Origin of the sequence: Bradyrhizobium sp., assembly GCF_049519115.1 — a bacterium.
Classification (GTDB): Bacteria; Pseudomonadota; Alphaproteobacteria; order Rhizobiales; family Xanthobacteraceae; genus Bradyrhizobium.
Window position 1 is genome coordinate 1 of the sequence record NZ_JBEKRB010000036.1, and the last position, 57671, is coordinate 57671.

Consider the following 57671-nt stretch of genomic DNA (forward strand, 5'->3'; position numbering starts at 1 on the left):
ACTTTCCCCATAGCGCCAAAACAACCCGCGGCTTCGTTCAATCCGGCTTCTATGAGGTCGTGCCCACGATCACGTCCACGGCGCCGGTGTGCCAACGACCTCACAGAACCCTCAAGATTCCCTTTGGCTTCGGACCGTGATTCTGTAGTGCATCGGAGGGGACGATGCGGCCGAAGAAGGCCGCCTCAGTGCGCGGCCTCTTTGATTTGAATACCATTCGCCGATTGGGAGCGGAGGGAAGCCGCTAGGGATGCGGTGCCCATTGGGAAGTTCTAATAATTCGGCTAAACCAATCGTCATTGCGTCACACTCTGGTGGCGCTTGTGCTTGGTAGGTGTGGCATCTGGTGAAGGAGGAGCCTGGGCAGGCGCAGCGATGGGTGCAGGGCTGTACGTCTGCAACTCGCATTGATCCATGATGACCGCTAGTCGCGAACCTTTGTAGTCGTTGTTGTCGAGGAAAGTTGAGTAGTAGCGCCGAGGTTTATCCGGAGGCGGATTTACTTCTCTGATGCAAACGAAAAAGCCACCAGGCCCATGGTCGTTCGGACGAAGCGCAGAGATTTCCAGAGGAGTGACCAGCTTGGCGTCTTTTGCGATTGCCGCAACCGCAGCTCCGATCGCCTTTTCTGTTGGGGGCGACGGTCGCACGTAGACCGGCTCCGTGTTAACGTTTGTGCATGCGCTAAGCAGCAACGCCAATAGGATCGTGCAGCAACGCGCCGTAATGATCATTTCCAATCGTGTCCATAAGGCAGCTGTGCCGCTTCCGATCATATGCGGATTGCCGTCAAACAACACGAAAGTAAGGCGAGGGAAGCCGCTAGCTAGAGCCCATCATCGTCCGTGACCTTCTGCTTGGTCACGTGTGTTGAGCAGAGCCGTCGCTAATCCTACCCCAGATCCGTCGCGTCAGCGCGCGAAACCACGAATACCTGAGACCGCCTGCACAATCTCTTTGTTTAGGCAACTGAAGGCTTGGCGGAAGCGTAACCTGCTTATAATCGACTATCTGGCCGGTCTTTTTATCAATCGTCGGCGTGATCTTTTGATAGACTAGGTTATTGAGGGTCCGTGGAATGACAAAATCGACTTGAGATGTTTGCGTGCTCTTCCCTTGAGCCTTCAATTGAAGTGACGGTGTGTTATTCGCCTGCGTTACAAGGGAAGCTAGCGCGCCTAATCCCAAGCACAACGTACTTGTTCGGATACTTCAGACGCCGGAATCTGTTCCGCATAGCTGAAAATTGCCGGCTTACTTTCGAAGCCGGGCCACGGCAGGATATCGGCAGTGCAACTAACTTGTGTCACCAAAAGACACGCAGCCATAAACGTGCGAAATACACGCGTTGCCCCCCCCCACCAAGATGCCCAGGGAGCAATGGGGAGCAATATCGTCGGCTTCTACAATCAAAAGATGTGTTGTTAGTTGAGCACGAGTTTGGTTATCACCGCTTTCCACATTGGCACTTGAAACTCACGCCGTCGTTCCCATCCGAGCTGGCGCAAAGTTAGGACGGATAGGCCAGCGCAATTTCTTCGAATGGTCGGCTCCAGCCCTTCTTTGCCATCATGCAAACATCTCGGCGCCGGCTTGAGTGAATTTCAGGTAGGTCCCGCTCTCGGGTCTTCGTTGGTTCCCAGCGCAGCAATGCGCGAGTGCTTTCGGATTTCCCCTCTAAACGGTCAGTCGCGTGCGATGATCTTGGCGCCCGGGTAGACCCGGCGGGCGTACCCAACGACCAACTGGCGGTCCTGTGTCGCCGAGAATGGGCTCCGGATCTGACACGACCCTACGATGAGGTGCCACATGCCGTTAAGCCTCTGGATGATGACGTTCATGAGAGTGCTTCCTCATATTCCCAAGCAGCTGACTGAGACCGAGCCAATGCCTTAGCCGCTTCTGCGTGTGCAGCTTTCTCAGCTCGCCGCTCATAGTCCTCAGCAAGCGCCTTAAGCTGATTCGCAACGCGTTGGTCCGTCATCATTTGGGCCTCCCGGAGGATGGTCCGCGCCGTGTCCAAATATGCCTTGCTCAGCATTTTCGCCTCCACCGTCCCAGTTCGAACGGCACAACGCCGTCGGAGCAGAACCAATCACAGAGAGACGGACCGGACCATTGCACAGACGTTTATCAGCGCCTTACACTCGTTTGAGACAAGGATACTTAGGTTTACGGTCGAACCACCTGCGCGTCGCGCAACCGGTTCTCCTCGGCGAAGACGGTCGCGAATTCGTACACCTTTCTGGATTGGCGGCTGCGGCGTTCGCCGCGCCGCGGATCGCGTGGGCAGAAGGAGAACAGTGGGCCCGGCAAGGACGATCATTGGAGAGCTTGACACCCATACCCGGAATTAGAGAACAAAATCGGCACTTAGCCGACATGTCGGGCCGCGCTCGCGATGTCGTCTGTTGAGGGCGAAGCACATGGCGATTTATTGGAAACGCCCTAGTCTAGGTCGCCTACTCGGGGCACAAGCCGGCAAGCTAGGGGTAGCCGCTAGGGAAGCCATCAGAGCGAGGCAAACTAGTTATAAAATTCTCTAGATTATTCAATATGATGAGGCTAAACGGGGGCGGTGCATACTGGCGGAAGGGGTGTCAACCGAGGCTCGTTGAAAAAGCTACGTTTTAATTTTCCGACTTCGTCCCACGCGCTACCCCACGACGGGGAGGGTGATCGCCCGGCGCGTGCGCGTCCTGGCCGCAAGCGAGCGTACAGGTTAGAGGCCGTGCGCGGTTAGCGGTCCCGCCCGACAGCCCGGCCGGATCGCACCGGCCGGGTTGACCGGCGCTCAAGCATCTCGCGAGTTACAACAAGTTCCCCGATCGTCACGAAACAGTCGTGCGTGTCTCCGAGGAAAAGCAGCCGCGGATCGGTCGACAACTGGGCCATCCACGACAGCCTCTTCAAACATGCGAAAGGACTCTCTGTCACGGTGCGACGAGCTTTGGACAATATTTGTTCTGAGCAGGGCCACCGATGCTTTGGTTCAAGATACCGCGGTCGGCAGCGTCACGGCGTTGCGCACTCCGGCGAGGTTCTCATCGCCTCCCAAATGGCACGCAACCAAATCTCATTCTTGCTGGAATTCTTTCCCTGTCCGTTTCGCGCGAGCTCGGTCTGTTGATGCAGATGGCGTTGGACCAAAGTGGACAGCCACCAGCTCATCGAGACCGAGCGTGATCCTTCCCCCGTATCCAAACGTTGGGGCCAGACCCGCACAGGGATCAAAAAGGCTTCCGTATGGCAATTTGCCATTGCATCGCGCAGCGTTGTGCGGAGCTGATCAACACCGAGTATTCCGTGCGCGGTGCGGGTATTTATAACCGTCTTCAAGGGCGCTACGACGTCGGTTACCGGCTCGTTGCCATCAACGGCCGCTCGAACTTTCTGCTCTTGCTTTTCACGAGTGTTCTTCAAATCGGCTTTTATTTGCGCCTCAGGTGCGGCAACGTCCTGATCAATGTTCAGAAGATCATCGGGATCATTTGACAAGGCGATGACGACGGGCGCCAGGGCCGGTTGAACTGCATGGATGGCAAGCGCAATTTCCTTCGCACTCAGCGCGCCATAGTTCTCAAAATAACCACCGTCCACAATGCGATCAACGATGGCCTGGTCTTTGTTACGTATTTCACCCGCCGGCGATATCAAAGGAAAGCGTGCCGAGTTGAGTGCGGCGGTATCGATCCGAACATCGTCAGGCGTGACGCCTATCTCGGCCCAAGCCAACAAAGCGCGCTGGACGGCACCCAGCCAGCCCGTCGGCTTTGCCCGGTAGTGAAGCAAATCGTGGAAGCGGTCGGCATCCACGAAAAGCGGACAATCGGCGGCACTCTGCGAAGTGGGGCAGGTCGAGAGCGGCTTATAGGTGCCGGCGAGTGCGGTCGTGACGATGCGGCTGCCGGTCGCCTCCGACGTTCCGTTGAGCACCAGAAGGGGGACCCAATGTCCGTCACGAGGCCGCAAGCCAAGAAAGGGACAGCCCAAGCCATCGCATGCCGACAAGGCGGGTGGGCTTGGTGGTACGATCGCCGCGCGGTAACGCTCATTCCAGGTGCCTTCGAGGATGGCTGCACGATCGCGCCACCAGCCGAACGGAAGCATATCGTTGAAGGCGAAGCCGAAGAAGTCGGCGCTAAGAAAGTCGCCGCTGGTCAGCGTTTCCAGGCAATCGCGCCAGTTGCCAATTGTGTCACCCCACCACAGCGCAAACTTTGAATTTACGCAGGGATGATCGGTGCTGTCGGACTTTTCATGCAGCGCCGCAGCCACCATGACGGCTCCCATCGAGCCGCCTGAGACGCCGGAAATGGCGAACAAGCGGTTACGTATCTGATTGGCGTCCAGGTTGTGCTGCGGGGCATCTTGAAGAAAATACCCAACGATGCTCGCCAGAAAGAACCCAGCGCGGCTTGCGCCGCCGGCTGCAGCGATCACGATAGGCCGTGGACAGGTTGCGGGGGCAGCGTCGCACTTGTTCTCGCGCATCCAAAGCGAGACGGCCTCCTGTATCGGAATGGCCGTCGTTTCAACCGTGCCGCCGGCCGTTTGCTTGGCGTTGATCACGCGCACGGAATGGTTATCGCCAAGCACGACCGCCACGATAGAGATGGCTACGAACAAGAACAGGATAAGCGGCGCGCGCCATTGCCGACCGAGCCCAGATAGATAGGAGAGAAACGGCAGCCAACCACCAAGGATGAACGGCGCCGCCATCGAGCGCGGCGCGAATTGAGCCGCGACGTCGGCTCCAAAAAAGAATATGCCCAAAAAGATCGCGAACAGCCCTGTGAGAAGCAGTCGGCCAACGTTACGGCTGGCGTCGGCGTCCTCGTCCCCATCATTCAAACCTGGAGAAAGTCGATTCCACATCGGGTTGAGGTGGCGATTGAGGTCACGAAGCCTTCGTAACCCGATGACGTCTGCGTCGCGAGAGCGCGCGACCGTATAAATGTAAAAAAGTGCCGCGGTGACGATCACGAAAAAGGCAAGCCACCCCAGCACTTGATTGGTGGCTTCCACCGCCGCTTGATCGTTTTGCTCGCTGAAGATCGGCAGATTGAGGTGCGACCGCAAAATCGCGATCAAGACCGCCAGGAACGTCAGCAGGCCCAACAGGCGCGGTATCGCGCGCTCGCACCATGTCATCCATGGGCCGCCTTCATTTTCGACGATGTCCTGAAATCTCGCGTCGGTGTCCAGCAGCAGGCGCGCCGAATAGTGGGTCGGCATCGCCCATACGAAAACCACAAGCAACAGGAAGAGGGGAATGCGCCACGGGTTTTGGGCGAATTCAACAAAGAGATCCTGCGCTTGCGGGGCGAGGCCCAGCAGGATCAACCCAAAGGCGGTCATCACCAGAGGGACGCGAACGACCCAAAGAACCAGGGCGAACTGCAACACACCTTGCCAAAAGCGACAAAAGCGCGTTCGCCAGGAAGGCCTAGTCTCAACCTTTGTCCCAGAGTCAGCAACGGCCATGGTCATCGCGCATGCCCCACGCGTCTGCTTGGCCAAAGCTATTAAGTTCGTGCGGTGCGCGCAATCCTAAAGTGTATTACTTAACGCTCGCCACGACGTCTCGCTGGTGGCCACGACGGTGTTCGCCGTATCCTTCTCATCATGGGCCGTCAACCAGCTTTGCCGCGTCCTCCAGCCCCTTCCAGCGAAGAGTCTCTGGCAGGAAGCTCTCATCGTCGAAATAGTGTCTACGGAAGTCGATTAACGCGGCCAAGAGCCCGGTGTGAATGTTGTAATAAGCAATGTCCCGAAGGCACTCCTTGCCGGCATGCGCCGTGCCGGCCGCGCACACAGGGCAATGCTCAAAGGTGAGGATATGCTGTAGCTCCCCGGCTCGTTGAAGCCCGCCCAATCGTCGCGCGAGTTTGCTCTGGTGCTGCAGCAGATCCTGTTTCTTGGATCGTAACCGGACTTTGCCCGGGCTGATGGCGCCTGCTGTGGCCGCTTGATTGATTTGAGCGATCTCGTTCTGTCCTGAGCTCTTGTGGATTTCGCATTGCATCATTGAACGCGGCGGCTCTTCGCTGGGCGCTCAGCTGATTCATCAACCACGCGGCGATTGAGTCGCTGCGCCATGCTTTAGGGATTGGTGACGCCGTGGGGGTAGGTTTCTTTTCACCGCTGCGATCGCTTCACTCGGCTTCACGGCCGTGGCGTCTGCGGCAGATCTTCCCGCTCGGGCGCCCGCTTATTCTAAGGCGCCGGCAATCGTCGAGGCCGCCTATGACTGGAGCGGCTTCTACATCGGTATCAACGGCGGCGGTGGAACTAGCCGCTTTGATTGGAACGCGGACGGCTTCGGTGACGAAGGCAGCCATAACGCAACGGGCGGCACGGTCGGTGGACAGGTCGGCTACCGTTGGCAAATGTCGTCTGTGGTGTTTGGCCTGGAAGCGCAGGGCAACTGGGCTGATTTCAAGGGCAACAACGTCAGCCTGCTCTTCGCGCCTAACCAGAATCAAACCAAGATCGACGCCTTCGGCCTGTTCACCGGTCAGATCGGCTACGCTTGGGACCGCACGCTGCTTTACGTGAAGGGTGGTGCTGCCGTCACGGATAACAAATACGCTGTTTTCTCGGCTCCGGGCGGCTTCGTGCTCGACAATACGAATGAGACCCGTTGGGGCGCTGCGGTCGGTGTCGGCATCGAATACGCCTTTGCTCCGAACTGGTCGCTTGGCTTCGAATACGACCATCTCTTCATGGGCAATAAGGATGTCAACGATGGCTTCCTCGTTGTCGATCACATCAAGGAAGACGTCGATATCTTCACTGCGCGCGTGAACTACAAGTTCGGCGGGCCGGTGGTCGCACGATACTAAGTAATCCGAAGTTTCATCTAAGAGCCCCGGCATCGTCCGGGGCTTTTTCGTTTTCCTCGCCGAAGGATGCCTTCATGTCTTCGACGAAGGCGCGGTCGACGGCCGGCGGTAGATCGAGAGGTTTGCGAACAATCACACTGGCCGAGTGCCTACTCGTTCGTCGCGTTGCTCTGAGGCCAGTATGCCAGGTTGGCAATATGATCGAGTAGAAAATCACGCTAATAATGATGTTCCACATGACGATCCCCCTTCGTTGGTTGATCGAACAGCACTTGAGTACGCTCTGTTTCAATTGCATTACTGGAAGAAGCCGAATAGTTTTTCGACCCCGCGCGCAAATCTACGCGGGTTTACCCGGACCAAGTGTGACCTATTTCACGAGAGGAGCCGCTTCGCCTCTAAAAATATCTCTCTCACATCGAACAGCCGAAGTTATCCAGCAAGCGGTAGGTCGCTGGTCACAGCTTGGGAGCCCAGTCTGCTATTTGCAAGCTGGCCTCGTCGCCTGTTTATTTGAGCATGATTTCGTGCAATTTTTCCCTGTGCCCGACCTCGCACAATCCGACATACATGATGCTGCGTTGTAACATCCTGCTGAGGAGGACTTTTGTGCTGTGGCCATGGTAGGCGCTCCTAGCACCGCTAGTACGGCAAGACCGACGGCTGCAATTCTAACCATAAGAAATCCTCCGAATTATCTATTGTTGAAAACCTAGAGCTTAGAGGGGTTCGCCTCGCGCACAATCTCTGTTCGCGCAAAAGTAGATTATCTTTCTCATTGACACACACTAGAAGAGAAGTGCCAGCAGCCCGCGCACGCTGAACTCCGTTCATCTCGCGCATCACCCATTCATTCCGCTGATCGGGCGGGATGGGAAGCCCCCGCTGTGACGTGTCTGCGGCCGTAAGGTTACCACCGAGGGCATCTTGACTAGTAGCGCCGTACAATGCTGCACTGCATCATTGCGTGTCGGCGGCGTTAGATATGGCGTACAAAAAGACATTCTTGATTACCAAGCTATAGGCTGTCTGCTCCGCGGATCTAGGCCGCATTCACCCGGCACGAAAGCTGGATTGTGGAAGCAAGCGGTATCGAGTGTGGGGTCCCAACCGCCGCGCTCTCGCCATTTGCTCCACATGATGTAATCGAACAGCCGACTGTGCTGGTTGCCCGGGCTGCGATCATGCGTTTGCGGTTGGTGTGATTCTGCACGTTGCCTGCCCTTCGTCATTCTTGTCACAGAATTTAATGGGAACGGCCGACCGCGAACCTACAATGGTCTTGTTCCGCAGAGGCGCGACACCATGTCTATGTGGCGCGGCTTAGTTCGGAGGCAGTCATGAGGCGTACGCTCATTCTTGGGACACTGTTTGCCGCTGTGCTTATCAACCCGTCGTGGGCTCAAAACAAAAAAGACCCGAACGCACCAGGTCTGACTTACCCCGGCGGATCAGCAATTACCTACCAGTGGAATTATTCCTGTCCCAGCGACGAAGAATGCTCGTTCACTTGCGGAACGGGCGGCGCAAGTCACGTAACGAAGTTGGGCATCTACTTGGGGGCCATGCCCATCAGCACCGACCAGAAAAATGCCACCCTGTCCTATGAATTTACTACGCGAGAGCTCCGGCGAGGTGGCGGTTTTAGCGTAAACACCGGAATAAGCACGCTGCAGTGCCAAGTTAATGGATTGACAGTAGATTATTCTGGTCCGCCGCGTGAAGGCGGACACACAATCGATCCAACCAGCACTGTCTCGCAAAACAACAAGTGATCACGGCTAGACCAGCCTGTCCGCCGCCAACTGTGGTTCAAGCAGATGTCGTAGCGCGATTTAGGGGCGCTTCTGGCCAGAAACGGTGAAGGTAGACGACGCCGTCGCCGGGCCACCGTTTGCCGCCGGCCCGCCTTTTGCGGGACCGCCCTGCGCCTCACCTCCGCCTACCCCCGAGGCGTGGACCGCGCCGGTCCCGTCGCCGCCGCAATCACCAGCGGGGCCGGCGCACCGCCGTCCGGCCCGGCATTTGCATCACTGTAGCTGCGCCGAACCCTGCTTCACCCGTAGGCTGGCGTGGATCGCGCCGGTCTCGTTTGCACCCAGCTTGCGGGGCCGACGCACCAATTTCGTGGCACGGAATTTGCTGATTTTCCCGTTGGGTCTGGCGCGACCCGATGCATCTTGTTTTCGGTAGTATCGGGTCAATTGGCCAGTAACCCGCGAAATATTTCGTTCCCAACCCGGTGCTTGCGGAAGAGCCGGACACCTTAGGCCCGTCGCGTCTCCAGCGCGGCGGGCTTTTTCGTCCCACCCGCCGCGCCGGCTTCGGCCCGCAACTTGCAGGGACCTTCGCTGGGCGGGCTCTGATCCCAGCGGTTCATACCCGGCAAGCTCGCTGGCGTCCTCCGCCCTCTTACGGTGAACTTGCCCCGGCGTCCTTATGCATCAGGGCGTCGGGGTTCTTCGTGGTTCACTTAGGGCACACCTCTAGGGTATCAACCAAACGGTGGTTCAAATTAGCCGTTTGACAATTCAAAGTGAACCGTTATGATATGAACCATCCTAACGAAACCAAGGATGGTCACCATGTGCTACGTCCGAGCCTACCTTCGGGCCTCCACCGACCAGCAAGACGCCGAGCGGGCTCGCGAACAGCTAAAGGCTTTCGCCGCAGAGCGCGGCCTGACGATCGTGTCCTGGTATGTCGAGAACGAGAGCGGCGCCAAGCTGGCCCGGCCCGAGCTCTTCAAGCTGCTGGCCGATGCGCACGAAGGTGACATCCTCCTGGTCGAACAGGTCGACCGCCTGTCGCGTCTCACCGCGGCGGATTGGGAACGATTGAAAGCCGAGCTGGCGGCACGCAAGGTTCGCGTCGTCGCGCTGGATCTGCCGACGTCATGGACGATGGCCGCAAAGGCCGCCGACGAGTTCACCACTCGCATGTTCGAGGCCATAAACGGCATGCTGCTCGACATGCTCGCTGCTGTTGCCCGCAAGGATTACGACGATCGGCGTCGCCGCCAAGCGCAGGGTCAAGCCAAAGCGAAGGCGGAAGGCCTCTACAAAGGTCGGGCAGAGAACGTGGAGCGCAATGATGGCATCAGTCGCATGATCGCTGCCGGCCAATCCTGGAGCTCGATACAGGCCGCCACGGGCTGCAGTCGCGCGACCATCGCCAAGATCGCCAAGCGGGCGAAGCAGGCAGCGTAGGCGGACCATGCTGGATAGCGCGCTCACGCTGATAACTCTGGGGTCGCTATTCATTATCGGTCCCGCGGTCGGCTATGCAGCGGTGTCGTGCTTCAACTGGCAGAACTGGGCGGTGCCGATCCAGCATCTCGCCGTTGGGATCTTCACGATGGCCGCGGTATCGGGGATGATCCTGGCCTATGGGTACCTGTGGGAGCAGAGCCCGACGTCGGTTGCTTGGTACGGGTGGATTCAGGAATTGCAGCCCGCGGTCAAGCTTCGCCAGACAGCGCCGATGGAAGTTCGACAACCTCTGAAAAAGTGATGCTCGGAAAAGCTGAGGCACCACGCCGAGCAAGTCTGAGCTGGCTCACAATCGCGATCGTTATTCGGAAATGGCGCCCGGCTTCGGTCCCGCGTGAACAGCGCAAGCAGTATTTGAGTCATCGGTTCCTCCTCGCCACATCACGACGTCGACGCCATTTGCGATCACAGCCTGGAAAATGTCTCTGATGGACGGGTCGCGAAGGATTTCATCGGCGGCACTGAATTGGGAGTCGATCTGCCATTCAGCGCCGGCCACAGGCTCAGGCAAATTTTGCTTTCCAATGGCATAGGCGGCCCTTCCGGTTAGTCGGCCGCCGCTTTGCCATTCAATATACCGCGCCATCTTGTTCGGCATTTCGTTTGTCCCGAGTGTCAAAAGAAACGGTCCCTGATGGTCTAGTAGACCGGGACCGTTACCCGCGAGTTGGCTTTTGGGGTTCAAACGACGCGGGGCAAACCAAGCCTAGCAATACGAGTGACGGCCCGAGCGGATCCATTCAAAAATGTTGGACAACATACGGTGTCCTAATTCGCCATATGGTGGTCACCAAGGTGCCTCCGACGTCTCATCGCCTCAGATGTTTTCGCATTTCGACAAACATCTTCTTCACGTCGGAAAGTCTAAGCGGTTTTTCCTGCGGTCCCTGCAGTTGCTTGAGCGCGTGAAGCTGCTTCACTGCGATGACGTCACGCTTGATCTGATCTGCCTCGTCGAAGTAAGCGAGCGCATCTTCGACGAAGCTGTGCGCGATGGCGGCAGGAAGATCTAGGGGTTTTGGCGCCTTCATGCGCGGTTCCCAGTTGGACTAAGGCAACTTTACTTTAGCGGCGGGATGGGCTTGATCAGGCTTCATTCCAACAGGTGAAAGCGCCGCCGTTTTTCCCGCTCCACATACATCATTGCACGATCGGCGATGCTCTGATCTGCCTCTCCGTACAGGGTGATTCTGACTGAAAAGCCGGACCGGCGATTGCTCCGAATGATCTCAATGCCGCTGACGGTCTCGCAGCCGGGCCACTGCCAGACTGCCTCCAAACAATCTCTGCGGAGATCGGCGTATCTTATCCCGGCTGTTTTTAAAATTACCATCTGCGCTATAGTGACATCTACGCAAACAGCTCCGCGCCCTTTTCTCTGAACTTCCCAAGGGTGCCGCGCTCGTGCCGCCACGGACGTCGTCGAAATAGACGTGCCAGGTTACCCGGTGTGGATTGTCGGAGCGGCGGCGGGTGAGGCTCGGCATGGGGAGGCAGCCTTACTTTGCCAGCCCGACGCTAGAAAGTAGACGATGGCCGGGATCGGTGTATCCGAAAAAAACAACAACTTCCGCGGCAATGATCAGAAGGAGCGCGATCTCGCCTATGGTGATCTTTGTCTGCGGCTGCATCCCTCATAATCCGACCGATCGGGCGCAGAGGGAAGCCGCTGGATGTGGTGGCTTTGGACGTCGAGCTACTCGCCCTTGTGACGAATCTGCCGCCGCCTATTTACACGGAAACGTCTCCACCAGAGCGGACAGCAAAATTAGGCCGAAGGGTAATGGTTTTTCATTGGGGTGCGCTTTTACGTATCGCCTAAGCAGGTCGACGTTCTGCTGAGCGTTTAGCGCAAGTTTCGCAGGTTCACAGTAGAGTCTTGGCTGACCATCATGGTCAACTTTGATATTTGCCCAAGATATCCCGTTCTCCGTCGCTCCCAATATTTGCTCGTAAAGTCGGTGCGTTTCTGGGGTTCCATTATCATAGTCACTCAAAAATTCTTTTGCCCCCATTTCAGCGGCCGCAGGTGTGGCGACTGCGAGAACGACGACCAGAACCGAGCGACACACTAGCGAAGTCCGGATCATATGTTCTCTAGTTACTCGGCACGCGATGAGTCCGACAATCGAACGGTCCGTCGCTTCCGGTCCCCTTGATGTTTTGATTGTAGAATTGCCCCATGGATGGAGCAGTCTGCAAAGGCCTCGAACATGTCGGCCGGAAGTTGTTGGCACCAGCCTGCGAAGCCGGCGATTCCAACCAGCAATGCGAATAGCTGTGGGCATGACCGTTCCCCCAGGAGCTCCATAGTTCCTCAACCGGTGGTCGAAGGCAATGCTGCACGCGAAGGCGCTCCAACTCCAGCGGCGGCTTTGTCGTGAGACGCTAACGTGCGGTGCACAACCTGTGATTTGCCTGAATCATAAGCTGGAACTTTCGTTCCTTTGAAGGCTTAGTGGAACAACGAAACTTAAAAAATTGGGGGCAGCGCGATGCTGGTCGCGATCGAAGTCAATTTTGCAATCTGGATCATGATGGGCTGCGGGATAGTTGAGATGGCTCGGATCGTCGGATGATCTGAACTAGGCAAACAGCCAGCTTACTATCCCGACGATGACCCAGCCGATCGCTGACACCCAGCCGATCATCGCGACGGTAACTGCAGCCAAAAAGCCGATCTTGAACACCTGCTGCAATAATGCCCCTTTGCTGACCGCCGACTCTGCTGGCATCACCTCGGTGACGTTGTTCATGGCAACACTCCTCGAACTACGCACGTTGTTGGGCGTACGACATAGCGAATTGGTTCGACTTCTCCGTGACACAGCACGGCATCGTGAACGGCTGCTTGAAGAGGCGGCCATTAAGCTGGCGGTCGCAATTCGCTCCGCAGCCAGCCCAGCGTTTCACGGGATTTCATGGGATCAAATTCGATTGCGCCTTGATGGACGTGATCGCAAGCGGGACGTTCGAATGTTCGGATGTCAAAGCCGGACGGACGGGGTGTGAGGCGTGCCAGCCTGGTGCTTGTTTGGCGCGCAGGGCGAAGTGGTCGCGGCATGAATCTTGTGGTTAGCGTTTCGGGAAATAGGCCACTCTCAGATCCGAAACAGGCCATGGCGCAAAATGCATTTCTCGGTCTGTTCCGTGAACGTCGGCCCAGCGACTGATCAGACTCGCCAGAACTTTCACAATGTGATAAAAGTTAGCCCCCGACAGACGACCCCCAAAACGTCACACCCTCGGGTGAACGGCTCCAGTGCCGCCGCTGGGGCCGTTCTGTTTTGGCCAGTCGCGGGATCAAAACATGCCACTGATAGGACCGCCGCTGTTTTCAATTTTGCGAATGCACTGCGGGGTGTGATGGTGTTCACACCGGGCCTAATTGCAGGCCATTTGGCCAGGCCCGCTTCGATTACAGATCAAAGCGGCACTACCGGGAGGAGGAGGGGGCTGCACCGCAACGGATGAGTTATTCCCAGATGCCGCTAGGTTCGCGCCGGCTGCCATCACACCTGCCATAGCAGCATGATGATCGGCGCGTTGCTGGGAAGCCATCATTCGGCAATTGGTATAATGTGGCGTTCCTGGCTCTGCCCCGATCGAGCGACAGTATTGATCGTCTCGCTCAGCTAATTTTCCGGGCCGGCCAAAGCGTCGCCAACAATAGATCCGGCGCATCCTATCGCGTAGACGAAGGCCTTCGTATGGGAAAGGCGCGAAGAAAGTCCATAGCCGGTGACCTGACGGTGCAATTAAGCCTTTGTTTGGTTGTCTCTGTCCTACGATGTGTTAGTACGCGGGCCCATCCGGCGCGCGCATCAACGAAGTTACGGAAATATCCGGCGCGCTCAAGGCGCTTGCCAAGGAACTCGACGTTCCGATTGTCGCACTGGCGCAATTATCCCGCGCCCTTGAAAATCGCGACGACAAGCGGCCGACAATGGCCGACTTGCGCGATTCCGGTTCGATCGAGCAAGACGCAGATGCGATCATTTTCGTGCATCGGGAAGCGTACTATCTGGAGCGAACGACTGGCCCAACGCCAGAAAAAGAGGCCGCCAGAATTGACCGGCTGATTGACGTGAAAGATCAGCTAGAGGCCATCATTGCCAAGCAACGAAACGGGCCAACTGGAACCGTCAATTTGTTCTGCGATATCGCCTGCAATGCCGTTCGAGATCTGGAGGGCGGCGTATGAAGGGGTATTTCAAGGTAACGCGCGGCGACCTCGATGGGCCGCTGTTTAAGCCACGCAGCACCTTCAGCAACTTTGAAGCCTGGCACTGGTTGCAGGAGCATGCCGCGCACAGTCCGATGAATGTTGACGTTCACTCCGGCTCGTCTCGCAAGATAGTTCGACTTGAGCGCGGCCAGCTCACCTATTCCATTCGATTTCTCAAAAAAGCTTGGTGCTGGTCCCTCGGGCGCGTGCAGCGTTTCTTGGCGGAATTGGAGTCTGCCGGGCGCATTGAGACGGGTACAGCAGATGACTCGCCAGCGAGTACAGCCACGGGCACAGCACAAACCCGACGACGCGCCAGACGACGGCGGCAAGCCTGCTTCCGCTCTAATCGATCCGCGATCGTTCACGGATGACGAATGGCGGCGGCGGTTGAAACATTTCCAGGGCAACACTTAGTGGCTTGACGCATGGGGACCAAAACCCGGCGAGCCCGGCTGTCTGGTTCCTTCGCACTTGATCCTCTCTCCCGTCTCGAACGCAAGCGGTGCGGCATGAGCAGAATGTCAGAATTGATTTACCCCGATGCGCCCGGCTTTAAGGCTGCGGGGCCATCCGAGGATGCAGCAAAAGCCATTGCCGGCGCCGCAAACAAAATGCGGCGGCGGTGCTGGCACAGATCGCGCAATATCCAGACGGTGCGACGGCGGATGAAATCGCGAAGGATCTGAACCTATCGGTTTTGAGTGTTCGCCCACGTGTTAGCGAATTGAAGCGGACGGGCAAGATTAAGCTGACCGGCGCTCGTCGCAAAAATGAAAGCGGAATGACTGCAACGGTGTGGCTCGTGCGCTTGCAATCTTCCCCTCCGATCGGGGGCGAGTGATGGCCGGCCGATTTCAGGATCATTGCGCCTATCCGCCACGGATGATGAATGCCGACCGGGCGGCGGCCTATCTCGACACTTCGAAAACGAAATTCCTTGAGGGCGTTTCGGTTGGCACCTGGCCGTCCGCCCGCGACATCGGCGGCTTGCCGCGATGGGATCGCTTGGACCTTGATGCTGCGGTGGACAGCTTGTCCGAAAGGAAAAAACGGCTTGCTACAGGGCGCAAATCGCTCGCTGATATGCTGGAGGCCGAAGGGGCGGATGGTGCGGCGTCGTAAATGGGCAAGATCGAACTGAAATACTGTTGCGTGATTCCCGATCGATACGGGAAGGCGCGATATTATTTTCGCTTTCGAAAGAAATATTACCCGCTCCCCGCGCCGACCTCGCCAACCTTCATGGAAGAATACAACGCGCTCCTGGCCGAACATGCGCCGCGCGCTTCGATCATGCGACAGGGCGAGGGCAACGGCCCGCTTGAGGGAACGCTTGATTGGGTGGTTGATAAATACAAAGCGGAATCGGCGCAATGGGCGAAGCTCAAGCCGACCAGCCGCGAGATTTACAATCGGCGCCTGGATTATCTGCAATCGAGGTACGGCCGGGCAGATCTTGCCACCTTCACGGAAAAGGGCGTTCGCCGCATTCGCAACAATCTCAAGGATCGCCCCTCGGTGGCAGACGCCACGGTTGATATGATCGGACGGCTCCGGTTGTTCGCGAAAGAGCATTTGGGAATAGAAGATATCGGGCCGAACCCGGCCGCTGAAGTGGCAACGATCCACAAGGAACACGAATCCGCGCCGGTGTGGCCGGAAGACCTTTGCGCGAAATTCGAAGCGATCGAAAATCCGAGACTGCGCCGCGCCTACTATCCGTTGCGCTACACGGGGCAACGCCGTTCCGATGTCGTGATGATGGAGCGCAAGCATTTCGACGGGACCGCAATCGAGGTGGTGCAGGAGAAAACCGGAACCTATGTTTGGATTCCTTGCCATCGGATATTGCGCGCGCATTTGAGCGCGGACGGGATCGACGGGCGATACTTGCTCACCAGCTCGCGCGGCGATCGGTTCAGGGCGACCAGCCTAACAACGATGATTTGCAATCAATGCGCGGACTTTGGTTTCCCTGGCTACAGTCCGCACGGCTTGCGGCATCTGGCCGGCGCTGCGTTGGCAGAAGCTGGCGCGACCATAGACCAGATCATGAGCATTCTAGGCCATCTCACAGACGACGAGGCGCGCGGTTACGTTCAACAGGCCCGGCGCAAGATCATGGCGGCGGATGGAATGCGGCTTTGGGAAGCCTCGCAGAACGGACGATAAACGGAAAGTGTTAAACAGCGCGTGCGAGAGAGTGTTAAACACGTTGAAATCATTCAACAGTGGCGGAAGGGGTGGGATTCGAACCCACGGTACCCTTGCGGGCACGCCGGTTTTCAAGACCGGTGCCTTAAACCACTCGGCCACCCTTCCGTTGTAGCGGTATCAATCACTTAGTGGCAAGAAGATCAAGAACGGATCAGAACAGATTGTGGCTGGGCACGTTTTTGGGCACATCTTTCGTGCTTATCGTTCCCTTCATGTCCTGAGAAACCCAGCGGAGAACAAAGCGATGGCGCTGGAGACGTTCTGGTCGGCCTGTTTTGTCCGTCTGCGCTTTGCGTAGCTGCGGAGGAGCACGGCGGGGTCGTCGCCGATCCGCTGCGCCACAGTGTGAACGGGAATACCGGCGTCGAGTAGGGCGGTCGAGTGAAGGCCGCGCAATTCGTGGAAGCGCGTCTTGCCGAACCCGAGCAGTCCCGCCATGCGGGCGAACTCCTTTTAAAAGTTGCGCGGGTTGCGCCATTTGGCGAAGTCAAAGTCTTCGCCGGGGTCCGGCATAGCTGGAAACATCAGGGCAGTCGAGGGCAGCTTGATCAGCGAGAGGTCGACTTCGACTCCGTCAGAGACGCCCGCCATGATGCGGCGGTGCCGCTCCTTCTCCTTCATTAGCATCGCTATCGCGGCATCATCCAGCTCGATGGTACGTAGGCCGCGCTTCGTCTTCGGCGGTTTGAGGCGGAGCTTGAATTTTTTGGTTTGCTCCAGCGCCCTCTCGATGAAGCCGCTAGGGATTAGGGACTGTGGGGGCATCAATCACTAGAATGGTAGGCCGTAACGGGATTGCTACTGGTCTCCAGCGCCCGGCATTATCAGGGATGAGGCAAGCACGGTCCGAACATCTAAGGCTTGGTTCGGGATCAAGACCTGCATAGTTTACGGGTAGCGATCCCGGGCGTCGTCAAAATGGGAAGGTAGCGATGCGATATTCTGTAATGATATTGGCTGGCTTATTTTTATTGGCCGCATCCCCAAGCGCTGCTAAGACTTGCTCCGAAAGGAAGCAGGTATGCTTTGGTTATTGCGATAAGGCGAGCAGAGGTCCCAAATGTAAATCGGTTTGCGAAAGCTACATGAACACCTGCATGTCTACCGGTTGTTGGGAAAGCAAGATTGTAGCGAAGCAGTGTGGGTTTTCCCCAAACTAAACTAAAATCACGCAAACAGCTCGGCTCCGGCCTGCGTGAACTTCACATAGGTGCCGGACTCCTGTCGCAACAGCCAGCCAAGCTTGATCGCGCGCTCCAACGCGTACTGATCCGGCGTGCCGTCCGCGTCGAGGAACGGACGGTTGACGTGCTCGATGTAGATGCGCCCGTCCTGCACGCCCTCGACCGTGCTGGCTATATCAACCAACCTGCAAGCGGCGGCATCGGGATCATGAGAGGGCGCTCTGTGTGAGGATAGTTCTGCCTAAAGTGAAGGCAGAATTTTGCCCAATCGACATGTCCAAAGTGTATAATTTCATCGCGACGTAATTTGTGCGTCGCACTAGGATGTTTTTTTGTAGGCGATCAAATCTTACGGCGGCTTTTGGTACCCATTTAAATGAGGGGAATAGTCATGAAGAGCCAGGGATCGACGTCAGCGAAAATTACTCGAACGCGAACGCTATCGAACGGCAGCACCCTAGAGGATCGTTATCTGGAGTTGCAAAGGCTTCGCGACGAAGTTCGAAAGGCAGAGCTCCGTTGCGCGCCAAAAAACCCTCTCAATAGGAAGCGGATTTACAGTCTTCCTATGAGAGACGACCGGCCGTCAGTGCGTCTGTGAAATAAGCAGATCGTCTAATTTCTTTCCTGACGCTAGTTGCGCACGGACCCAGCGCGGTTGCTTACCTCGTCCAGACCAGATTTCCGAGGGGCGCTCCGGGTTGCGATATTTTGGACGAACCTTTGGGTAAGGTCGCCGAGCTCTTTTTTTAGGCTCGGTGCGCCCTTCAAGCTGAGCAAGACGTTGCTCAAGCTTTCGCTTCTCGGTTTCCATTTTCGAAGACAAAAGCCTTTCGATCTCCGCGCGTAGGCGCCAAAGTTGGTCGACGGACAATGCTGCAAGATCTTTGTTCTTCACGCTCACCCCGGACCTTGGGCTTCGCCAGTCGAAGCGTGAGCTTCACCATTTTGGACTTGAACACGAAACTGTCAACGGCCCGTGCATAAGAGAACGGCCTCGTGATCGCTCCGAGAACTGCAGCCCCCGCCCGACGGGCTGGCATATGCCTCGACCGACCGCCCGGCCTAACGTCGGCACCCTTCCGGCAGCATGCGCTTGCAGGTGAACCGAGGGCTTCAGATCGGACAGCCGGACATCATCGGGCCATTGATCAACGACCGGGGGCATCAAGCTGAGTCGAGTGGCGCGCACGCCGGAGGAGCGCATTTCGCCGAGGCTGATCTTTTGCTCCTGCTTCATGCCGTTTCCGCGCTCCGAGCAGGGCACATCTTTGGGCACTTGTTGATGTGGAATAGGTGCTTTTGGATATTATAGAATGCTGCGAAAAGCATTGAGCTTGGTTCGGTATCTCGTTGGAGATGCCGTGAAAAGAGGCTCGATGCCGTCTGACGATATGAGCCCCTTTCGCCTTTCAAGACCGGTGCCTTAAACCACTCGGCCACCCTTCCGTGCGCTGCGACTTCAATCACTTAACGGGCCGAAACTCAAGAACGGGTGATGGCAAACCGCAGGCTGCGCTCATCCGAAAACGTTTGCGCCGACCTCAAAATGGCGCCGTCAATGACTCAGTAAGGGGTTATGCTGGTCTGGACTATGCAGGGAAGGCGAAGGCGGCACCTCGAATTGGCCGAGCAATCCACCGGAAACGTCACCCCGCGGGCTGCGAAGGATTGATTTACCATCCCCAAGCTCTCCTTGCGCCGTCCCCATTTCCGCCGCGTTCCCATTGCGGTATATTGGTCCGTTGATGTGAGCCGGGGCTTATGTCGGGGATACGGCCACGAGGCACGTGGAAAACGCGGCCGGTGGAATGGCACTTGGGGCGAATGCGAATTCAACGGTCAGCACCGGAACGGGGCGCGTGGCGAGGGATTGCCGTTGTTTCGGCATGCCTCGTGCTCGCCAATTGCTCGTCATCCGGCCTCTCCAGCCGGATCGATCCGAAATATGGCGTTTCCTCCAGTCCCCGCGTCGTAGAGCTCGGCGATCCCGTGCCGAAAGGCGGGGGAACCTACCGCGTCGGCAAGCCGTATACGGTCGGCGGCCAGGTCTATGTGCCGGAAGAAAACGTCAATTATCGCCAGGATGGCCTTGCCTCCTGGTACGGCGACGATTTCCACGGGCGGTTGACCGCCAATGGCGAAGTCTACGACATGACCTCGCTCTCCGCGGCGCATCCGACGCTGCCGATGCCGTGCTATGCCCGCGTCACCAACCTTGCCAACGGCAAATCGCTGATCGTTCGTGTGAATGATCGCGGTCCCTATCACGGCAACCGCGTGATGGACGTCTCGAGCCGGGCGGCGGAACTTCTGGACTTCAAGAACAACGGCGTAGCGCGCGTGCGCGTCGAATATGTCGGCCGCGCGCCGCTCGAAGGCTCCGATGATCGCCAGTTGATGGCAACCTTGCGCACCGGCGTGCCGGCGCCTGCGCCCTCGCTGGTTCGGGTTGCCTCCGCCCGCCCGTTCGTGCCGGACTACGTTGGCCCGTCGCGCCCGATCCGCGGCGAGGTGCCGATCCCGGAAGGCCGCCCCTACAACCTCGGCAGTACCCAGCCGGAGCAGGGGGCGTATGGCGAGCCGGCGGAGCGCACCGCCTATGGCCGTTCGCGCTCAAACGATCAGTTCCAGGATGAACAACGCGCGGCATCCTATGAATCCCAGGATCGATACGTAACCAGGCCCGTTTCGGCCTACGCGCCGGTCGACCGGCAAATCCCGAGCGAAATCCTCGCCGGACGCGGGCTTTATTGATTCCAAAATAGATCGTTTCCGCAACGTCGCGACTGGCGTTGCTTTCATCTCATTCCTAACTTGTTTCCAAGGCGTTAGATGATTCAGCGAAGGCCGTACCTCAACCGCTTGGCGGACGAGCAGCCGTGTTGTTTGAGCGGTTTCCAACTGTTAGAACGCGGACCCGTCCAAGGACAGTTTCGATGGTACGTTCGACGTTGCGGTTTCACCGGCCTTTAGTCACGACAGGACGCTTGATGCGAGGTCTGATCGCCGCCGCGGTTCTCCTGACATTGGGATGGAGCAGCGTGCTCTCAGCTGCCAACAACAGCGTACAGGGCGCCAAGAAGGATGAGGGCGGCTTCGACGGCGATGCGCCGACCGCGATCCTGATCGAGGCCACCAGCGGCGCCGTCCTGTTCGAAAAAAACGCAGACGAGTTGCGCGCCCCATCCAGCATGATGAAGCTGATGACGGCAGAGGTGGTCTTCCACGCCCTCAAGCAGGGCGACATCAAATTGACCGACGAATACCGCGTCAGTGAGAACGCCTGGCGCAGGGGGGGCGCGCCGGCCGGCGGCTCGACCATGTTCGCCGCGCTCAACAGCAAGGTTTCGGTGGACGATCTCCTGCATGGCGCGATCATCCAGAGCGGCAATGACTCCTGCATCGTGCTGGCGGAAGCCATGGCCGGCAATGAGCGCGCGTTTGCTGCGGATTTCATGACCAAGCGCGCGCGAGAGATCGGCCTTCCGCGATCGACCTTCGCCAATTCCAATGGCCTTCCGGACCCCGGCAACAAGATGACGGTGCGCGAACTGGCGATACTCGCGCGTCACATCATCCAGACCTATCCCGAATTCTACAAATTGTTCGGCGAGAAGGAATTCACCTGGAACAAGATCAAGCAGCCGAACCGCAATCCTCTGCTCAATTCCCTCGAAGGCGCCGACGGCCTGAAGACCGGGTTCACCAAGGAGGGCGGCTACGGCATGGTTGGGTCGGCCGTGCAGAACGGCGTGCGCCTGATCGTGGCCATCAACGGGCTTGAGGACCCGGAAGACCGCGCCACCGAGGCCAAGAAAATGCTCGAATGGGGTTTCCGCAATTTCGAAGTCCGGACGGTATTCGCAGAAAATCAAACGATTGGCTATGCGAAGGTGTTCGGCGGCGACAGCCGTTCCGTCGCGTTGGCCAGCCATGAACCCGTCAAGGTCATGGTGCAGAAAAACGGTACCGACAAGTTGATTGCCCGCATCGTCTATAGCGGGCCGGTGCGCGCGCCGTTCGAGGCCGGCCAAAAGGTTGGCGCGGTCAAGGTCTGGCGCGGCGCCAATGTCGCCGTGGAGACGCCGGTCTATGCGGCAGAAGCGGTTGGCCGGGGCTCGACGATGCGGCGCGCCGTCGACGGCGTCGCCGAACTCGCCATCGGGCTATTCCGCGCAGGAGCAGAGAAGTTGTGACAACGGCTCAAGTATCGGCCCAAGTAACGGTCAAAGCCGCAGGGGGCCGGGGACGTTTCATCTCCTTTGAGGGCGGTGAAGGCTCCGGCAAATCCACCCAGATCAAGATCCTGGCCGAGGGCCTCGCCGGTGTGAAATTGCACGCCATCGTCACCCGCGAGCCCGGCGGATCGCCCGGCGCGGAAATCATCCGCCACCTGGTTCTCTCCGGGATGGGCAAGCTGCTTGGCCCCGAAGCGGAAACGCTGCTGTTTGCCGCCGCGCGCGACGACCACGCGCGCACCGTGATCGAGCCCGCGCTGAAGCAAGGCACGTGGGTGCTCAGCGACCGCTTTTTCGATTCGACGCGGGTCTATCAGGGCGCACTCGGGCAGGTGTCGCAAGAACTTCTCAATGCCATGCAGCGGGTCACCATCGGCGACCTGAAACCGGATCTGACCGTCATTCTGGACGTGCCGATAGAAATCGGCCTCAAGCGCGCCGCAGCGCGGCGCGGGACAGCCGCGGCCGATCGGTTCGAAGCCGAAGACGTCGGTTTTCATCAGCAATTGCGCGACGCGTACCGACAGATCGCCGCGAACGAGCCGGAGCGCTGCGTGCTGATCGATGCCACCGAGGATCAGGCGAAGGTCGCGGCTAACATCTGGTCTGCCTTGCGCGATCGTTTTTTTGCGACAAGCGCTGGAAACGCGGCTGTTTCCGCATGAGCAGCAAGACCGAAACGCAGATATCGGTTCCGCATCCGCGGGAAACCACCGGCCTTTTTGGTCATCGCGAGGCCGAGACGGCGTTGCTCAACGCCTATCGCTCGGGGCGCATTCCGCATGCCTGGCTGATCGGCGGCGCGCAAGGCATCGGCAAGGCGACGCTGGCTTACAGAATGGCCCGCTTCGTTCTGGCACACCCCGATCCGCTGGCGGCAAACGTCCAGCGCGCCGACAACCTGAACGTCGATGCCAATGACCCCACCGCCCGCCGGATCGTGGCTGGCGCGCATGGCGGGCTTCTGGTGCTTCAGCGAACCGCCAACGACAAGGGCGTGATGCGAACCGTGATCACGGTCGACGAGACGCGCGAGACCATTTCGTTTTTCGGCTCGACCGCGGCGGCTGACGGTTGGAGAGTGTGTATCGTCGACACCGTCGACGAACTCAATCCCAACGCCGCCAACGCACTGCTCAAGACGCTTGAAGAGCCGCCGCGCCAGTCGCTGTTTCTACTCGTCAGCCACGCGCCGGGAAGGGTGTTGCCGACCATCCTGTCGCGCTGTCGCCGCTTGCCGCTGCGGCCGCTCGCCACGGCCGACGTGATCCAGGCCCTGAGCCGCGCTACTGGGCGCGCGGGGGAGGATCCCGCATTGATCGAGGCGGCGGAGGCCGCGGAGGGAAGCGTCGCGCGAGCATTGACACTGTTCGGTGGCGACGCCGTCAAACTTCATCACAAGACCGCAGCGATGCTGGCGACGCTGCCTCGGGTCGATCCGCGTGAATTGCATGCGCTTGGCGACGCGCTTGGCGGCACCGACAAGGTTGCACTCGCAACCTTTGTGGACAGCATCGACCGCTGGGTCGGCGCTCGTATGCGAACCGAGGATCCCAACACCGACCTGCCGCGCCTTGCACGGCTGGCGGAGGTGTGGGAAAAGATCAACCGCGCCGCGCGCGATACCGCTGAATACAATCTCGAGCGAAAGCCGCTTGTGTTCTCGGTATTTGGGATGCTTGCGGAAGCCACGCGATAACAGCGTTCCCTCAAATCCCGATCGTTTTATTTAATCTGTAAAGGAATCCGTGTGGCGAAGGCTGCGAAAAAAACCGTCAAGAAACGAAAGACGAAAAAGGCCAAAAAAGCGGGCAGTAAGGCCTCGCGCGCCGGTGCGAAGCGTGCTGCCGTCAAGAAGGCCAAAAAGCAGCCGAAGAACACGGCCAAGAAGGGCGCTAGCAAGAAAAACGTCAAGAAGGCCGCCAAAAAAGCGACCAGGAAAACAGTCAGGAAAACCGCGAAAAAGACCCAGGTCGAACAAGTCACCATCGCACCGAAAAAAACGAAAGCCTCGGCGGCGAAGCCAACCGCGCCAAAAGTTCTGAAAGCTTCGTCTGCACCCACCGCAAAAGCGCCAACGGCGCCGGCCAAAAGCTCTTTCTACATCACCACCGCGATCGCCTATCCCAACGGCGCACCTCACATCGGCCACGCTTATGAAGCGATCGCGACCGACGCCTTAGCGCGCTTTCAACGGCTCGACGGCAAAGACGTATTTTTTCTGACCGGCACGGATGAACACGGCTTGAAGATGATCCAGACCGCGGAAGCCGAAGGGCTAAAGCCGATGGAAGTGGCGACGCGAAATGCGCAACGCTTCAAGGAGATGGATCAGCGGCTGAATATTTCGTTCGACCGCTTCATCCGCACCACCGAAGAACAACACCATCGCTCCAGCCAGGAAATCTGGAAGCGGATGGCGGACAATGGCGACATCTATCTCGACAGCTATGCCGGCTGGTATTCGGTGCGCGACGAGGCCTATTACGCCGAGGACGAAACCATTGTCGGCGAGGACAAGGTGCGCCGCGGACCGCAGGGAACGCCGGTCGAGTGGGTCGAGGAGAAAAGCTACTTCTTCCGTCTCTCCGCCTATCAGGACAGGCTGCTCGCGCTCTACGAGACGCATCCGGAATTTATCGGCCCTGAATCGCGCAAGAACGAGGTGGTGAGCTTCGTCAAAAGCGGATTGCGGGATCTGTCGGTTTCCCGCACGACCTTCGATTGGGGCGTCAAAGTCCCGGGCGAGCCCGAGCATGTGATGTATGTCTGGGTCGATGCGCTCACCAATTATATCACCGGCGTCGGCTTTCCCGACGAGGGTAGCTCCGATTGGCATTATTGGCCGGCGGATGTGCACATCATCGGCAAGGACATCATCCGCTTCCATGCGGTGTACTGGCCGGCCTTCCTGATGTCGGCCGGAATTCCCGTGCAGAAGCGCGTCTATGCCCACGGTTTCTTGTTCAATCGCGGTGAGAAAATGTCGAAGTCGGTCGGCAATGTCGTCGATCCCTTCAATCTCGCCGACCAGTACGGCGTCGATCAGACGCGCTATTTCTTCCTGCGCGAAGTGCCGTTCGGCCAGGACGGCAGCTACAACCATGAAGCCATTGTCGCGCGCATCAACGCCGATCTCGCCAACGATCTCGGCAACCTGGCGCAGCGTTCGCTGTCAATGATTGCGAAACAATTTCAGGGCGTGCTGCCGGAGCCCGGCGAGTTTACCAACAACGACAAGGACATTCTAGCGGAAGCCGACGGCATGATCGCACACGCGCGAAATGCGATGGCGACCCAGCAGATTCATCAGGCGCTCAATGCGGTCTGGGCCGTCGTCGCCGAGGCCAACCGCTTTTTCGCGGGCGAAGCGCCATGGGCGCTCGCCAAGAAGGACCCTGCCCGTCAGGGCACGGTGTTGTACGTGACGGCCGAAGTGGTGCGGCAGATCGCGATTCTGGCCCAGCCGGCGATGCCGCAAGCCTCCGGAAAACTGCTCGATCTACTCGGCATCCCCGACGAGATCGATTTCCGTAACTTCGCCGCGCTCTCGACGCGGATCAAGCCGGGTGTGGTGCTCCCAGCGCCGGCCCCGGTGTTTCCGCGTTATATCGAGCCGACGGCGACATAAACGGCGGAACGCGATGCTTGTCGACAGCCATTGCCATCTCGACTTCCCGGACTTTGCCGACGACCTCGACGGCATTGTCGCACGCGCAGAGACGGCCGGCATCGGGCGTATCGTCACGATCTCCACACGAGTGAGACGTCTCGACGCACTACTATCGATCGCGGAGAAATATCCGAAAGTGTATTGCTCGGTCGGCACCCATCCCCATCAAGCGGACGAGGAAGACGGCATTCCTGCTGATGAGCTGATCGCGCTGACCAAATGCCCGAAGGTCGTCGCGCTCGGCGAAGCCGGTCTCGATTATTTCTACCAGCATGGCTCGCGCGAGGCGCAGGAGCGGGGTTTCCGAACCCATATCGCGGCCGCGCGCGCCACCGGTCTGCCGCTGGTCATTCACACCCGTGAAGCGGATGAGGATTGTGAACGCATCCTGGAGGACGAAATCGCCAAGGGGCCGTTTCGCGCGGTGTTGCACTGCTACACCGGCGGGCGAAAGCTTGCGATGAAGGCGATCGAATTGGGGCTTTCGATCTCGTTCACAGGCATCCTGACGTTCAAGAAATCGGACGAGTTGCGCGCGCTCGCCGCGGAATTGCCGGCGGACCGCATCATGGTCGAGACCGACGCGCCGTATCTGGCGCCCGGCAAATTTCGCGGCAAGCGCAACGAGCCTGCCTACGTTGTGGAAGTGGCAAAAGTGCTGGCGGAAGCCCGCGGCGTTTCGCTGGAGGAGATTTCGCGGCAAACCACGGAGAATTTTTTTCGCTTGTTCGGCAAGGTGCCAGCCCCGGAAAGGGTCGAATGACGCTGACGCTTACGATCCTCGGCTGTGGATCGTCGGCCGGCGTGCCGCGACCGGCGCTGGGCTGGGGCGCGTGCGATCCGACCAATCCGAAAAACCGTCGCCGCCGCTGTTCGCTTCTGGTCGAGCAGACCGGCGCTGAAGGTACGACGCGGATCGTGATCGACACCTCGCCTGACTTGCGCGAGCAATTGATCGACGCCGAGGTCGACCATATCGATGCGGTGTTCCTGACACACGAGCATGCCGACCAGACCCACGGGATCGACGATCTGCGCTCGGTAGTGCTGCATCAGCGCCGCCGCATTCCGACCTATTTCAACATGTCGACCGCCAAGGACATCATGGCGCGGTTCTCTTACTGCTTCATCTCACCCGAAGGCAGCGACTATCCACCGATCCTGGTGCGCCATGCCATCGAGGGGGGCGAGAGCCGCACGATCGAGGGGAAGGGCGGTGCCGTGACGCTGTCGGCTTTCGACCTTACGCACGGCAATATCCCGGCGCTCGGCTATCGGATCGGCGCCGCCGCCTATACGCCCGACGTCAGCGATGTTCCGGAAGTGAGCCGGCCGTACCTCGAAGATCTCGATCTCTGGATCATCGACGGCTTGCGCTATGCCGGCCATCCCAGCCATTTCAGCGTCAGCGATGCGCTGTCCTGGATCGATCGTTTCAAGCCGAATCGCGCCATCATCACCAACATGCATTCCGATCTGGACTACGAAGTGCTGCGGCAAAGCCTGCCCGAGGGCGTGATACCCGCCTACGACGGCATGCGGCTGGACGTGCTTTAGGCAGCTATCTCGTCATTGCCTGCGACAAACGCAGAGCGTTTGCGCAAGGGAGCGTCAGCGACGAAGCAATCCAGTTTTTTCGCTGGATCGCTTCGCTACCGCTCGCGATGACGGTTGGGCCTCAAACCTTGTGCAGTTCGAGCGCGGAGGCGTGAAACAATTCCTCGGGGCTAAGCAGGCGAGACGATAGTCCCTCGGCGTGATGGCGTTCCAGGAATCGCCGCAACACTTCACGGTTCGGCTCAAGCCCGTACGACCAGAAATCCTCACCCATCAGGCGACGCGCCGCCCCCAACTGTTCCTCGACGAACGGCAACGTCACCTTGGTGGCGGAGGTGTCCGAAAGCTTGGTCAGCGCAATCGCCTTGGAGCGCTCGAACGCTTTGTAAATTGCGACCGGCAACCACGGATGTTCTTCGGCCAGCGTGCGACGGATGCCGAGCGTGTGCATGATCGGGAACAGGCGGGTCCGGCGATACCATTCGGTCGCGGTCGCCTGCGGATCAGCGAAGAGATAGCCGACATGCGGATGCCCGCGATCGAAACAGGATGGCGCGCGCGGTCCGATCACAGCGTCGATTTCGCCGCTCGCGAGCAGATCGGAGATGGTGGCGTCGGCCCTCGCGTTCTCCACCTTAACATCATCAGGCAGATTGAGACTGATCTTCTCGATCCTTCCGGGATGCTCATAACCACCACGCACCCAGGTGATGTCGGAGGGGCGGATTCCGTAATCTTCTTCAAGAAACAGACGAACCCAGATATTGGCCGTGAGCTGATATTCGGGCACCCCGACGCGGCGTCCTTTCAGGTCGGCCGGCGATTTGATCCGGTCGGTGCGGACATAGACCGAGGTGTGGCGGAAGGCGCGCGACGGAAACACCGGCACGGCAATATAGGGACTGGTGCCTGCCGCGGTCTTGACCGAATAGCTTGAGAGCGACAATTCGCAGACGTCGAAATCGGCATGCCGGAACGCGCGGAAAAATATCTCCTCCGGATCGAGCAGCATGAACTGCGCGTCGACGCTATCAATCTGCACCAGACCATCGACCAGGGGGCGCATCCGGTCATAGTCACCGATCGCGACGGAAAGCTGTAATTTGCTCATCAGAGGGCGCTCCCTTAATATAGTTAGGAACCTTACTATTTCATCCAGGCCCAAAAGCTCAACAGGGAATTCCCGCTATGTCCGTATCCGAGGCCGTTACATCTCTTATCCGTGAACTCGTCGATGCCAACCATATCCTGTTCGACCAGAGCGTGGTGGACGGTTTCGGACATGTCAGCGCGCGACACCCGGAACGGCCCGATCGTTTCCTGCTGGCCCGCAGCATGGCGCCCGCGCTGGTTACGGAGAAGGACGTGCTGGAATTCGATCTCGACGGCAATCCGGTCATCCCTGGCGGCCCAGCGCCCTATCTCGAGCGATTCATTCACGGCGAGATCTACCGCAAACGGCCAGATGTGATGTCGGTGGTGCACAGCCATTCGCCCTCGGTCGTCCCGTTCAGCGTGGTCCCGGGCATCAAACTGCAGCCGGTCTGCCACATGTGCGGATTCTTGAGCGCGAAGGGAACGCCGATCTTCGAAATCCGCGACTTCGCCGGTCCCGGCAGCGACCTTTTGATCACCAGCGGCAAACTCGGCGCCGCGCTCGCGGATAGTTTAGGGGAGGGGTCGGCGGTCCTGATGCGCGGCCACGGCTCGACCGTCGTCGCCAGCACACTGCGGCAGGCGGTGTTCCGCGCGGTCTATACCGAAGTCGGAGCGCGGCTCCAGATGGAAGCGATGCGACTCGGACCCGTTACCTTCCTCACCGAAGAAGAAACGGTCGGGACCACCAAGACCATTAGCGCGCAGTATGACCGCTCCTGGTTCCTCTGGCTGAAGGCCGCGCGCAACAGCCCGATGTCGCAATGAAAATACCTTACGCCGAAATCGCCTTGGCCGAGTGAACCTGACCGCGCAGCAGGAATTTTTGTATCTTGCCGGTCGAGGTCTTCGGAATCGGGCCGAACACGACCGCTTTCGGGGTCTTGAAGCCGGGCATCTGGGCCCGGCAGAACGCGATGATATCGGCCTCTGTTGCTGACGCGTTTTCCTTCAGTTCAACGAAGGCGCAGGGCACCTCGCCCCACTTCCTGTCCGGTTTGGCGACGACGGCGGCGAACAGCACGGCCGGATGCTTGTAGAGAACGTCCTCGACTTCGACGGAGGAAATGTTTTCGCCGCCGGAAATGATGATGTCCTTGGAACGATCCTTGATGATGACGTAGCCATACTCATCAAGGACTCCGAGGTCGCCGGTGTGAAACCAGCCGCCGGCAAAGGCCTCATCGGTCGCCTTTTCGTTCTTGAGATAGCCTTTCATGACGATGTTGCCGCGGAACATCACTTCCCCAATGGTTTCGCCATCGCGCGGCACTTGACGCATGGTTTCGGGATCGATGACGGTCACGGCTTCCTGAAGCGGGTAGGGCACACCCTGCCGGCGCTTGAGCTGCGCGCGTTGATCGGCGGGCAGATCGTCCCAGCCGGGTTGTTCCGCGCAAACCGAGGCGGGACCATAGACTTCGGTCAGGCCGTAAACATGCGTGAGCTTGATCCCGATGCGCTCGGCGCCTTCGAGCACCGCGACCGGAGGCGCGGCACCCGCGATCAATCCAACGACAGGACGGGCGTCTGACTTCTTCGGTGCGTCCGGCGCATTGATCAGCGTGTTGTAGATGATCGGCGCGCCGCACATATGCGTTACGCCGTGTTGTTTGATCAGCTCGAAGATCTTCGCAGGATCGACCTTGCGCAGGCAGACATTGATCCCGGCCGAAGCCGCGATGGTCCACGGGAAACACCAGCCGTTGCAGTGAAACATCGGCAGCGTCCAGAGATAGACCGAATGCGGACCGAGATTGCCGGCCAGGATGTTGCTGACCGCATTGAGATACGCACCGCGATGGTGGGTGACGACGCCCTTGGGATTGCCCGTGGTGCCCGAGGTGTAGCTGAGCGCGATCGCGTCCCATTCATCCGGCGGCATGCGAGCGACGAAATTTTCGTCGCCTTGCGCGAGCGCCTCCTCATATTCGATTTCGCCGATACGCTTTCCGCCTATGAACGCTTTGTCATCGACGTCGATCACATCAGGCTTCTTGCCCGTCATCAGCGCGAGCGCATCCGCGATCACGCCCGAAAATTCCGGATCGACCAGAATGGCTTTGGCGCCGCCATGGTCGAGCTGGAACGCGATCGAGGCCGCATCGAGCCGGATGTTGAGCGCGTTGAGCACCGCGCCTGCGATCGGCACGGCAAAATGCACTTCGTTCATCGCCGGGATATTCGGCAGCATCGCCGCCACCGTATCGCCCGGGCCGATGTTGCGGCCGGCGAGATAAGAGGCAAAGCGCCGGCAGCGCGCGTAGGTCTCCGACCAGGTAAAGCTGCGGCCCTCATAGACCGTGCTCGTATGGTTGGGGTAGATCGCGGCCGTGCGCGCCAGAAAACTCAGAGGGGTGAGGGCCACAAAATTGGCCGGCGTCTTCTCAAGGCCGACGTCGTATTGGCTTTGGAGTCCTGCCATCGGTTGTCCTCAACGCTTAAAGAAAGCCGATCGATATCCAGGGGAACATAGCAACGATAATCAAACCTGCCATCAGCGCCAGCAAATAACCCCAGATCGGACGGATGCCCTCGGCGGGATCGACGCGGCCGATGGCGCAAGCCGCATAATAGCCGACTCCAAAGGGCGGCGCGAACAGTCCGATGCCCATCGCCAAAATGATGATCATCGCATAATGAACCTCGTGCACGCCGACTTGCCTTGCAATCGGGAATAGCAGGGGGCCGAACAGCACGATCGCGGGGATGCCTTCGAGCACGCTGCCCAGGATCGTGAAGGCCACGATCGAGACCGCGATGAAGGTGGCGGCGCCGCCGGGCAGGCCGGTCATCGCGGTCGCCAGCGCCCGCGAAAACCCGGACTGGGTCAGCCCCCAGGCCATGCCGGTGGCAGTTCCGATGATCAAGAGGATCGCGCCGGACAGGCAGGCGGTCTCAACCAGCATCGGCATTAGCCGCCGCCAGTTGAATTGGCGATAGATCAACAGGCCGACCACAAAGCCGTAGACGATCCCGATGGTGGAGACTTCCGTGGCGGTCGCAATGCCCTGCACGACCGAGTAGCGGATGACAAACGGGAGCGCGAGCGCGGGCAGGGCGACGATGAAGGTTCTGGCGATATCACTGCCGCTCGCCCGTTTGACGTGGCTCAGGTCCTCGCCGCGATATCGCCACCACACCAGCGCCGACAGCGTGATGGCGAGCACCACGCCGGGCAACAGCCCCCCGGTGAACAATGCCGAAATCGAAACGCCGGTTACCGAGCCGATGGTGATGAGCACAAGGCTCGGCGGAATGGTTTCGGTCTGCGCGCCGGTCGAAGCGAGGAGGGCGACGAGATCGCCGGGCCGGGCGCCGCGCTGCTTCATCTCGGGAAACAATACCGGCGCCACCGCCGCCATATCGGCCGCCTTGGAGCCGGAGATGCCCGACACAAGATACATCGCGCCGACCAGCACATAGTGCAGGCCACCCCGGACATGGCCGAGCAGGCTTGCCAGAAACGCTACCATGGCCCGCGCCATGCCGGCCATTTCGATCAGAAGCCCGAGGAAGATGAACAGGGGCACCGCGAGCAGGATCAGGTGGCTCATGCCCTCGTCCATCCGCCCGACCAGCACCATTAACGGCGTCCGCGTCGTCAGCGCGAGATACCCGAAGATCGCAAGACCAAAGGCGAAAGCGATCGGCACGCCGGCAAAGACGCAGAAGCCGACCACGCCGACGAAGAAAATCACGAGATTGAGGTTGCCGAGCGGCCGCAGCCACGGCGCCGCCAGCCAGAACGCCACGACCAAAAGCGCCACCGAGAGCGCCGCCTTGATGACCAGGCCGGTATCGCCGACCCGTAGCAGCCGAAGAACCGCAAACAGCACCATCAGACAGATGCCGACCGGTAACGCCGCAGCGCGCCAGCTATTGGCAATTTGCAGCGCCGGCGTCGTAATGAAACTTTCCTCGTAGGCGTATTGATAGCTCGGGCCGACGATGAACAGCAGGAAGGCCAGTGCCGCACAGGTGGCGACGACGTCGAGATAGGCACGCACGGCCGGTGTCGCGCTCGCCACAACCGCCGTCATCCTCATGTGTTCGGCCCGTCGAAATGCGACGACTGACCCGAGCATCGCGAGCCAGAGGAACAGGATCGAAGCGAGTTCGTCGGACCAGATCAGCGGCTGCTGCACGATGTAACGCGCCACGACGCCGGCAAACAGCGTCACGATCTCGGCCACCACGAGGAGGGCGGCCGGAATTTCAATGAGCCTTCCCATGAAGGCTTCGATCGCCCTGACCTGCGAATACCGGCGAGGGTACACCACCTCGCCGGCTGCCGGCCGCGTTGCCTCGGCGTCCACCATTTGGGTTGGCCTTCAGGTATCAGGACAATTTGCCGACCGCCTTCTCCAGGATGGCCCAGGCCTCCTCGCCATATTTTCCCTTCCATTCGGAATAGAAACCGGCGGCGCGCAGCTTATCACGGAACGGCGCCAAATCAGGCTGATTGAAAGTCAGTCCCTTGGTCGAGAGTTCTTCGCGGACGGTCGCGTTGAGCTTTTCGGTGTCGACGCGAGCTTTCAGCGCCGCTTCGTTGACGTTCTTCTCGACGATGGTTCGTACGTCCGGCGGCAACGCTTCCAGAGCACGGCGATTGGCCAGGAACCAGTAGCCGTCCCACATATGGTTGGTCAGCGAACAGTATTTCTGGACTTCATACAGCTTGGCAGTGGAAATCAGCGCCAGCGGATTTTCCTGGCCTTCGACGATCTTGGTCTGCAGCGCCGAATAGACCTCGTTGAAATTGATGGAGGCGGGCGCCGCATCGAACGCCTTGAACATCGAGGTCCACAGCGGCGACACCGGCACGCGGATTTTGAACCCCTTGTAGTCGGCAGGCCCCGTGATCGGCTTGGACGAGGACGTGGTCTGGCGGAAGCCGTTGTCCCAGATCTTCTCGAACGCGATGATATTGGCCTTGGCGACTTCCTTGCGCACGTAGGCGCCAAGGTCGCCGTCCATGGCCTTCCAGACGGTCGGATAATCCGGGAAGGCAAAACCCATCCCGTTGATGGACGCCGCCGGCACCAAGGTCGCCAGGATCAGTCCGGACATCGTGAAGAACTCGACGCCGCCTGAACGAAGCTGGCTCAGCACGTCCGTATCGGCGCCCAGCTGATTGTTCGGAAAGATCTGCAGATCGAACCGACCATTGGTCTCGGTCTTGATCGCCGCCGCCATTTCCCGGGCGCGGCTATTGAGCGGATGCGTGTCCGGCAGATTGTTGGCGAACTTGTAGGAGAACTCGGCCTGCTGGGCGCGCGCCACGGACGGCGCACCCAAGCCACCGAGTACGGCCGATGCAGCCGTGGTCTTTAATAGCGAACGTCGTGAAAAGCCCATCGTGTCGTCTCCCAAATCGTTTTTATCCGGCTTCCTCATCGAAAGCGCCTTGGTTGGCTTTTTGCCCGCTTTCGGAGAAAATACCAAGCGACTGTTGTGATGCGCTTTCGCCGCGGTTTCCGACGGCCCTGGCGGAGCGACTGAACGATCGGCAGGATCGATCCGGCGGTCTTTGAATTCGGCAAAACCTGAGGGTTTGGATACAACTGTATGTAATCTCTATGGAATAATATATTCCATAATATACCTTATGCGAATCACCCCGACATAGGGACCGGGATCGTCGCGAGCGATCCGACCAGGTCTTAGCGTCCCCTGAAGCGCGGCTTGCGCCGCTCCAGAAACGCCGCCACGCCCTCCTTGTGATCTTCGGTCAAGGTTGCGAGCGCAAACTGATCGATGTCCATGTGGCTGGTGAGATCGTCGAGCGCATGCGTCAGGCGGTTGATGGTAAGCTTGGTCATCGCGGCCGAGATCGGCGGCTGGCTGGCGAATTTGGCCGCGAGGGCCATCGCCGTGTCGAAGGCCATGCCGGGCTCGGCGACCTCCTCCACCAGACGCCACGCATGGGCTTCCTCGGCCGAGATGCGTTGATCGGCCAAGATGACCGCCTGCTTGGTTCGCGCCGGTCCCATCAGATGCAGCAGCCGCGGAACGCTCTGCCAGCTCATGTTCATGCCAAGCCCGATTTCGGGAATTCGGATATGGGCTGAGCGGCTCATGACGCGAAAATCGAGCGCGACCGCAAGCGCAATGCCGCCACCGATACAGAAGCCTTCGATCGCGGCGATCGTGATCTGTTCCATGTCCTGCCAGGCGCGGGCGAGCCGGGGCCCGATCTTCAGGTGTCGCCGCAGCGAGCCAAGGTCCATCGACTTGCGTAAGCGCCCCTCGGGATCCTTGAGATCAAAACCGGCGCTGAACGCCTGCGGGCCGCCGGTCAGCACAACCACGGAGGTGTCGCCGTCGTCCTCAAAACTGCGCGCCGCACTGGTCAGTTGGCGCATGGCTTCCGGCGACAGCGCATTGATACCGTCGCCACGATCGAACCGCACCACCGCAATGCGGCCCTCGGGGCCGAGGCCTTTTTCGATGGTCACAAAGTTGGTCACCGCGTCGCCCTCCTCGTTCCACCGTTTTGTTAACAGCCTTCCTTCAACGCGTCGCGGACCGCGCGGGCGACCTCGACCGCGTTCGGCGTATCCGAGTGCACGCAGATTGAATCGGCGCGCACGGCGACGTCCTTGCCATTAACACTTTGAGCCTTTCCTTCGGCGATCGCACGCCGGCAGCGCGACGCAGCACGTGCCGGGTCGACCGCGTGATGTTCGCGTGTGATGATCAGGCGGCCGTCGTCCTCGTAGTCGAGGTCGGCATAGAATTCGGCGATCAGGACATGGCCCCGCGCGCCATAGACGGTCTCGTGGCAGGTGGAGATCATGCCCATGATCGGCGTCTTGAAGACGTCGGCGGTATCGCAGATCGCGTGAGCCACGGCCTCGTCCCGCGCCGCCATGCCATAGAGCGAGCCATGCGGCTTGATGTGGTTCAGCGTTATGCCTTCGGCTTCGAGGAAACCCTTGAGCGCGCCGACCTGGTAGATGATGCAATTCGCGAGTTCGTCGCGCGGCATCTTCATTTCGCGCCGGCCGAAGCCCTGCAGGTCCGGCAGCGAAGGATGCGCCCCGACCTTGACGCCCTGCTCCTTCGCGAGCCGAACGGTCCTGCGCATGTGGTTGAAGTCGGAGGCGTGGAAACCGCAGGCGACGTTGGCCACGGAAATCAGCGGCATTAGCGCTTCGTCGTCGCCCATCCGGTAAAGGCCGAAAGCCTCACCCATATCGCAATTGATCGTTGTCACGCCCCTGCTCCCAGGCTCGTTACATTGGCCGTTATTTCTTCCGCAGTGAATAACTCCCAGGACCAAAGGCCGCGATCATGGCAAACAGGCCGATCAGATCGAGGTTCTTGAGAAACTGGACGGTCTGGGCCGTCACCTGCGCCGGCGGCGAAGCCCAGAAATTATGAAACATCAACGTCGCCAGGATCGTGAACACGATCAAGACGATCGCCGCGCAACGCGTATAGATGCCCAGAACAAGCGCCAGTGAAGCGCCGAGTTCGATCACGATCGATCCCGCCGCCAGAAAGCTGCCGAAGCCGCCCTCGCCGCCCGGCAGGCGCGACGCGGTGACGCCGAACGCGAGGATCTTTCCAATCCCGCTATAGAAAAACAGCGGCGCCACCAGCAGCCGCGCCGCCAACAACACCTTGTCCTGCGTCGCATTGGTCGCAGGACGCGAGTCCAAACTCGTCATTTTTCCCCCGTCGATTTTTTTCTTGGAAACTACTTTTAAAAACTACTCGCCTAAAAGTCACTCTGCAGGCGCCACGCTGCCTTGCGCCGCTTTGCCGACCATCGCCAGCGAACTGATCACGGCCGCTGCCACGATCGCAGCTCCGCTGATCGCCCAGAATACCGCGTCCGGCGCTCCGGTCGCCTGCTGCAACAGACCGATGACGTAAGGGCCGAGAATAGCGCCGACCCGCCCTACCCCCAATTCCATCCCGACACCGCTGGCGCGAAGGCCGGTCTCATAGGAATTGGCCGTGAAATTGTTGAGGACGTGCTGGGCCCCGATCACGCAGAAGCCCGCGATCGCAACGACCGCGATGTTGAAGCCGTGACCGTTGACGAACACCAGCGCGCCGACCGCAAGGCCGCCGATCGCCCACCATGTACCCAAGAGCCGCGGCGTGGCGGCAAATCCGCGGTCGGCGAGCGTGGCAAGCGTCAGGCCTCCGAAGAAGGACATCGCCTGCAACAACGCACCAAAGCCAAAGGAGGCCGCAAAAGTTTCGCCGCGCTTGATCATGACGGTGGGGATCCATCCCGTCAGGCCGAAAATCGCAAACAGAGTGAGAAACGCGGTGAGCCATATCGTCAGCGAGACGCGGCGATAGCGCGGCGCGAGCAGCGCGGCGATGGTATTTTGCGACACCTTGTGCTCGGTGGTGCGAAACACGGCGTTTTCGTAAAACCCGCGCCGCTCCGGACGCAGCCTCGACATCAGCGCCCGCAGTTCCTCGACCCGTCCGCGGGCCGCCAGAAATTTCGGACTCTCCGGCAACACCGCATGCACGACCAGCGTCAGCGGAATCGACATCGTTCCAGCGAAATAGAGGATCTGCCAGCCATAGGTCGGCGTCAGAAAAACGCCGACGAGCCCAGCCACGACTCCGCCTAGCGACCAGCCGAACGTCACGCCCCACAACGAAAAGCTGTTGCTGACCCGCTGTGGCGCCAGTTCGTTGATGTAGGTGGTGCCGAGCGGCAGCAGCACGCCGAGCCCAAGACCAGTGAGGAACCTCAAGCCGCAGAAGCTTGCAAAGTCTGTTGCAAACATCGCGGTGAGCAGCGTCATGACGTTGATGATCCACAGGCCGGCTAGCAGCGTATTTCGCCTGCCGTAACGGTCGGCGACCATGCCGTGGCCCATGGCGCCGAACAGAAAGCCGATCAAGCCGGAGGACACCAAAAGCCCCGCCTGGCTCGGCTGCAAGCCCCAGGGCTGCATCACATAGTGGATGACATAGGCCGGGTTGAAGGTGTCATAGCCGTCAAACAGCGTAATCAGCGTGATCAAAACGCCCAGTGCTTTGTGCAAGGGCGTGACGGCAGCGCCTGCCAACTCCTCATGGATATCGACTTCGTTTTCCGAACGCATGGGTTGTCCCTCCCCTCCTGCTCCTTTGCCTTCCCACTCTTGGGCGGGTTCAAGCGTCGGATCAATCAACCTAGTTTAAACAAGGCCCTCGCATTGTCGCGGCCGATCTTTTGCCGATCGATTTCCGCGATCGGCGCTTCATCGAACCAATTCGAGGCGTGGTCGATATTCTCGAACGGCCAGTCGGTTGAAAACAGGATTCGGTCCGAGCCGATTTCGAGCATGGCATCGATCAGCGTCTGAGTCCGGAAATTGCCTGATGTCGTGATGTAGAAGTTTTCGCGGAAGTAGTCGCCGATCTTGCGTTTGGCCGGATAGCTGTTCTGCACACGCATCCACTTGTTGTGGTTGTCGATCCGCCACATCGAATAAGGCAATCCCTCGCCCATGTGACCGATCACGATATTGAGCGCGGGGTGCGCATCGAACAATCCCGACCCCATCAGTCTCAGGGCATGAACGGCGGTTTCCTGCCCGAAAGCCCAGGACGGACCCAATAGCCAGCGGTGGCCCTCATAAATCGCTGCATCCTTCGGCAGCGGGTTTCGCGGATGCAGGTAGAACGGCACGTCGAGCCGCTCGACCTCGGCCCAAAACGGCCAGTAAGACTTCACGTCGTAGTAGATACCGGATGGATTGTCGGTGACCTGGCTGAAGCCGTTGACCAGCGCGCCGCAAAAACCGAGTTCCCGCACACAACGGGTCAGTTCGCGCGTCGCGAGCTCCGGCGTCTGCATCGGCAGCGCGGCAAGACCGGCAAAGCGCTTCGGCTGGCGGACGATCTGCTCGGCCATGAAATCGTTCGAGCGGCGTGCGATTTCGTCGGCCTTCTCGAGGTTCGGTATCGCCTGCACTGCCGGCGCGTTGAGCGAAAGCAGCATCATCTCGATGCCGTGCGCGTCCATTTCCCGCAAACGGCGGTTCTGGATATCCAACAGCCGGCCCTTCAATTCTGGCCAATCGGCCTCGGGGGCAAAGCCGGCGCTGTCCTGAAGAGTTTCGGCAATCGCAAAATGCTCTTCGAGAGCTACTTTTCCCTGCATTGCAGCACGCCTCCACCCTCTCGTCGGTTCTGTTGGTCCGTTTATGCCGGGCAGTTAGACAGTGTACTGTCCATTTGGCAAGTTCAAATCCGTTACCGATCGTAATCTTGACCGGGGCAAGCCCAAAGCCGACAATGCAAAAACACGATCTAGAGCTCCGTTTCCGAAGATCGCAAGCTATTGCGGCGGCCTCTGATGCGAACTTCGGAAACAAGGAGCTCTAGTAAATATGGTTTTCTAGTGCGGCTTTGAATTTGGAGTTCCTATAACGAGCTTGCAGCGAAACTGATAGGAACTTCAAATTCGCCGCACTAGGCGCCTATTCGCCCGATCAGATCTTATCATCAAAGCTATTTGGCCTTCATGACCGAGCACGATCATCACCATCATCACCACGACGACCATTCGGAACTGTCCGAGACGGAATTGCGCGTGCGCGCGCTCGAGACCATCCTGACCGAAAAGGGATATGTCGATCCCGCCGCGCTCGACGCCATCATCCAGGCCTATGAAACCAAGATCGGGCCCCATAATGGCGCGCGGGTCGTCGCCAAGGCCTGGTCGGATCCCGCGTTCAAACAAGCTTTGCTCGCGGATGCCAGCAAAGCCGTGAGCACACTCGGCCACGTTAGCCGCTCCGGCGATCATTTGGTCGCCGTCGAGAATACGCCAGAGCGGCACAACATGGTCGTCTGCACGCTGTGCTCCTGTTACCCCTGGGAAATGCTGGGCTTGCCTCCGGTCTGGTACAAGGCGTCGCCCTATCGGTCGCGCGCGGTGAAGGATCCGCGCGGCGTGCTCGTCGATTTCGGCGTCAGCCTGCCAAAGGACACCGAGATCAGGGTGTGGGATTCCACCGCCGAGACCCGCTTTTTGGTGCTGCCGATGCGGCCCACGGGCACTGAAGGCTGGAGCGAGGAGCAACTCGCTGAACTGGTGACGCGGGATTCCATGATCGGCACAGGATTTCCCAAGACGCCGGAATTTCCATCATGAACGGCGTGCACGACATGGGCGGCATGGACGGCTTCGGCAAAGTCGAGGTTGAGCCGAACGAACCGACCTTTCACGAGAAATGGGAAGGCCGCGTGATGGCCATGGTCCGCGCGATGGGCGCCGCCGGCGCCTTCAATATCGACATGTCCCGCTTTTACCGGGAGGCCTTGCCGCCGCATGTTTATCTGGCCAGTTCCTATTACCGGAAATGGCTGCTGGGTCTGGAAGACAATCTTGTCGATAAGGGTTTCGTCACGGCGTCGGAGCTAGAGACCGGTCAGGCCCAGGCGCCGGCAAAATCGTTGAAGCGCGGCAAATTTAATTTGGAGGCCGTCGAGCGCGTGATGACGCGCGGCTCGTTTGAGCGTACGCCGCAATCGACCGCCAAGTTCAAGGTCGGCGAGCGCGTGCGCACAAAGAACATTCACCCCGCGACGCATACGCGCCTTCCCCGCTACACGCGCGGCCATGTCGGCGTGGTCGAGCGTATCCTCGGCTGTCAGGTTTTCCCGGACTCCGCGGCGATGGAACTGGGTGAAAACCCGCAATGGCTCTACAACGTGGTGTTTGACGGCGCCGAATTGTGGGGGCCGGACGCAGATCCCATGGTCAAAATCTCCATCGACGCCTTCGAGCCCTATCTGGAGCTTGCAGCATGACCAGCGCCGCCGTCGCGCAGGCAACCAGCGCTCTTGAGGATCTGCCGCAGGACGATGATGGTCCGGTGTTTCGCGAGCCTTGGGAAGCGCAGGCGTTTGCGATGGCGCTCTCGCTCCATGAGCGCGGCCTGTTCACCTGGAACGAATGGGCGGCAGCGCTGGCCGATGAAATTAAGATCGCGCAGGCGGGTGGCGACCCCGATACGGGCACGACCTATTACCGGCATTGGCTTGCAACGCTGGAAAAGCTGGTGGCCGCCAAAGGCGTCGCAACGCTCGAAACCCAACATCGCTATCGTGACGCCTGGGATCACGCGGCCGACCGCACGCCTCATGGCAAGCCGATCGAGTTGAAGCCTGAGGATTTTCGGCCCCACGCGTGAACGATAGAGTCGCTATTTTAATTTAACGCCGCCAGCGTCTTTAAGTTGTATCCGCAAACCACTAGCATGTACCGACGTGATCCTCCCCCGCGGGACTTTCTCATGAACATGTTGTTTCGCTGTGCGTCACGCCTGATCGCAGTCGGCGCGCTCACCCTCGCCGTTCCAACATTTGCCTCCGCATCTGACGCCACCCCCAGCAACAGTTTCAAGCTGGCGATGGGGCCGACGAGCGCCGCGCAAAAGAACCAGGGCGTGGCGGAGAAGACCGACGAGGCCGAAATCAAGCCCCATCATCGCATCAAGCCACATCGTCACCGCAAACACCGGCGACGGCATCACACGGGATAGCTGCTGCCGACTCGGGAAGAAATTTGGTTCGAGGACCCGGTTTGGGCGGTTGAATCAGGCCCAAACCAGTATCGTGAACAGAACGTTGCAAGCTACGGCATCTCGACACCGGATATCTCCTCGCAGATATCGAACAACCTGTCCTGGAGAGCGATATCTCGGCTTTGCGGATTCGGCTCGCGAGGCTTGAGGTGATAGAAATAACCGGCGGTCTTCCTAGCGTCGGGATCGTCGCTCGCCGCAAGCCACGCCTGGGTGAGATGCGCTTGATCGATATCATCGGGCGCGCCCGGTCCGCCCATCCTGGTAGATACCCAGCCGGGCTCAAGCGCATTAGACAACACATCGGGCCACAGGCGGGCGATAGCGAACGCTAGCATGGTGTCATGCAGTTTGCTCTCGGCATAGGCTGTCGATCCGTTCCAGCGCCGCTTTCGCCAGAGGATGTCGTCCAGATGGGCGTCTGCATGGTGATGCATGCCGGAGCTCAGATAGACCAAACGCTTCGGCCTTTCGATCAATGCCGTGAAGATATAGGCGGCAAGCGTGTTGATCGCAAAGACATGTGGCAGACCGTCGACCGTGACGTGCTCGCCTTCTCGATAACCGACGGCGGCATTGTGAATGACGGCGTCGAAGCGACCGAGCGCGTTGATTTGTGTTGCGACTTCCCTGGCGCCGGCGATCGTCTCCAGGTTACCTGTTACGATCGCTTCGGCCTGGGGCAGCGCACGTTTGGCGTCATCGGCCCGGGCAGCGTTCCGAGCGTGCAGGACGACCTGATGACCTTGACTGATGAGCAGTTCGCCTGCGGTGAGGCCGAGGCCGGTTGACGAGCCGGAAATAAAGATGCGTGACATTCTGTTTCTCCTTTTAGGGCTGGCCGGCGGATCGGTGTCCGCGGCCACACAGTTGATCTTCAGGGCTCTTGGCTGCGGGCGGTGACCATGAGCGCGGCACCCAGGAGCGCGCAGACGACGCCGAACAAATAAACGGCTGCGTAGCCGAACTGTCCCGCGATCGCGCCCGCCGCAGGGCCGGACAATCCGTAAGCGATGTCGAGAAACGCAACGAACGCCCCCATCGCGCTGCCGCGATTGGCCGGCATAACCCGTTTCAGGGCCTCCACCCCGAGCGCTGGGAAGACCAACGCGCAGCCGAGGCCTGTGACCAGCGCACCGGCAAGCGCGACGATCTCATAGGGAGCGCCCCACAGCATCGCCTGGCCGACCGCCTCGACGATCAGCGACCACAGCGCGACGCGATAGCCGCTCATCCTGTCCGGCAGAGACCCGAGGACCACGCGAACGGCGATGAAGCCGATGCCGAAGGCGGTCATGACGAGGCCCGCATGACCCCAGTTCCGCGTCGCGAAGTAGAGCGAGGCGAACGCGGTCAGACCCGACAGACCGACGCCCTGCAGCATCAGGCCCAGACCCTCCCGCCAGATCTGGCCGATGACGCTGAAGAAGGGCAAACGCTGACCCGCGGGGCTGGTGTGGGACACTTCGCGGAACGCGATGACCGCGGCAATGAGCGGCGCGACGATGCAGGCGACCATGGCGGCTTCGAGCCCGTAAACTTGATAGAGCGCCATACCGATCGGCGCCCCGATGGCGAGTGCTGCGAACATGGCGATGCCCGTCCAGGACATCGACATGCCGGCGCGCTGCGGACCAACCGAGGCGATTGACCATGAGACACAGCCGGTGACGAATTGGCTCTCGCCGAAGCCGGTCGCCAGACGGCCGACGACAATGATGGCGAGGCTGATCGCCGGGGATAACCCCGGCACGGCCGCGACGAGATAGAGCAGTCCGCCCAACGCGCAGACCGCCGCACCTTGGAGCGCCGAGCGCTTGCCACCATGGTGGTCGGTGAGCCTGCCCGCATAGCCGCGCGTCAGGACAGTCGCGAGGAACTGGATGCCGATCACCACTCCGACGATCAGATTGCTGAAGCCCAGTTTGTCGTGGACGAACAGCGGTATTACCGGCAGCGGCAGGCCCACAGCGAGATAGCCGCAGAAGAGCCCCGCGATAATGCCCGGCGCCGGACGAGAGAGATGAATCGGCGCGGGCTCTGACCAACTCGTACCCTTTGCAGCAAGTGCTGACATGACAGCCTCCATTGAAATTCGGTTGAGGAGATGACGTCACCGCCCACTCTTCGGACGGCGACGTCTGATCAGGCCGCGGCCTTCGCGGCCGCGGATGAGCCGAACAGGTCCGGGCGATAGCCGCTCACCTCGAGCAGATAGTCGCGCGAAGCGGTGACATCGGCCGTGAGCTTGGCGACATCGACGCCGACCAGCCTGCCGGCACGCTTGCGGATCTCGCCTGCAACCATCACCGTGTCGACATCGGAGCGCTCGACCGCCTGGACGATGGTGCCGATGGCATTGGTCACCGGGAACACGGCGACGCCGTCTGTGCGGACCATGATGATGTCGGCCTGCTTGCCGGGCGTCAGCGTACCGATCTCGCTTTCGAGACCGGCGGCGCGAGCGCCGTTGACGGTCGCGGCTTTGAGCACCGCATCCACCGAGATCGGCGCAGGCACCCTCTCCTCGCCCCGGAAGCGGCGATAGCGCATCGCGGAGCGCTGCTGCCCGAACAGGGCGTGCATTTCGCCGAACAGATCGCTGCCGAAGGCCGTATCCAGGTCTATGCCAAGCGCCGGGGTCAGGCCGTGATCGATCGCCTGCTGGTAGGCGAAGCTCTCATCGTCGAAACCGAATAGCGCATCCGAGCGCGGGTTGACGGTGACATTGACGCCTGCGTCGGCAAGCAGTTTCCACGTCTGCTGCGGCACCCGCGTGCAGTGATTGAAGATATTGTGCGGTCCGAGCACGCCGGCTTCGGCGAACTCCGGCCCAAGCTTGGCGAGATCGCCGATGAACTCGGTCAGGATACGCATATCGAGGCCGCGCGCGACCTTCCACCAATCGAGCTTGAGCTGGCCAAACAGGCCGACCCGAACCAGGCCGTCGCCTTGGTTCCAGTTACCGGCAAGACGGCTCAGATCCGTCGGCAAATGGGCCGCCGAGGCCTTCTTGTCCATTGCCGCGCCAACCATGTGCAACGCGCGGATGCCAGTATCGTCGAGCGCATCGAGCGCCGCATCGGTGTGCTCGGGACCGCGCGAAGAATGGCATGCGTCGATGATCGTGGTGATGCCGGCGTCAAGCGAAGCGACCGCCGTCAGCTTCGTGCTCAGATACATCTCGAGCGGACGGTAGTGCGCGCCCAGCGTCTCGGCCACGACACCGATATAGGCAAAGAGATCATCGACGTCAGGCATCATGCGACGCATCACGCCGAGCCACATATGATGGTGGGCATCGACGAGGCCCGGCATGACGATGCTACCGGTGGCGTCGATTACCTCAGCGCCATCGGCCTGGAGATTCACGCCGACCGCGGCGATCCGGTCGTCGTCAACCAGCACGTCGCCCCTGGAGAGATTGCGAACCTTGGGATCCATCGTGACGACGGTGCCGCTCTTGAAGAGAGTAAGGCCGTTGTTCTGCTTGCTCATCGCTCAGGTCCTTTTCCATACGTTGCGAATTGGCTGCCAGCCTCTATCGCTCGGATATACCCCTGAATTAAGTGACCTTATGTCAGATGATTGTTGACTGAATATCAGGAGTGGCCTGGTGCCGTTCGATGCGAGGATATTGTCCGGCGTGAGCGTCCTTGCCGTCGTCGTTGATCGCGGAAAAAAACGGCATCGAGGTCACACTCGTAACCGCACTTCCACGCAATACAAAAAGGGCGGCTCACAGCCGCCCTTTTTCGTCACGGAATTAGGCCTCGCTACGAAACGATGAGTTCATGGGCAGTCGTTGCGGCTATCCCAGGACCCAGATGCGCGCCAGGCAGACCATCCTTGGTAATCGGTTTGCGGGTTGTACGGGTTTCCCGGCTCTGTGCTGCACGAGCGTGCGCCATCGTTGATTGAGCCATAGGCATTGCTGAACGTTTCGCTGGATGCTGCTGGCGCCTGGCGAGCGTGGCGCGCGGATGCCGGAGTTACTTGGACCGCCGATCCCACAATCAGCAACGCGCCGAGAGCGGACATCATTGTCTTGTGCATTTTTGTCTCCATTGATGTGGTGCGCGGCGGGGATGAACGGCTCGCGCGAGTTGAAAGTCGGTAGAGCACCGCAGCAGGTGAGATAACTGCCTCCCGCGCGATCGTTATCGCGCCGAAAGGGCCTTGAATTAAGTGACCTAATGTCAGATGATTGCTGACTAAGTGTCAGGGTTTGACCTATGCCGTTCGACGGACGGATATTGTCCGGGGTGAGTGTCCTCGCCGCGGTCGTTGATGGCGGCAGCTTCGTGAAAGCCTCGGAACTCATCGGGCTCACCGATTCCGGCGTGAGCCGTGCGATCAGCCGGCTGGAAACCCGGCTTGGTGTGCGGCTGCTTGATCGCACCACGCGATCGGTTACCCTGACCGACGAGGGTCGACGCTTCTATGAGGAGGTGAAGCCGCACCTCAACGCCATTGAAGATGCGGCAACTGTCGCTTCCGGCGCGTCCTCGGCCGTGCGCGGCCGCCTCAGGATCGACATAGATCCTTTCTTACTACCGCTGGTCTTGGCCGGCCGACTCGGCGTCTTCTGCGAACGCTATCCCGAGCTCGTGATCGAGTTCGTGACGAGCGAACATGTCGGCGATCTAGTGTCGGAAGGCATCGATCTCGCCATCCGCTTCGGGCAACCGCGTCTCTCGACGCTCGTCTCGCGCAAGCTGATCGAGGCGCCGATCCTCACGCTGGCATCACCGCGCTATCTTGAGCGATACGGCAAACCCAAGCATCCAGCGGATCTCGCCCGCCATCGCTGCCTGCAATTTCTCGACCCCTATACAGGGCGGCCGTTCGATTGGGAGTTCATCCGCGGCAAGGAGACCGTGGTCGTTCCGACCAGCGGCCCGCTGACCTTCGCCGATCCCAAGTCCATGCTGGAAGAATGCGTCGCCGGCACCGGTATCGCCCAGATCATCGGTTGGGGTGTCAAGGAATTGCTGGCGAGTGGCGCGCTAATCGATCTTTTTCCTCGTTGGCACGGTGAGCGCTTTCCGCTGTTCGCCTTCCATCCCTCACGCAAGCATCCACCGGCAAAGGTCCGGGCTTTTACGGATTTCTGTGTCGACATTCTTGGCAAGCTGTGATGATCGGCGTTGCGCTCGGTCGCCGACTTTCGACGAAAATTTCCGAAATTCGCAAACGTGGGGCCACAAGATTGTACGAACGTCGGAAACGGGACACTAGGATGATTTGACGTCTTGCGGCATATAGGCCAGTGATTGGCCCTTCTCGGTGCAGTATGACCCCTTCCCGCGACATTTCCCGCCTGATCGAGATCATGGCGCAGCTCCGAACGCCCGTGACCGGCTGTCCGTGGGACCTTGAGCAGAACTTCGAGACAATCGCGCCCTATACGATCGAAGAGGCCTATGAGGTCGCCGACGCAATTGCGCGCAGCGATCTCGACGATCTCAGGGATGAGCTCGGCGACCTCCTGCTTCAGGTCGTCTACCATGCCCGCATGGCCGAAGAGCAGAACGCGTTCAGTTTTGGCGACGTGGTCGAGGCGATCTGCCGAAAAATGATCCGACGGCATCCGCATGTCTTCGCCGACAAGGACGGCAACATCTCACCCGCCGGCGTCAAGAGCGCGTGGGAGCGTATCAAGGCCGAGGAAAAGGCCGAGCGGGCTGCGCGCCGGCCGAATGACACCGCGCCGTCCCCATCGCTGTTATCGAACGTCAAGGCCGGCCAGCCCGCGCTCACCCGTGCGATGGAACTACAACGCAAAGCATCAACCGTTGGCTTTGACTGGAACGACCCGCGCGCCGTTTTGCGGAAAATTCGCGAGGAAGCCGACGAGATCGAGGCTGCGCTCGATCATGGCGACAGCGAGGAGATGGCGGCGGAGACCGGCGATCTGATGTTTGCGCTGGTCAACCTCGCGCGGCATGTCGGGGCCAACCCCGAAATGGCGTTGCGCGGGGCCAATGCCAAGTTCGAACGGCGTTTTGCCTACATCGAACGCGCGCTGGCCGCGAAGGGTCGAACGCCCGATGGCGCGTCGCTCAGCGAGATGGATGCGCTTTGGAATGAGGCGAAGGCAAACGAAACTTAGTCGTCGTCCCGGCCGAGCGAGCCAACGGGCCGCACAAAAAGCGCGCCCGATGACAGGCGCCGCGAGCGCCGAGCCCGGGCCCCTAGCCACGGACAGAAATAGTGATATCCCGTACTGGAGGCAAACCAGACGTTGCTCGCCGCGTGCCGTGGCATCCGCTTTTGACCCGGAATGTATGGACCGGCTGCATTTCGCAAGAGAGATCGTGCGAGGATAGCGGAAGTCGCTGATATGTATCCGGCCTGTTGATCGGCTCGCGGGCCGTGGCCTTGATGGGAATACGCACGCATCTTGGTCTCATTAGCGGACAGGTTGGCGAACAACCATTCGGGTCACCAGACTCTCGACGCGTTCATTGATCCGTTCCATGCCTTTTCTCTGTCGCGAACTCAGACGGGGTGTGGCCTCAGATAGCCATCACTTCGTGACGGTCGATGTCGAAGGCCTTTTCGTTGCGCAGGACGCTCCATGCGATCCGGGCCAATTTATTGGCCAGGGCCGTTGCCAGCTTGTTGCGGTGAAGTCGTGGTGCTGCGTTGAGAAGCCATGCTCCAAAGCTGAAGCGCTCCCAATTGTGCGGACGCATCAGGATGACGTTTGCAGCCTGGATGAACAGGGTTCTGAGATACTTGCTCCCGCGTTTGGAAATGCGGCCGAGGATGGATCGGCCACCTGTGCTGTACTGGCGTGGGACCAGACCAAGCCACGCGCCGAAATCGCGTCCGCGCTCGAATGCCTCGCCGGTACCAATGGCGGCGACCACGGCGGTCGAGATCAGTGGGCCAATGCCGGGAATGCTCATGAGGCGCTGGCAGTTGGCCTCCTTCTCGCTGATCTTTGCGATCTCGCTGGCGATCGTATCGATCCGCTCATCGAGGGAAATCCAGTCTTCATAAAGGCCCACAATCAGGCCGCCCATCCGTGGCGATATCTCGTCCTGGCGGTTCTCTAAAATTGCCAAGAGAGAGTTGCGCAGATGGCGGACCCACATATTGGACCGGCGCTTCAGTTGATCCACGAACAACCGGAGCGGTCCTGGACCGTCGGCGACCTGGGGCACCGCGTGGGACTCGGTCGCTCGGCGTTTTCGGCTCGCTTCACTAAGCTCGTCGGCCAGTCCGTGCATCATTATCTGGTCGCACGCCGGATGGCAGGGGCTGCGTTTCTACTCGAATCGAGCGATGAAGGGATTGCACGGATTGCGAGCCGGGTAGGCTACGAGACCACCGCCGCGTTTTCGAAGCTGTTCCATCGGCATCACGGCCTGTCGCCGGGACCGAGCAGTTCGACGCTCTGATGGCGGATGAAGCCAAGAGAGGCGTTGGCAAGCTGAACCGGTGGCGGCGTTACGCCGTTCGACGCCCGCTTCCGATCGAAGGTCCCGTCGGAGGCAAAGCCGACCAAAGCTTTTGCGGCGACTACGGCGTCTGAGGCACCGCATCAAAGCGGTTGATCACGAGATCGCGTTTGGTCTCGTCGACGCGAACGGTCATTTCATAGCGCCCGTCCTGGAGGTTCTTGTCGAGCACTTCCGAGTTGCGATGCAGCCAGCTGACCCCGGCGCCATCGGCGGCATCGATCGATAGATGCAGCGTCGTTCGCGTCGCCGCAAGACGATCCTCGATCGCGGCCAAAAGGTCGTCGATCCCCTCTCCGGTCTCGGCTGAAACCAGAAAACACGGACGGTCCGGCGAACGGCGCGCGGCGATATTCCTGACGTTTTCACGCTGCTCCGGATCGAGCCGATCGATCTTGTTCCAGACCTCGAGGATGCCCTGCCCGCCCGCAGGATCGATGCCAAGCTGGCGCAGCACCGCTTCGACATCCTGCTCCTGCGCCTCGCTATCCTCGTGCGAGATGTCCCTGACGTGGAGAATGACGTCGGCCTCCAGCACCTCCTCCAGGGTGGCGCGAAACGCGGCCACCAGTTGCGTCGGCAGGTTGGAAATGAATCCGACGGTGTCCGACAGCATCGCCTTGCCGCCATGCGGCAGCGTGAGCGCGCGCAAGGTCGGGTCCAGCGTGGCGAACAGCATGTCGGCTGCCTGAACCTCGGCGCGGGTCAACCGATTGAACAGCGTCGATTTGCCGGCATTGGTATAGCCAACCAATGCCACCACGCGATAAGGCACCCGTTGCCGGCCGGCGCGATGCAGCCGCCGCGTTGCCTGGACTTTCTTCAGTTCTTGTTCAAGCCGCGCGATACGGTCGCCGATCAGGCGGCGATCGGCCTCGATCTGCGTCTCGCCCGGTCCGCCCATGAAGCCAAACCCGCCGCGCTGGCGCTCGAGATGGGTCCACGACCGTACCAGGCGGCTGCGCTGATAGTTCAGATGCGCCAATTCGACCTGAAGCGTTCCTTCCTTGGTTTTGGCACGGCGTCCGAAGATTTCGAGAATGAGGCCGGTGCGGTCGAGGACCTTGGTGTGCCAGGCTTTTTCCAGGTTGCGTTGCTGGATCGGCGACAACGCACAGTCCATGATCACGAGTTCAGCCTCGTGACTGGAAACAAGACCGACGATCTCCTCAACCTTGCCTTTGCCGAGATAGGTCGCGGGCGTGATCTTGCTGACCGGCGCTATCAAGGCCTCCGCGACCGTCAGGTCGATGGCGCGCGCCAGCCCTGCCGCCTCTTCGAGGCGCGCTTCAGAGCCGCGGATGGCATGGGTATCCTCTCGCGCTTCGGGATCGCCCCTGCGCGTTCGTAAGTAGGGGCCGATGACGATCACCCGCCCGGTTTGCTTCCCCACCGCCGACCGCGGACGGTCGGCTTCCCCGTCAGAGTTTCGGGGTTCCAATCAGCTCACTCTCAAGCAGGTGCATCCTCGCCGCCTTCGAACAGCTGGATCGGAGCTCCCGGCATGATGGTCGAGATCGCATGCTTGTAGACAAGCTGCGAATGACCGTCGCGCCGGAGCAGCAGGCAGAAATTGTCGAACCAAGTCACAATTCCCTGCAGCTTTACTCCGTTGACCAGAAAAATCGTCAGTGGCGTTTTGGTTTTACGAACGTGATTGAGGAAGGTGTCTTGTAGATTTTGTGCGCGGTCTGCCGCCATTGTTTTTATCCCGCAAGTCTCGGTGCTTCTTGTTATTGAAGTTGTCATTGAACCGCCGGCCGCTTTCTGTTGAAGCAGTCCGCCGGATACCGGCTCCCTTGAGATCCCCCTCCAGGGAGCACGATGACGTGATTAGAAGGCAGGCTTGGTTATTAGGCAAGCAGCTTGACGCAGCAGCGGCTCCAAAGGGGGAGCAATTCTCCATAAATTCGCGAAAAGAGGCCGGAATTTTGGGCTGCCAATCGCCCATCCCGGCCCAAAAGCTTCTCAACCGACGCCGAGCGCCTTCAGCTTGCGATGCAGGGCCGAGCGCTCCATGCCGACGAATTCCGCTGTGCGGGAGATATTGCCGGAGAAGCGGCTGATCTGTGCCATCAGATAGTCGCGCTCGAAAACCTCACGCGCCTCTCGCAGCGGCAGGCCCATAATATGCTCGCCGTTGTTGCTGGTCGGCATGGCCGGCACCATCGAGCCGACGTCCTGCGGCAGCATATCAGCGGTGATGATGACTTCCGGCCCACCGCCGGCCAAGATCATCACCCGCTCGACGTTGTTGCGAAGCTGGCGGACGTTTCCCGGCCAGACATGCGACTGCAAAACCGCCATCGCGTCCTGGCCGATCTGGCGTTTCGGCAAGCCGGTCGCGGTCGATATCTGATCCATGAAGTAGTCGATCAGTTCCGGAATGTCCTCGCGCCGCTCCGACAGCGGTGGAACGCGAATCGGGACCACCGAGAGGCGGTGATAAAGGTCCTCGCGGAAGCGCCCCGCGGCGATCTCTTCCTCGAGATTGCGGGCGGTCGAGGAAATGATGCGGACATCGACGCTGACCTTGGCGGTGCCACCCTGCCGCTGAAAGGTCTGCTCGACCAGCACGCGCAAGATCTTGTTCTGGGTCTCGCGCGGCATGTCGCCGATTTCGTCCACAAACAGGGTGCCGCCGTGAGCTTCTTCCAGCGCGCCAGTTTTGCGCGCATGCTCGCCATTGGGCTCGACGCCGAACAGTTCGATTTCCATGCGCTCCGGCGTGATCGCCGCGGCATTGATCACGACAAAAGGACCATCCGCACGGCTGGATGCATTGTGCAGCGTGCGCGCGGCCAGTTCCTTGCCCGCACCCGACGGGCCCACGATCAGAATACGGCTATTGGCCTTGGCGGCGCGCTCGATGGTCTGCCGCAACTGATTCATGCAGGCCGAACGGCCCGTCATGATGCTGGCCGTCGGCGCCAACTGTTTGAGTTCCTTGACCTCGCGTTTCAGGCGCGAGGTTTCCAGCGCCCGCGTCGCAACCAGAATCAACCGGTCGGACTTGAAAGGCTTCTCGATGAAGTCGTAAGCGCCACGTTTGATCGCCGCGACCGCGGTCTCGATATTGCCATGGCCCGAAATCATCACAACCGGAAGGTCGGCATTGTCGCGCTTGATCTGCTCAAGCAATTGCAACCCATCGAGCTTGCTGCCCTGCAACCAGATGTCGAGGAACACCAGGCTCGGTCTTCGATTTGCGATTTCCGCCAGGGCGAAATCGCTGTCGCGCGCCGTGCGCGTGGTAAATCCCTCGTCGTCAAGAATCCCGGCGACAAGCTCGCGAATGTCGGCTTCGTCATCGACGATCAAAATATCACTTGCCATGGAGTACGCCTGTATTCTCAGTTGCCTGTTGCGGCTTCGATTTTGATGTTTTCATTCGTCGTTTCTTGTTGTTTGGCGGTTTCCTCGCCGATCGGCTTTATTTCGGTCGCGGCTTGCGCGATTTCAGCTGCGGACGCAGCCTGGCCCGACATCGCAAAGCGCAACCGCATCCATGCTCCACGCGCTCCCGGACGCATTTCCGATGCATCGTGGAGTTCGATTCGGCCGCCGTGGTCTTGCAGAACCCGGCCGACGATCGCAAGCCCCAAGCCAGTACCTTTCTCGCGCGTCGTCACATAGGGTTCGAGCAGGCGCGCGCGGCTTACTTTGGGCAGGCCAATTCCATTGTCGATAACGTCGATTACGATGTCGTCCTTTTCGCGCGCGGCGATGACATCGATACGACCTCGTCCCAATTCCTCGGCAGGCACGGCCTCGATCGCTTCGGCCGCGTTCTTGATGATGTTGGTCAGGGCCTGTGAAATCAGCCGGCGGTCGAACTTCGCGCGGAGCGGTTCCTCCTTGACGTCGGCCTCGATCTCTACGTCGGGATGGCCGACCCGCATCAGGAACACGGCTTGACGCACGGTGTCGGCGACATCTTCGCCCTCGATGACCGGCTTTGGCATCCGCGCAAAGCGCGAGAACTCATCCACCATCCGCCTGATGTCGTCGACCTGCCGCACAATCGTGTCCGTACATTGCTCAAACACGGCTTTGTCTTCGACGATCGATTTGCCGAATTTGCGGCGGATGCGCTCGGCGGAGAGCTGAATCGGCGTCAGCGGATTCTTGATTTCGTGCGCGATCCTGCGGGCGACGTCGGCCCAGGCCGAGGTTCGCTGCGCCGAGACGAGTTCGGTAATGTCGTCAAGCGTGATGATGTAGCTGTCTCGCGTCTGGCTCGTTTGTTCGGCGGTAACGCGAACCGAGAGATTTCGTTCATGGCCGTTGCGATTGATGGTGATTTGGCCCTGCACCAGCCGCTGCGTGCTCTCCCGCGCCGTCTTCATCATTTCGTCGAGCTCGGGCAACACGTCCGATAACGGGTGATCGAGCGTCTCTGATTCGGCATGGCCGATCAGCTTTTCCGCCGAGCGGTTGAGGATGCCGACACTGCCGGATGCATCGACGCCGATAATGCCGGCGCTGGCGGACGACAATACCGCCTCGATGAATCGCCGCCGGCTGTCGATCAGGTCACTCGCATTGACCAGTTCGTCGCGCTGGGTGCGCAGCTCCTGCGTCATCTTGTTGAAGGTTTCGCCGAGTTGCGCGAGGTCCCCTTCCGAGCGAAGCACCGGCACCTGCACATGGAGATCGCCCGTCGAGACCATATGGGCAGCGCCCATCAGCCGGCGGATCGGCGTGACCAGCGAATTGGCGAAATTCAGTCCGAGCAGGATAGAGGCCATCAGGATGGTCAGCGCAATGACGGCAAAGATCAGCGCGAAATTCACCTGAACGCCGAGCCGGCGCGCCTCGATCTCGGCATATTCGGCGACGCTCGCTTCGGTCTGTTTGAGCTGTTCGACAACGTGCGGATCGAGCTGGCGCGCCACGTAGAGAAACGTATCGTTGAAAGCGCGCAGCCGGATCAAGGCCGCGACGTAGTTCTGCTCGGGCAGAACCGCGATTTCAGGTTCATTCTCGTTGACGTTGCTGAGGAAGTCCGCAGGCGGCGCGGCGAATGCCAGCTGAATACCAGTCTCGGCGCTTTCAAGAACGTGACGGTCCTTGTCGATCAGCATTGCGCCGGGCAGATTGCGCGAGGCGGCGCTGGCGGTGAGAAACTCGCGGAAGGACTGGCGGTCCTGATCGTAGAGCGGACGGGCGCGGCCAATGTCATTGGCCATGCCCAAGATGTCGCCGCGAATAAGCTGGGCGTGCTCCTGCATGTAAGCGCGCGCAATGATCAGCGAATTCTCGATCACCTCGCGGGTCGGGCCGGAGAACAGACGATCGAGGCCGCGTTCGATCGTGACGTTGGCAACGATCGCCACCAGCACCGCCGGCAGCACCGCCATGATCGAAAACAGGCTGACGATCTGAACATGGAGTCTGGCGGCGGCGCGGCCACGGCGCCGTGCCTGCATCACCTGCCAGACTTCGCGCAGGATGATCCCGACCAGCACCAGGATGGTGGCGCCGTTCATCAGGATGAAGGACACCGCGACTTCGCGCGTCGGCTCGATGTGCGTCAGGCCGGTCAGAACCACAAAGGTGAGAAAGGCCGACACGAGCGCGAGCCCGATCGCAATCGGGGCGAGCAGCCGCAAGAGGGATCTCCCCTTGGGCTCAACAAGCGACGGATCGAATTGGGCGGCCGAGGTGTCCACGCTGGTCATACCGGCAAATGATAAGATGAAAGCTCAAACGCCCGCGCTGGCGGACTGATGCATTCATATCACAATGTTGCCAAATTGCGACAAATCCGCGGCGCATGCCACATCATGAAAGTCCAATCCCCCAAGAATCGGACTGAAATGATCGCTGTCAACTACTCAATTACCAGTACGATAGACCTGAATGTCCAAGTCTCTGATTTTCTTCCGCAGGGTATTGCGGTTGAGGCCTAACAGGTCAGCCGCCCGGATTTGATTGCCCCGGGTCGCCGCGAGCGCGGCCGTGAGCAGCGGGACCTCGATCTCTTTCAGGATGCGGTGATAGAGACCCGGCGGCGGCACGCCGTTCGGGAAGCCCGAGAAGTGCGAGGACAAATAAGCCTCCACCGCGCCACCGAGATTGTCGATGCCCTGGTGCATGGTGCCGCCTGAGGCGACCGCCGGTGGCGCCAGTTCGCCATCGATCACCGACGCCGTGATGACATCCTGCGGGTAAAGCGCCGCGAGCCGGCGGGCGAGGTTTTCGAGTTCGCGCACGTTGCCGGGCCAGCGATGCTGCTTCATCCGCTCCAGCGCCAGCGCGTCGAGCTTCTTCGGCGGCAAACCATCCTTCTCGGCCAGCGCGAAGAAGTGCCGGATCAGATCGGGCAGATCCTCGATCCGCTCGCGCAGCGGCGGAAGCCGCAGCGGCACCACGTTGAGGCGGAAGAACAGGTCTTCGCGGAACAAGCCCTGCTGAATCAGGATGCGCAGGTCCTTGTTGCTGGCAGCGACGATGCGCACGTCGGTCTTGATCGGGGTGCGGCCGCCGACGGTGGTGTATTCGCCCTGCTGAAGCACCCGCAGCAACCTCGTCTGCGCCTCCATCGGCATATCGCCGATTTCGTCGAGGAACAGCGTGCCACCTTCGGCCTGCTCGAAGCGGCCGGAAGCGCGGGTGTTGGCGCCGGTGAAGGCGCCGCGTTCGTGGCCGAACAATTCCGACTCGATCAGGTCGCGCGGGATCGCCGCCATGTTGACCGCAACGAACGGCCCGTTCCGCCGCTTGCCGTAATCGTGCAGCGCGCGCGCCACCAGCTCCTTGCCGGTGCCGGATTCGCCGGAGATCATGACCGTCAGGTCGGTCTGCATCAACCGCGCCAGCACGCGATAGATTTCCTGCATCGCCGGTGAACGGCCGACCAGCGGGATCGCGTCGAACTCGGCGTCGTCAGGCGCGCTTGCCACCCGCTCCTTCGGCTCCGCCAGCGCACGGCCGACGATCGCAATCAGTTCCTTTAGGTCGAAGGGTTTGGGAAGATATTCGTAAGCACCACGTTCAGAAGCGCGGATCGCGGTCATGAAGGTGTTCTGGGCACTCATCACGATCACGGGAAGGTTCGGCCGCATCTTCTTGATCCGTGGCAGCAGATCGAAGGCGTTCTCGTCGGGCATCACCACGTCGGTGATGACGAGATCGCCCTCGCCCTGGCTCACCCAGCGCCACAGCGTCGCGGCGTTTCCGGTCAGCCGGACCTCGTATCCGGCGCGTGACAGCGCCTGATTGAGAACGGTGCGGATGGCGGTATCGTCATCTGCTACGAGAATGCTTCCTGCGGGCATCGTCATACTCATCTCGTGTTCTGTGAGGCGTGCGACGGCGTCCCGGAAACGTCATCACGGTCACTTGGATCAAGTTTCTTGGCGGCATTGAACATCGGCAACAGCACTCGGAAGGTGGTCTTTCGCGGCTGCGACTCGCACTCGATGATGCCGCCGTGATCGCCGACGATCTTGGCCACCAGCGCCAGCCCAAGCCCGCTGCCGGTCGGCTTGGTCGTGACGAACGGATCGAACAGGTTCGGCAACAGGTCCTCCGGCACACCGGGACCGTTATCCTTGACGCAGAACTCCAGCGGCAACGAAACCCGCGACTTCTTTCCCGGTACTGACAGCCGCACGCCGGGACGGAATGCGGTGGTGAGCTGGATTTCCGCCTCGTTGCCGAGATCGGCTGTCGCTTCAGCGGCGTTCTTCACCAGGTTGAGGAAAACCTGAATCAGCTGATCCTGGTTGGCGAGCACCGGCGGCAGTGACGGGTCGTAATCCTCGACAAAGCGGATGTTGCGCGCGAAGCCGGACTGCGCCAGCCGTTTGACGTGATCGAGCACCGAATGAATGTTGACCGGGCCGCGCGCCACGGGGCGATCGTCGCCGAACACCTCCATGCGGTCGACCAGCGTGACGATGCGATCGGCCTCGTCGCAAATCAGCCGGGTCAGCGTTCGATCTTCGGGGGACGCCGCCTGCTCGAGCAATTGCGCCGCGCCGCGGATTCCCGACAATGGATTCTTGATCTCGTGAGCCAGCATCGCGGCGAGCGCGATCACCGAGCGCGCCGCGCTTCGGTGTGTCAGTTGCCGGTCCATCTTGTCGGCAATGCTGCGTTCCTGGAGCATCACCACGATGTGGCCGGGCCGCTCGCTCACGGGCGCAACGTGAAGATCGACCTGCCGGTCGCCTCCCATCCGTGGCGTGCCGAGATCGACCTTGTATTCGTTGACCGGTGAGCCGGAGGAGCGAACCTGGTCGATCAAGGCCAGCAACGGACTTCCGAACGGCACCAGTTCTTTGAGCGAATGCCGCTGCAGGAACTGGGCGGAGATTTCGAAAAACGACTCCGCCGCCATATTCGCGTCCGCGATCCGCCCGTCAGGCCCGACCAGCAGCACCGGGTTCGGCAGCGCGTTGAGGATGATCTCGGCGTCGGTCGGCAATGGCCTGCGATGTTCGGCGGTGGAGGTCATGCAGCCGCACTCCACGCAAAATCGTCAAAGGCATCACCAAGCGAACGATGGACCGCTTGCGGATCATCTGAAATCAGGATTCGTCCACGCCAGTTCCTCAACGCCGCCGCGGGCGCGCAGCTGAAGGCGGCCGCGACTTCGAGCGCCCAGCCAAGGTGCTTGCGCGCATGGCGAAGGCCGATGCGCAAGCCGTAATGACGGCAAATCTCATCATAGAGCGTGCGGATGAGCCGCAGTTGCTCGGCAAGCGGCGGCGGGCTCTCGGCGACACCGCCTGCGAGCCGCCGGTCGATCTGACCGGGCAACCAGGGCTGGCCCTGCGCGCCCCTTCCGACCATGACCGCATCGGCGCCTGAAACTTCGATCGCGGCGACCGCCTTCTCGAACGAAGTGATGTCGCCATTGACCACAAGCGGAATTCGGATGGCATCCCTCACTGCCCGCACGGCGCCCCAATCGGCCTCGCCCTTGTAGAACTGGCAGCGGGTTCGACCATGCACGGAAATCAGTTGCACGCCTGCGGCCTCCGCGCGGCGCGCCAGTTCCGGCGCATTCCGCGACCGCTCGTCCCAGCCAAGCCGCATCTTCAGCGTCACGGGCACGTTGACGGCTTCGATGGTGGCATCGATCAACCGGACGGCATGATCGAGATCGCGCATCAGCGCGGAACCGGATTGCCCACCCGTCACGTGACGCGCCGGACAACCCATATTGATATCGATGATATCGGCGCCCTCGGCCTCCGCAATCCGCGCCCCTTCGGCCATCCACCTCGTTTCGCAGCCGGCCAG

51 protein-coding genes, 1 tRNA gene and 2 pseudogenes (1 of these 54 running past the window's edge) are annotated in these 57671 nt (G+C 60.1%); 23 read left to right on the top strand and 31 right to left on the bottom strand.

All coding sequences use genetic code 11. From position 1 onward, the window contains the following. Positions 1-3015: 3015 nt before the first annotated feature. Together ABSE61_RS24110 and ABSE61_RS24115 are read right to left on the bottom strand one after the other, a co-directional pair. On the bottom strand, positions 3016-5406 hold the full coding sequence (locus tag ABSE61_RS24110; protein WP_423873652.1) for a hypothetical protein: 2391 nt from the start codon (positions 5404-5406) through the stop codon (positions 3016-3018). Positions 5407-5626: 220 nt separating this feature from the next. Then, on the bottom strand, positions 5627-6031 hold the full coding sequence (locus ABSE61_RS24115; RefSeq protein ID WP_423873653.1) for a hypothetical protein: 405 nt from the start codon (positions 6029-6031) through the stop codon (positions 5627-5629). A 145-nt stretch (positions 6032-6176) separates the two neighbouring features. Here ABSE61_RS24115 and ABSE61_RS24120 point away from each other — a divergent pair, with 145 nt between their 5' ends. Further along, on the top strand, positions 6177-6848 hold the full coding sequence (locus ABSE61_RS24120) for an outer membrane protein (RefSeq protein ID WP_423873654.1): 672 nt from the start codon (positions 6177-6179) through the stop codon (positions 6846-6848). A 13-nt stretch (positions 6849-6861) separates the two neighbouring features. On the opposite strand, the gene ABSE61_RS24125 is transcribed toward ABSE61_RS24120, so the two are convergent. Then, the gene (locus ABSE61_RS24125; protein ID WP_423873655.1) at positions 6862-7086 is read right to left on the bottom strand and encodes a hypothetical protein; all 225 of its coding nucleotides are present in this window, start codon (positions 7084-7086) and stop codon (positions 6862-6864) included. Positions 7087-8188: 1102 nt separating this feature from the next. Between ABSE61_RS24125 and ABSE61_RS24130 the strand changes: the two genes are divergently transcribed. From ABSE61_RS24130 to ABSE61_RS24140, 3 genes are all read left to right on the top strand, one after another. After that, a complete protein-coding gene (locus ABSE61_RS24130) occupies positions 8189-8623 on the top strand; it encodes a hypothetical protein (RefSeq protein WP_423873656.1) in 435 nt (144 codons plus the stop codon). Between the two features lie 810 nt (positions 8624-9433). Continuing rightward, a complete protein-coding gene (locus ABSE61_RS24135; RefSeq protein WP_423873657.1) occupies positions 9434-10057 on the top strand; it encodes a recombinase family protein in 624 nt (207 codons plus the stop codon). A 7-nt stretch (positions 10058-10064) separates the two neighbouring features. Continuing rightward, the gene (locus tag ABSE61_RS24140; protein WP_423873658.1) at positions 10065-10361 is read left to right on the top strand and encodes a hypothetical protein; all 297 of its coding nucleotides are present in this window, start codon (positions 10065-10067) and stop codon (positions 10359-10361) included. A gap of 60 nt (positions 10362-10421) precedes the next feature. Here the strand turns inward: ABSE61_RS24140 and ABSE61_RS24145 are convergent, their stop codons facing one another. From ABSE61_RS24145 to ABSE61_RS24155, 3 genes are all read right to left on the bottom strand, one after another. Further along, positions 10422-10718 carry a hypothetical protein gene (locus ABSE61_RS24145; protein WP_423873659.1) on the bottom strand — a complete coding sequence of 99 codons (297 nt, stop codon included), beginning with the start codon at positions 10716-10718 and terminating at the stop codon, positions 10422-10424. Between the two features lie 211 nt (positions 10719-10929). Next, entirely contained in the window at positions 10930-11151 is a 222-nt protein-coding gene (locus tag ABSE61_RS24150; protein ID WP_423873660.1) for a hypothetical protein, read from the bottom strand. A 1554-nt stretch (positions 11152-12705) separates the two neighbouring features. After that, a complete protein-coding gene (locus tag ABSE61_RS24155) occupies positions 12706-12876 on the bottom strand; it encodes a hypothetical protein (RefSeq protein ID WP_423873661.1) in 171 nt (56 codons plus the stop codon). Positions 12877-13943: 1067 nt separating this feature from the next. On the opposite strand from ABSE61_RS24155, the gene ABSE61_RS24160 reads away from it, so the two are divergent. The 4 genes from ABSE61_RS24160 to ABSE61_RS24175 all read left to right on the top strand — a co-directional run bounded on the left by ABSE61_RS24160 (position 13944) and on the right by ABSE61_RS24175 (position 16523). Further along, positions 13944-14324, top strand: a complete 381-nt coding sequence (locus ABSE61_RS24160) for a replicative DNA helicase (RefSeq protein WP_423873702.1) — start codon at positions 13944-13946, stop codon at positions 14322-14324. Between the two features lie 649 nt (positions 14325-14973). Then, on the top strand, positions 14974-15192 hold the full coding sequence (locus ABSE61_RS24165; RefSeq protein ID WP_423873662.1) for a hypothetical protein: 219 nt from the start codon (positions 14974-14976) through the stop codon (positions 15190-15192). Continuing rightward, entirely contained in the window at positions 15192-15473 is a 282-nt protein-coding gene (locus ABSE61_RS24170; RefSeq protein WP_423873663.1) for a hypothetical protein, read from the top strand. The genes ABSE61_RS24165 and ABSE61_RS24170 overlap by 1 nt, the downstream gene beginning before the upstream one ends. After that, a complete protein-coding gene (locus ABSE61_RS24175; RefSeq protein ID WP_423873664.1) occupies positions 15474-16523 on the top strand; it encodes a tyrosine-type recombinase/integrase in 1050 nt (349 codons plus the stop codon). A gap of 60 nt (positions 16524-16583) precedes the next feature. Here the strand turns inward: ABSE61_RS24175 and ABSE61_RS24180 are convergent. The 5 genes from ABSE61_RS24180 to ABSE61_RS24200 all read right to left on the bottom strand — a co-directional run bounded on the left by ABSE61_RS24180 (position 16584) and on the right by ABSE61_RS24200 (position 18650). Continuing rightward, positions 16584-16673: transfer RNA gene (locus tag ABSE61_RS24180), tRNA-Ser, on the bottom strand. A gap of 105 nt (positions 16674-16778) precedes the next feature. Next, the gene (locus ABSE61_RS24185; protein ID WP_423873665.1) at positions 16779-17006 is read right to left on the bottom strand and encodes a hypothetical protein; all 228 of its coding nucleotides are present in this window, start codon (positions 17004-17006) and stop codon (positions 16779-16781) included. Positions 17007-17021: 15 nt separating this feature from the next. Next, positions 17022-17189: a hypothetical protein gene (locus ABSE61_RS24190; protein ID WP_423873666.1), complete on the bottom strand. Its 168-nt coding sequence runs from the start codon at positions 17187-17189 to the stop codon at positions 17022-17024. 546 nt (positions 17190-17735) lie between these two features. After that, positions 17736-17936 carry a hypothetical protein gene (locus ABSE61_RS24195; protein WP_423873667.1) on the bottom strand — a complete coding sequence of 67 codons (201 nt, stop codon included), beginning with the start codon at positions 17934-17936 and terminating at the stop codon, positions 17736-17738. Positions 17937-18338: 402 nt separating this feature from the next. Next, positions 18339-18650 carry an H-NS histone family protein gene (locus tag ABSE61_RS24200; RefSeq protein WP_423873668.1) on the bottom strand — a complete coding sequence of 104 codons (312 nt, stop codon included), beginning with the start codon at positions 18648-18650 and terminating at the stop codon, positions 18339-18341. A 929-nt stretch (positions 18651-19579) separates the two neighbouring features. On the opposite strand from ABSE61_RS24200, the gene ABSE61_RS24205 reads away from it, so the two are divergent. From ABSE61_RS24205 to ABSE61_RS24235, 7 genes are all read left to right on the top strand, one after another. Further along, positions 19580-20509 (top strand): septal ring lytic transglycosylase RlpA family protein, encoded by a 930-nt coding sequence (locus tag ABSE61_RS24205; RefSeq protein WP_423873669.1) that lies wholly within the window; start codon positions 19580-19582, stop codon positions 20507-20509. Positions 20510-20745: 236 nt separating this feature from the next. After that, a complete protein-coding gene (locus ABSE61_RS24210; protein ID WP_423873670.1) occupies positions 20746-21951 on the top strand; it encodes a D-alanyl-D-alanine carboxypeptidase family protein in 1206 nt (401 codons plus the stop codon). Beyond that, positions 21948-22658 (top strand): dTMP kinase, encoded by a 711-nt coding sequence (gene tmk / locus ABSE61_RS24215; protein WP_423873671.1) that lies wholly within the window; start codon positions 21948-21950, stop codon positions 22656-22658. Before ABSE61_RS24210 ends, tmk begins: the two co-directional genes overlap by 4 nt. Further along, positions 22655-23692 (top strand): DNA polymerase III subunit delta', encoded by a 1038-nt coding sequence (locus ABSE61_RS24220; protein ID WP_423873672.1) that lies wholly within the window; start codon positions 22655-22657, stop codon positions 23690-23692. The genes tmk and ABSE61_RS24220 overlap by 4 nt, the downstream gene beginning before the upstream one ends. A 51-nt stretch (positions 23693-23743) precedes the next feature. After that, positions 23744-25624 carry a methionine--tRNA ligase gene (metG, locus tag ABSE61_RS24225; RefSeq protein ID WP_423873673.1) on the top strand — a complete coding sequence of 627 codons (1881 nt, stop codon included), beginning with the start codon at positions 23744-23746 and terminating at the stop codon, positions 25622-25624. A gap of 13 nt (positions 25625-25637) precedes the next feature. Continuing rightward, positions 25638-26429, top strand: coding sequence for a TatD family hydrolase (locus ABSE61_RS24230; protein WP_423873674.1), 792 nt, complete (start codon positions 25638-25640; stop codon positions 26427-26429). Continuing rightward, a complete protein-coding gene (locus ABSE61_RS24235; RefSeq protein WP_423873675.1) occupies positions 26426-27223 on the top strand; it encodes an MBL fold metallo-hydrolase in 798 nt (265 codons plus the stop codon). Before ABSE61_RS24230 ends, ABSE61_RS24235 begins: the two co-directional genes overlap by 4 nt. A 121-nt stretch (positions 27224-27344) precedes the next feature. Here the strand turns inward: ABSE61_RS24235 and ABSE61_RS24240 are convergent, their stop codons facing one another. After that, a complete protein-coding gene (locus ABSE61_RS24240; protein WP_423873676.1) occupies positions 27345-28334 on the bottom strand; it encodes a substrate-binding domain-containing protein in 990 nt (329 codons plus the stop codon). A 77-nt stretch (positions 28335-28411) separates the two neighbouring features. Between ABSE61_RS24240 and ABSE61_RS24245 the strand changes: the two genes are divergently transcribed. Then, positions 28412-29146 (top strand): class II aldolase/adducin family protein, encoded by a 735-nt coding sequence (locus ABSE61_RS24245; RefSeq protein ID WP_423873677.1) that lies wholly within the window; start codon positions 28412-28414, stop codon positions 29144-29146. 7 nt (positions 29147-29153) lie between these two features. Here the strand turns inward: ABSE61_RS24245 and ABSE61_RS24250 are convergent, their stop codons facing one another. The 8 genes from ABSE61_RS24250 to ABSE61_RS24285 all read right to left on the bottom strand — a co-directional run bounded on the left by ABSE61_RS24250 (position 29154) and on the right by ABSE61_RS24285 (position 38510). Next, positions 29154-30803 (bottom strand): acyl-CoA synthetase, encoded by a 1650-nt coding sequence (locus ABSE61_RS24250; protein WP_423873678.1) that lies wholly within the window; start codon positions 30801-30803, stop codon positions 29154-29156. A 16-nt stretch (positions 30804-30819) separates the two neighbouring features. Then, positions 30820-32700, bottom strand: a complete 1881-nt coding sequence (locus tag ABSE61_RS24255) for a TRAP transporter large permease (protein ID WP_423873679.1) — start codon at positions 32698-32700, stop codon at positions 30820-30822. A gap of 19 nt (positions 32701-32719) precedes the next feature. Further along, positions 32720-33739, bottom strand: a complete 1020-nt coding sequence (locus tag ABSE61_RS24260; RefSeq protein ID WP_423873680.1) for a TRAP transporter substrate-binding protein — start codon at positions 33737-33739, stop codon at positions 32720-32722. A gap of 305 nt (positions 33740-34044) precedes the next feature. Next, complete coding sequence (locus tag ABSE61_RS24265) at positions 34045-34851, bottom strand: enoyl-CoA hydratase/isomerase family protein (RefSeq protein ID WP_423873681.1); 807 nt, start codon at positions 34849-34851, stop codon at positions 34045-34047. A 29-nt stretch (positions 34852-34880) separates the two neighbouring features. Next, complete coding sequence (locus ABSE61_RS24270; protein WP_423873682.1) at positions 34881-35600, bottom strand: LamB/YcsF family protein; 720 nt, start codon at positions 35598-35600, stop codon at positions 34881-34883. 31 nt (positions 35601-35631) lie between these two features. Continuing rightward, positions 35632-36057, bottom strand: coding sequence for a DoxX family protein (locus ABSE61_RS24275; protein ID WP_423873683.1), 426 nt, complete (start codon positions 36055-36057; stop codon positions 35632-35634). 57 nt (positions 36058-36114) lie between these two features. Beyond that, a complete protein-coding gene (locus tag ABSE61_RS24280; protein ID WP_423873684.1) occupies positions 36115-37467 on the bottom strand; it encodes an MFS transporter in 1353 nt (450 codons plus the stop codon). Between the two features lie 65 nt (positions 37468-37532). After that, on the bottom strand, positions 37533-38510 hold the full coding sequence (locus ABSE61_RS24285) for an amidohydrolase family protein (protein WP_423873685.1): 978 nt from the start codon (positions 38508-38510) through the stop codon (positions 37533-37535). Between the two features lie 363 nt (positions 38511-38873). On the opposite strand from ABSE61_RS24285, the gene nthA reads away from it, so the two are divergent. From nthA to ABSE61_RS24305, 4 genes are all read left to right on the top strand, one after another. After that, positions 38874-39506, top strand: coding sequence for a nitrile hydratase subunit alpha (nthA, locus tag ABSE61_RS24290; protein WP_423873686.1), 633 nt, complete (start codon positions 38874-38876; stop codon positions 39504-39506). Next, complete coding sequence (gene nthB / locus ABSE61_RS24295; RefSeq protein WP_423873687.1) at positions 39503-40165, top strand: nitrile hydratase subunit beta; 663 nt, start codon at positions 39503-39505, stop codon at positions 40163-40165. Before nthA ends, nthB begins: the two co-directional genes overlap by 4 nt. Next, entirely contained in the window at positions 40162-40548 is a 387-nt protein-coding gene (locus ABSE61_RS24300; RefSeq protein ID WP_423873688.1) for a nitrile hydratase accessory protein, read from the top strand. Before nthB ends, ABSE61_RS24300 begins: the two co-directional genes overlap by 4 nt. Positions 40549-40650: 102 nt before the next feature. Further along, positions 40651-40899 carry a hypothetical protein gene (locus ABSE61_RS24305; protein ID WP_423873689.1) on the top strand — a complete coding sequence of 83 codons (249 nt, stop codon included), beginning with the start codon at positions 40651-40653 and terminating at the stop codon, positions 40897-40899. Between the two features lie 92 nt (positions 40900-40991). Here the strand turns inward: ABSE61_RS24305 and ABSE61_RS24310 are convergent, their stop codons facing one another. From ABSE61_RS24310 to ABSE61_RS24320, 3 genes are all read right to left on the bottom strand, one after another. Beyond that, the gene (locus ABSE61_RS24310; RefSeq protein ID WP_423873690.1) at positions 40992-41759 is read right to left on the bottom strand and encodes an SDR family NAD(P)-dependent oxidoreductase; all 768 of its coding nucleotides are present in this window, start codon (positions 41757-41759) and stop codon (positions 40992-40994) included. Positions 41760-41818: 59 nt separating this feature from the next. Beyond that, positions 41819-43018, bottom strand: coding sequence for an arabinose transporter (locus ABSE61_RS24315; RefSeq protein WP_423873691.1), 1200 nt, complete (start codon positions 43016-43018; stop codon positions 41819-41821). Between the two features lie 68 nt (positions 43019-43086). After that, positions 43087-44439 (bottom strand): amidohydrolase family protein, encoded by a 1353-nt coding sequence (locus tag ABSE61_RS24320; protein WP_423873692.1) that lies wholly within the window; start codon positions 44437-44439, stop codon positions 43087-43089. A gap of 737 nt (positions 44440-45176) precedes the next feature. Between ABSE61_RS24320 and ABSE61_RS24325 the strand changes: the two genes are divergently transcribed. Together ABSE61_RS24325 and mazG are read left to right on the top strand one after the other, a co-directional pair. Next, the gene (locus tag ABSE61_RS24325) at positions 45177-46082 is read left to right on the top strand and encodes a LysR family transcriptional regulator (protein WP_423873693.1); all 906 of its coding nucleotides are present in this window, start codon (positions 45177-45179) and stop codon (positions 46080-46082) included. Positions 46083-46237: 155 nt separating this feature from the next. Next, the gene (mazG, locus tag ABSE61_RS24330) at positions 46238-47056 is read left to right on the top strand and encodes a nucleoside triphosphate pyrophosphohydrolase (protein WP_423873694.1); all 819 of its coding nucleotides are present in this window, start codon (positions 46238-46240) and stop codon (positions 47054-47056) included. A 406-nt stretch (positions 47057-47462) separates the two neighbouring features. Here mazG and ABSE61_RS24335 read toward each other — a convergent pair. Beyond that, positions 47463-48038, bottom strand: a pseudogene (locus ABSE61_RS24335) (IS110 family RNA-guided transposase); the annotation flags it as partial. On the opposite strand from ABSE61_RS24335, the pseudogene ABSE61_RS24340 reads away from it, so the two are divergent. Next, positions 48033-48363, top strand: a pseudogene (locus ABSE61_RS24340) (helix-turn-helix domain-containing protein); the annotation flags it as partial. The pseudogenes ABSE61_RS24335 and ABSE61_RS24340 overlap by 6 nt on opposite strands. Before the next feature lie 111 nt (positions 48364-48474). On the opposite strand, the gene hflX reads toward ABSE61_RS24340, so the two are convergent. The 7 genes from hflX to dusB form a co-directional block, all read right to left on the bottom strand. After that, the gene (gene hflX, locus ABSE61_RS24345; protein WP_423873695.1) at positions 48475-49854 is read right to left on the bottom strand and encodes a GTPase HflX; all 1380 of its coding nucleotides are present in this window, start codon (positions 49852-49854) and stop codon (positions 48475-48477) included. Positions 49855-49865: 11 nt separating this feature from the next. After that, positions 49866-50114 carry an RNA chaperone Hfq gene (gene hfq, locus ABSE61_RS24350; protein WP_006020546.1) on the bottom strand — a complete coding sequence of 83 codons (249 nt, stop codon included), beginning with the start codon at positions 50112-50114 and terminating at the stop codon, positions 49866-49868. Positions 50115-50381: 267 nt separating this feature from the next. Continuing rightward, positions 50382-51749, bottom strand: a complete 1368-nt coding sequence (ntrX, locus tag ABSE61_RS24355; protein ID WP_423873696.1) for a nitrogen assimilation response regulator NtrX — start codon at positions 51747-51749, stop codon at positions 50382-50384. A gap of 17 nt (positions 51750-51766) precedes the next feature. After that, positions 51767-54097: a sensor histidine kinase NtrY-like gene (locus ABSE61_RS24360; RefSeq protein ID WP_423873697.1), complete on the bottom strand. Its 2331-nt coding sequence runs from the start codon at positions 54095-54097 to the stop codon at positions 51767-51769. 156 nt (positions 54098-54253) lie between these two features. Next, positions 54254-55696, bottom strand: a complete 1443-nt coding sequence (gene ntrC / locus ABSE61_RS24365; protein ID WP_423873703.1) for a nitrogen regulation protein NR(I) — start codon at positions 55694-55696, stop codon at positions 54254-54256. A gap of 8 nt (positions 55697-55704) precedes the next feature. Then, positions 55705-56880 (bottom strand): two-component system sensor histidine kinase NtrB, encoded by a 1176-nt coding sequence (locus ABSE61_RS24370; RefSeq protein ID WP_423873698.1) that lies wholly within the window; start codon positions 56878-56880, stop codon positions 55705-55707. Continuing rightward, positions 56877-57671 carry the 3' portion of a tRNA dihydrouridine synthase DusB gene (gene dusB, locus ABSE61_RS24375; RefSeq protein ID WP_423873704.1) on the bottom strand. The gene runs 207 nt beyond the window's last position, so the window shows 795 of its 1002 coding nt (coding positions 208-1002); its start codon lies beyond the right edge, outside the window; its stop codon occupies positions 56877-56879. Before dusB ends, ABSE61_RS24370 begins: the two co-directional genes overlap by 4 nt.

What these genes read in the sequence shown, in the direction of transcription:
- ABSE61_RS24115 (WP_423873653.1), bottom strand. Translation starts at nt 6,031, where the DNA reads ATGATGCAATGCGAAATCCACAAGAGCTCAGGACAGAACGAGATCGCT.
- ABSE61_RS24125 (WP_423873655.1), bottom strand. Translation starts at nt 7,086, where the DNA reads ATGTGGAACATCATTATTAGCGTGATTTTCTACTCGATCATATTGCCA.
- ABSE61_RS24130 (WP_423873656.1), top strand. Translation starts at nt 8,189, where the DNA reads ATGAGGCGTACGCTCATTCTTGGGACACTGTTTGCCGCTGTGCTTATC.
- ABSE61_RS24135 (WP_423873657.1), top strand. Translation starts at nt 9,434, where the DNA reads ATGTGCTACGTCCGAGCCTACCTTCGGGCCTCCACCGACCAGCAAGAC.
- ABSE61_RS24140 (WP_423873658.1), top strand. Translation starts at nt 10,065, where the DNA reads ATGCTGGATAGCGCGCTCACGCTGATAACTCTGGGGTCGCTATTCATT.
- ABSE61_RS24145 (WP_423873659.1), bottom strand. Translation starts at nt 10,718, where the DNA reads ATGCCGAACAAGATGGCGCGGTATATTGAATGGCAAAGCGGCGGCCGA.
- ABSE61_RS24150 (WP_423873660.1), bottom strand. Translation starts at nt 11,151, where the DNA reads ATGAAGGCGCCAAAACCCCTAGATCTTCCTGCCGCCATCGCGCACAGC.
- ABSE61_RS24155 (WP_423873661.1), bottom strand. Translation starts at nt 12,876, where the DNA reads ATGAACAACGTCACCGAGGTGATGCCAGCAGAGTCGGCGGTCAGCAAA.
- ABSE61_RS24170 (WP_423873663.1), top strand. Translation starts at nt 15,192, where the DNA reads ATGGCCGGCCGATTTCAGGATCATTGCGCCTATCCGCCACGGATGATG.
- ABSE61_RS24175 (WP_423873664.1), top strand. Translation starts at nt 15,474, where the DNA reads ATGGGCAAGATCGAACTGAAATACTGTTGCGTGATTCCCGATCGATAC.
- ABSE61_RS24185 (WP_423873665.1), bottom strand. Translation starts at nt 17,006, where the DNA reads ATGGCGGGACTGCTCGGGTTCGGCAAGACGCGCTTCCACGAATTGCGC.
- ABSE61_RS24190 (WP_423873666.1), bottom strand. Translation starts at nt 17,189, where the DNA reads ATGAAGGAGAAGGAGCGGCACCGCCGCATCATGGCGGGCGTCTCTGAC.
- ABSE61_RS24205 (WP_423873669.1), top strand. Translation starts at nt 19,580, where the DNA reads ATGCGAATTCAACGGTCAGCACCGGAACGGGGCGCGTGGCGAGGGATT.
- ABSE61_RS24210 (WP_423873670.1), top strand. Translation starts at nt 20,746, where the DNA reads ATGCGAGGTCTGATCGCCGCCGCGGTTCTCCTGACATTGGGATGGAGC.
- ABSE61_RS24220 (WP_423873672.1), top strand. Translation starts at nt 22,655, where the DNA reads ATGAGCAGCAAGACCGAAACGCAGATATCGGTTCCGCATCCGCGGGAA.
- ABSE61_RS24230 (WP_423873674.1), top strand. Translation starts at nt 25,638, where the DNA reads ATGCTTGTCGACAGCCATTGCCATCTCGACTTCCCGGACTTTGCCGAC.
- ABSE61_RS24235 (WP_423873675.1), top strand. Translation starts at nt 26,426, where the DNA reads ATGACGCTGACGCTTACGATCCTCGGCTGTGGATCGTCGGCCGGCGTG.
- ABSE61_RS24240 (WP_423873676.1), bottom strand. Translation starts at nt 28,334, where the DNA reads ATGAGCAAATTACAGCTTTCCGTCGCGATCGGTGACTATGACCGGATG.
- ABSE61_RS24245 (WP_423873677.1), top strand. Translation starts at nt 28,412, where the DNA reads ATGTCCGTATCCGAGGCCGTTACATCTCTTATCCGTGAACTCGTCGAT.
- ABSE61_RS24250 (WP_423873678.1), bottom strand. Translation starts at nt 30,803, where the DNA reads ATGGCAGGACTCCAAAGCCAATACGACGTCGGCCTTGAGAAGACGCCG.
- ABSE61_RS24255 (WP_423873679.1), bottom strand. Translation starts at nt 32,700, where the DNA reads ATGGTGGACGCCGAGGCAACGCGGCCGGCAGCCGGCGAGGTGGTGTAC.
- ABSE61_RS24260 (WP_423873680.1), bottom strand. Translation starts at nt 33,739, where the DNA reads ATGGGCTTTTCACGACGTTCGCTATTAAAGACCACGGCTGCATCGGCC.
- ABSE61_RS24275 (WP_423873683.1), bottom strand. Translation starts at nt 36,057, where the DNA reads ATGACGAGTTTGGACTCGCGTCCTGCGACCAATGCGACGCAGGACAAG.
- ABSE61_RS24280 (WP_423873684.1), bottom strand. Translation starts at nt 37,467, where the DNA reads ATGCGTTCGGAAAACGAAGTCGATATCCATGAGGAGTTGGCAGGCGCT.
- ABSE61_RS24285 (WP_423873685.1), bottom strand. Translation starts at nt 38,510, where the DNA reads ATGCAGGGAAAAGTAGCTCTCGAAGAGCATTTTGCGATTGCCGAAACT.
- nthA (WP_423873686.1), top strand. Translation starts at nt 38,874, where the DNA reads ATGACCGAGCACGATCATCACCATCATCACCACGACGACCATTCGGAA.
- nthB (WP_423873687.1), top strand. Translation starts at nt 39,503, where the DNA reads ATGAACGGCGTGCACGACATGGGCGGCATGGACGGCTTCGGCAAAGTC.
- ABSE61_RS24300 (WP_423873688.1), top strand. Translation starts at nt 40,162, where the DNA reads ATGACCAGCGCCGCCGTCGCGCAGGCAACCAGCGCTCTTGAGGATCTG.
- ABSE61_RS24305 (WP_423873689.1), top strand. Translation starts at nt 40,651, where the DNA reads ATGAACATGTTGTTTCGCTGTGCGTCACGCCTGATCGCAGTCGGCGCG.
- ABSE61_RS24310 (WP_423873690.1), bottom strand. Translation starts at nt 41,759, where the DNA reads ATGTCACGCATCTTTATTTCCGGCTCGTCAACCGGCCTCGGCCTCACC.
- ABSE61_RS24315 (WP_423873691.1), bottom strand. Translation starts at nt 43,018, where the DNA reads ATGTCAGCACTTGCTGCAAAGGGTACGAGTTGGTCAGAGCCCGCGCCG.
- ABSE61_RS24320 (WP_423873692.1), bottom strand. Translation starts at nt 44,439, where the DNA reads ATGAGCAAGCAGAACAACGGCCTTACTCTCTTCAAGAGCGGCACCGTC.
- ABSE61_RS24325 (WP_423873693.1), top strand. Translation starts at nt 45,177, where the DNA reads ATGCCGTTCGACGGACGGATATTGTCCGGGGTGAGTGTCCTCGCCGCG.
- mazG (WP_423873694.1), top strand. Translation starts at nt 46,238, where the DNA reads ATGACCCCTTCCCGCGACATTTCCCGCCTGATCGAGATCATGGCGCAG.
- hfq (WP_006020546.1), bottom strand. Translation starts at nt 50,114, where the DNA reads ATGGCGGCAGACCGCGCACAAAATCTACAAGACACCTTCCTCAATCAC.
- ntrX (WP_423873696.1), bottom strand. Translation starts at nt 51,749, where the DNA reads ATGGCAAGTGATATTTTGATCGTCGATGACGAAGCCGACATTCGCGAG.
- ABSE61_RS24360 (WP_423873697.1), bottom strand. Translation starts at nt 54,097, where the DNA reads ATGACCAGCGTGGACACCTCGGCCGCCCAATTCGATCCGTCGCTTGTT.
- ntrC (WP_423873703.1), bottom strand. Translation starts at nt 55,696, where the DNA reads ATGCCCGCAGGAAGCATTCTCGTAGCAGATGACGATACCGCCATCCGC.
- ABSE61_RS24370 (WP_423873698.1), bottom strand. Translation starts at nt 56,880, where the DNA reads ATGACCTCCACCGCCGAACATCGCAGGCCATTGCCGACCGACGCCGAG.